55 protein-coding genes (1 of these 55 only partly in view) are annotated in these 56,775 nt (G+C 59.0%); 29 read left to right on the forward strand and 26 right to left on the reverse strand.

Annotation, left to right across the window (positions count from 1 at the left end; translation table 11 throughout):
- Window positions 1-3: 3 nt before the first annotated feature.
- The gene (locus tag J7416_RS09765) at window positions 4-651 is read right to left on the reverse strand and encodes a hypothetical protein (protein WP_247744231.1); all 648 of its coding nucleotides are present in this window, start codon (window positions 649-651) and stop codon (window positions 4-6) included.
- An 83-nt stretch (window positions 652-734) separates the two neighbouring features.
- Window positions 735-1,163 (reverse strand): Lrp/AsnC family transcriptional regulator, encoded by a 429-nt coding sequence (locus J7416_RS09770; RefSeq protein WP_209225067.1) that lies wholly within the window; start codon window positions 1,161-1,163, stop codon window positions 735-737.
- Between the two features lie 86 nt (window positions 1,164-1,249).
- Between J7416_RS09770 and rocF the strand changes: the two genes are divergently transcribed.
- Window positions 1,250-2,170 carry an arginase gene (gene rocF / locus J7416_RS09775; protein WP_209224539.1) on the forward strand — a complete coding sequence of 307 codons (921 nt, stop codon included), beginning with the start codon at window positions 1,250-1,252 and terminating at the stop codon, window positions 2,168-2,170.
- Window positions 2,170-3,213, forward strand: a complete 1,044-nt coding sequence (locus J7416_RS09780) for an ornithine cyclodeaminase (protein WP_209224540.1) — start codon at window positions 2,170-2,172, stop codon at window positions 3,211-3,213. Before rocF ends, J7416_RS09780 begins: the two co-directional genes overlap by 1 nt.
- 135 nt (window positions 3,214-3,348) lie before the next feature.
- On the opposite strand, the gene J7416_RS09785 is transcribed toward J7416_RS09780, so the two are convergent.
- The 3 genes from J7416_RS09785 to J7416_RS09795 all read right to left on the reverse strand — a co-directional run bounded on the left by J7416_RS09785 (window position 3,349) and on the right by J7416_RS09795 (window position 6,463).
- A complete protein-coding gene (locus J7416_RS09785; protein ID WP_209224541.1) occupies window positions 3,349-4,752 on the reverse strand; it encodes a TRAP transporter large permease in 1,404 nt (467 codons plus the stop codon).
- A gap of 3 nt (window positions 4,753-4,755) precedes the next feature.
- The gene (locus J7416_RS09790) at window positions 4,756-5,385 is read right to left on the reverse strand and encodes a TRAP transporter small permease (protein WP_209224542.1); all 630 of its coding nucleotides are present in this window, start codon (window positions 5,383-5,385) and stop codon (window positions 4,756-4,758) included.
- Between the two features lie 61 nt (window positions 5,386-5,446).
- Window positions 5,447-6,463, reverse strand: coding sequence for a C4-dicarboxylate TRAP transporter substrate-binding protein (locus J7416_RS09795; protein ID WP_209224543.1), 1,017 nt, complete (start codon window positions 6,461-6,463; stop codon window positions 5,447-5,449).
- 428 nt (window positions 6,464-6,891) lie between these two features.
- On the opposite strand from J7416_RS09795, the gene acs reads away from it, so the two are divergent.
- From acs to J7416_RS09835, 8 genes are all read left to right on the forward strand, one after another.
- Window positions 6,892-8,856, forward strand: coding sequence for an acetate--CoA ligase (gene acs, locus J7416_RS09800; protein WP_209224544.1), 1,965 nt, complete (start codon window positions 6,892-6,894; stop codon window positions 8,854-8,856).
- Between the two features lie 7 nt (window positions 8,857-8,863).
- Window positions 8,864-9,547: an adenylate kinase gene (locus J7416_RS09805; RefSeq protein ID WP_209224545.1), complete on the forward strand. Its 684-nt coding sequence runs from the start codon at window positions 8,864-8,866 to the stop codon at window positions 9,545-9,547.
- Between the two features lie 179 nt (window positions 9,548-9,726).
- Window positions 9,727-10,011 carry a DUF4212 domain-containing protein gene (locus J7416_RS09810; RefSeq protein WP_209225068.1) on the forward strand — a complete coding sequence of 95 codons (285 nt, stop codon included), beginning with the start codon at window positions 9,727-9,729 and terminating at the stop codon, window positions 10,009-10,011.
- Between the two features lie 5 nt (window positions 10,012-10,016).
- Entirely contained in the window at window positions 10,017-11,801 is a 1,785-nt protein-coding gene (locus tag J7416_RS09815; protein WP_209224546.1) for a sodium:solute symporter family protein, read from the forward strand.
- 109 nt (window positions 11,802-11,910) lie between these two features.
- On the forward strand, window positions 11,911-13,734 hold the full coding sequence (locus tag J7416_RS09820) for a DUF294 nucleotidyltransferase-like domain-containing protein (protein ID WP_209224547.1): 1,824 nt from the start codon (window positions 11,911-11,913) through the stop codon (window positions 13,732-13,734).
- 48 nt (window positions 13,735-13,782) lie between these two features.
- Window positions 13,783-14,301, forward strand: a complete 519-nt coding sequence (locus J7416_RS09825; protein ID WP_209224548.1) for a hypothetical protein — start codon at window positions 13,783-13,785, stop codon at window positions 14,299-14,301.
- A gap of 1 nt (window position 14,302) precedes the next feature.
- Window positions 14,303-15,715 carry an exonuclease domain-containing protein gene (locus tag J7416_RS09830; RefSeq protein ID WP_209224549.1) on the forward strand — a complete coding sequence of 471 codons (1,413 nt, stop codon included), beginning with the start codon at window positions 14,303-14,305 and terminating at the stop codon, window positions 15,713-15,715.
- Between the two features lie 89 nt (window positions 15,716-15,804).
- Window positions 15,805-16,305, forward strand: a complete 501-nt coding sequence (locus J7416_RS09835) for a flavin reductase family protein (RefSeq protein ID WP_209224550.1) — start codon at window positions 15,805-15,807, stop codon at window positions 16,303-16,305.
- A 3-nt stretch (window positions 16,306-16,308) separates the two neighbouring features.
- Here the strand turns inward: J7416_RS09835 and J7416_RS09840 are convergent, their stop codons facing one another.
- From J7416_RS09840 to J7416_RS09850, 3 genes are read right to left on the reverse strand one after another with little or no spacing between them, the layout of a single operon-like run.
- Complete coding sequence (locus tag J7416_RS09840) at window positions 16,309-16,788, reverse strand: DUF6505 family protein (protein ID WP_209224551.1); 480 nt, start codon at window positions 16,786-16,788, stop codon at window positions 16,309-16,311.
- Window positions 16,785-17,483, reverse strand: coding sequence for a biotin/lipoate--protein ligase family protein (locus J7416_RS09845; protein ID WP_209224552.1), 699 nt, complete (start codon window positions 17,481-17,483; stop codon window positions 16,785-16,787). Before J7416_RS09845 ends, J7416_RS09840 begins: the two co-directional genes overlap by 4 nt.
- The gene (locus tag J7416_RS09850) at window positions 17,480-18,541 is read right to left on the reverse strand and encodes an Mrp/NBP35 family ATP-binding protein (protein WP_170421576.1); all 1,062 of its coding nucleotides are present in this window, start codon (window positions 18,539-18,541) and stop codon (window positions 17,480-17,482) included. The genes J7416_RS09845 and J7416_RS09850 overlap by 4 nt, the downstream gene beginning before the upstream one ends.
- Before the next feature lie 132 nt (window positions 18,542-18,673).
- Here J7416_RS09850 and J7416_RS09855 point away from each other — a divergent pair, with 132 nt between their 5' ends.
- Window positions 18,674-19,402, forward strand: a complete 729-nt coding sequence (locus tag J7416_RS09855; RefSeq protein ID WP_209224553.1) for a hypothetical protein — start codon at window positions 18,674-18,676, stop codon at window positions 19,400-19,402.
- Here J7416_RS09855 and J7416_RS09860 read toward each other — a convergent pair.
- Window positions 19,396-21,348, reverse strand: coding sequence for a 4Fe-4S binding protein (locus tag J7416_RS09860; RefSeq protein WP_209224554.1), 1,953 nt, complete (start codon window positions 21,346-21,348; stop codon window positions 19,396-19,398). The two genes, J7416_RS09855 and J7416_RS09860, sit on opposite strands and share 7 nt — an antisense overlap.
- A 252-nt stretch (window positions 21,349-21,600) precedes the next feature.
- On the opposite strand from J7416_RS09860, the gene J7416_RS09865 reads away from it, so the two are divergent.
- The 10 genes from J7416_RS09865 to J7416_RS09905 all read left to right on the forward strand — a co-directional run bounded on the left by J7416_RS09865 (window position 21,601) and on the right by J7416_RS09905 (window position 30,780).
- Complete coding sequence (locus J7416_RS09865) at window positions 21,601-22,155, forward strand: DUF3305 domain-containing protein (protein ID WP_209224555.1); 555 nt, start codon at window positions 21,601-21,603, stop codon at window positions 22,153-22,155.
- A complete protein-coding gene (locus tag J7416_RS09870; protein ID WP_209224556.1) occupies window positions 22,152-22,748 on the forward strand; it encodes a DUF3306 domain-containing protein in 597 nt (198 codons plus the stop codon). Before J7416_RS09865 ends, J7416_RS09870 begins: the two co-directional genes overlap by 4 nt.
- 4 nt (window positions 22,749-22,752) lie before the next feature.
- Complete coding sequence (locus tag J7416_RS09875) at window positions 22,753-23,364, forward strand: molecular chaperone TorD family protein (protein WP_209224558.1); 612 nt, start codon at window positions 22,753-22,755, stop codon at window positions 23,362-23,364.
- A 61-nt stretch (window positions 23,365-23,425) separates the two neighbouring features.
- Window positions 23,426-23,614, forward strand: a complete 189-nt coding sequence (locus J7416_RS09880; protein WP_068334771.1) for a ubiquinol-cytochrome c reductase iron-sulfur subunit N-terminal domain-containing protein — start codon at window positions 23,426-23,428, stop codon at window positions 23,612-23,614.
- A gap of 104 nt (window positions 23,615-23,718) precedes the next feature.
- Window positions 23,719-26,613 (forward strand): formate dehydrogenase subunit alpha, encoded by a 2,895-nt coding sequence (locus tag J7416_RS09885; RefSeq protein WP_209224560.1) that lies wholly within the window; start codon window positions 23,719-23,721, stop codon window positions 26,611-26,613.
- A gap of 15 nt (window positions 26,614-26,628) precedes the next feature.
- The gene (fdh3B, locus tag J7416_RS09890; protein ID WP_170421597.1) at window positions 26,629-27,225 is read left to right on the forward strand and encodes a formate dehydrogenase FDH3 subunit beta; all 597 of its coding nucleotides are present in this window, start codon (window positions 26,629-26,631) and stop codon (window positions 27,223-27,225) included.
- Between the two features lie 74 nt (window positions 27,226-27,299).
- Window positions 27,300-28,505, forward strand: coding sequence for a formate dehydrogenase subunit gamma (locus tag J7416_RS09895; RefSeq protein ID WP_209225069.1), 1,206 nt, complete (start codon window positions 27,300-27,302; stop codon window positions 28,503-28,505).
- Window positions 28,506-29,768 carry a c-type cytochrome gene (locus J7416_RS09900; protein ID WP_209224561.1) on the forward strand — a complete coding sequence of 421 codons (1,263 nt, stop codon included), beginning with the start codon at window positions 28,506-28,508 and terminating at the stop codon, window positions 29,766-29,768.
- Window positions 29,769-29,781: 13 nt separating this feature from the next.
- Window positions 29,782-29,907, forward strand: coding sequence for a hypothetical protein (locus tag J7416_RS22785; RefSeq protein ID WP_280636837.1), 126 nt, complete (start codon window positions 29,782-29,784; stop codon window positions 29,905-29,907).
- Window positions 29,908-30,780, forward strand: a complete 873-nt coding sequence (locus tag J7416_RS09905) for a helix-turn-helix transcriptional regulator (protein WP_209224563.1) — start codon at window positions 29,908-29,910, stop codon at window positions 30,778-30,780.
- Window positions 30,781-30,784: 4 nt separating this feature from the next.
- On the opposite strand, the gene J7416_RS09910 is transcribed toward J7416_RS09905, so the two are convergent.
- From J7416_RS09910 to J7416_RS09950, 9 genes are all read right to left on the reverse strand, one after another.
- A complete protein-coding gene (locus J7416_RS09910; RefSeq protein WP_209224564.1) occupies window positions 30,785-31,600 on the reverse strand; it encodes a substrate-binding domain-containing protein in 816 nt (271 codons plus the stop codon).
- Window positions 31,601-31,619: 19 nt separating this feature from the next.
- The gene (locus tag J7416_RS09915) at window positions 31,620-32,354 is read right to left on the reverse strand and encodes an ATP-binding cassette domain-containing protein (RefSeq protein ID WP_209224566.1); all 735 of its coding nucleotides are present in this window, start codon (window positions 32,352-32,354) and stop codon (window positions 31,620-31,622) included.
- Window positions 32,347-33,060 (reverse strand): ABC transporter permease, encoded by a 714-nt coding sequence (locus J7416_RS09920; RefSeq protein WP_209224568.1) that lies wholly within the window; start codon window positions 33,058-33,060, stop codon window positions 32,347-32,349. The genes J7416_RS09915 and J7416_RS09920 overlap by 8 nt, the downstream gene beginning before the upstream one ends.
- Window positions 33,061-33,214: 154 nt before the next feature.
- The gene (locus tag J7416_RS09925) at window positions 33,215-34,204 is read right to left on the reverse strand and encodes an ABC transporter substrate-binding protein (RefSeq protein ID WP_170421617.1); all 990 of its coding nucleotides are present in this window, start codon (window positions 34,202-34,204) and stop codon (window positions 33,215-33,217) included.
- 58 nt (window positions 34,205-34,262) lie between these two features.
- Window positions 34,263-35,108, reverse strand: a complete 846-nt coding sequence (locus J7416_RS09930; RefSeq protein ID WP_209224569.1) for an ABC transporter permease — start codon at window positions 35,106-35,108, stop codon at window positions 34,263-34,265.
- Window positions 35,105-36,037, reverse strand: coding sequence for an ABC transporter permease subunit (locus J7416_RS09935; RefSeq protein ID WP_209224571.1), 933 nt, complete (start codon window positions 36,035-36,037; stop codon window positions 35,105-35,107). The genes J7416_RS09930 and J7416_RS09935 overlap by 4 nt, the downstream gene beginning before the upstream one ends.
- A 141-nt stretch (window positions 36,038-36,178) precedes the next feature.
- The gene (locus J7416_RS09940; protein WP_209224573.1) at window positions 36,179-36,976 is read right to left on the reverse strand and encodes an ABC transporter ATP-binding protein; all 798 of its coding nucleotides are present in this window, start codon (window positions 36,974-36,976) and stop codon (window positions 36,179-36,181) included.
- 55 nt (window positions 36,977-37,031) lie between these two features.
- Window positions 37,032-38,486 carry a dihydropyrimidinase gene (gene hydA / locus J7416_RS09945; RefSeq protein WP_209224575.1) on the reverse strand — a complete coding sequence of 485 codons (1,455 nt, stop codon included), beginning with the start codon at window positions 38,484-38,486 and terminating at the stop codon, window positions 37,032-37,034.
- Between the two features lie 92 nt (window positions 38,487-38,578).
- Window positions 38,579-39,829, reverse strand: coding sequence for a Zn-dependent hydrolase (locus J7416_RS09950; protein WP_209224577.1), 1,251 nt, complete (start codon window positions 39,827-39,829; stop codon window positions 38,579-38,581).
- Between the two features lie 171 nt (window positions 39,830-40,000).
- Here J7416_RS09950 and J7416_RS09955 point away from each other — a divergent pair, with 171 nt between their 5' ends.
- Entirely contained in the window at window positions 40,001-40,609 is a 609-nt protein-coding gene (locus J7416_RS09955) for a TetR family transcriptional regulator C-terminal domain-containing protein (RefSeq protein ID WP_209224579.1), read from the forward strand.
- Between the two features lie 45 nt (window positions 40,610-40,654).
- Here the strand turns inward: J7416_RS09955 and preA are convergent, their stop codons facing one another.
- From preA to J7416_RS09975, 4 genes are all read right to left on the reverse strand, one after another.
- Window positions 40,655-41,959 (reverse strand): NAD-dependent dihydropyrimidine dehydrogenase subunit PreA, encoded by a 1,305-nt coding sequence (gene preA / locus J7416_RS09960; protein WP_209224581.1) that lies wholly within the window; start codon window positions 41,957-41,959, stop codon window positions 40,655-40,657.
- An 18-nt stretch (window positions 41,960-41,977) separates the two neighbouring features.
- A complete protein-coding gene (locus tag J7416_RS09965) occupies window positions 41,978-42,814 on the reverse strand; it encodes a methyltransferase domain-containing protein (RefSeq protein WP_209224583.1) in 837 nt (278 codons plus the stop codon).
- A 46-nt stretch (window positions 42,815-42,860) separates the two neighbouring features.
- On the reverse strand, window positions 42,861-44,195 hold the full coding sequence (locus J7416_RS09970) for an NAD(P)-dependent oxidoreductase (RefSeq protein WP_209224584.1): 1,335 nt from the start codon (window positions 44,193-44,195) through the stop codon (window positions 42,861-42,863).
- Between the two features lie 159 nt (window positions 44,196-44,354).
- A complete protein-coding gene (locus J7416_RS09975; RefSeq protein WP_209224586.1) occupies window positions 44,355-44,987 on the reverse strand; it encodes a cupin domain-containing protein in 633 nt (210 codons plus the stop codon).
- A gap of 166 nt (window positions 44,988-45,153) precedes the next feature.
- Here J7416_RS09975 and J7416_RS09980 point away from each other — a divergent pair, with 166 nt between their 5' ends.
- The 3 genes from J7416_RS09980 (at window position 45,154) to J7416_RS09990 (ending at window position 48,228) form a co-directional block, all read left to right on the forward strand.
- Window positions 45,154-46,149 (forward strand): hypothetical protein, encoded by a 996-nt coding sequence (locus tag J7416_RS09980; RefSeq protein ID WP_209224588.1) that lies wholly within the window; start codon window positions 45,154-45,156, stop codon window positions 46,147-46,149.
- Window positions 46,150-46,221: 72 nt separating this feature from the next.
- On the forward strand, window positions 46,222-47,514 hold the full coding sequence (locus J7416_RS09985; protein WP_209224589.1) for an O-acetylhomoserine aminocarboxypropyltransferase/cysteine synthase family protein: 1,293 nt from the start codon (window positions 46,222-46,224) through the stop codon (window positions 47,512-47,514).
- Between the two features lie 3 nt (window positions 47,515-47,517).
- Complete coding sequence (locus J7416_RS09990; protein ID WP_209224591.1) at window positions 47,518-48,228, forward strand: GNAT family protein; 711 nt, start codon at window positions 47,518-47,520, stop codon at window positions 48,226-48,228.
- A gap of 2 nt (window positions 48,229-48,230) precedes the next feature.
- Here the strand turns inward: J7416_RS09990 and J7416_RS09995 are convergent, their stop codons facing one another.
- Window positions 48,231-48,926, reverse strand: coding sequence for an SIMPL domain-containing protein (locus tag J7416_RS09995; protein ID WP_209224593.1), 696 nt, complete (start codon window positions 48,924-48,926; stop codon window positions 48,231-48,233).
- A 164-nt stretch (window positions 48,927-49,090) separates the two neighbouring features.
- Here J7416_RS09995 and J7416_RS10000 point away from each other — a divergent pair, with 164 nt between their 5' ends.
- Window positions 49,091-51,046 (forward strand): hypothetical protein, encoded by a 1,956-nt coding sequence (locus tag J7416_RS10000; protein ID WP_209224594.1) that lies wholly within the window; start codon window positions 49,091-49,093, stop codon window positions 51,044-51,046.
- Window positions 51,047-51,100: 54 nt separating this feature from the next.
- Here J7416_RS10000 and hppD read toward each other — a convergent pair whose 3' ends face one another.
- Complete coding sequence (gene hppD, locus J7416_RS10005; protein ID WP_209224596.1) at window positions 51,101-52,198, reverse strand: 4-hydroxyphenylpyruvate dioxygenase; 1,098 nt, start codon at window positions 52,196-52,198, stop codon at window positions 51,101-51,103.
- Between the two features lie 146 nt (window positions 52,199-52,344).
- On the opposite strand from hppD, the gene J7416_RS10010 reads away from it, so the two are divergent.
- The gene (locus tag J7416_RS10010; RefSeq protein WP_170421670.1) at window positions 52,345-52,800 is read left to right on the forward strand and encodes an Lrp/AsnC family transcriptional regulator; all 456 of its coding nucleotides are present in this window, start codon (window positions 52,345-52,347) and stop codon (window positions 52,798-52,800) included.
- A gap of 19 nt (window positions 52,801-52,819) precedes the next feature.
- Window positions 52,820-54,703: a monovalent cation:proton antiporter-2 (CPA2) family protein gene (locus J7416_RS10015; RefSeq protein WP_209224598.1), complete on the forward strand. Its 1,884-nt coding sequence runs from the start codon at window positions 52,820-52,822 to the stop codon at window positions 54,701-54,703.
- Window positions 54,704-54,728: 25 nt separating this feature from the next.
- On the opposite strand, the gene cobT is transcribed toward J7416_RS10015, so the two are convergent.
- Window positions 54,729-55,742, reverse strand: a complete 1,014-nt coding sequence (gene cobT / locus J7416_RS10020) for a nicotinate-nucleotide--dimethylbenzimidazole phosphoribosyltransferase (RefSeq protein WP_209224600.1) — start codon at window positions 55,740-55,742, stop codon at window positions 54,729-54,731.
- A gap of 79 nt (window positions 55,743-55,821) precedes the next feature.
- Between cobT and cobS the strand changes: the two genes are divergently transcribed.
- The gene (gene cobS / locus J7416_RS10025) at window positions 55,822-56,586 is read left to right on the forward strand and encodes an adenosylcobinamide-GDP ribazoletransferase (protein ID WP_209224601.1); all 765 of its coding nucleotides are present in this window, start codon (window positions 55,822-55,824) and stop codon (window positions 56,584-56,586) included.
- Here cobS and J7416_RS10030 read toward each other — a convergent pair.
- Window positions 56,583-56,775, reverse strand: the 3' end of a protein-coding gene (locus tag J7416_RS10030) for a potassium channel family protein (RefSeq protein WP_209224603.1). It continues 578 nt past the right edge of the window; only the last 193 of its 771 coding nucleotides appear in the window; its start codon lies off the right edge, out of view — the gene reads right to left on this strand; its stop codon occupies window positions 56,583-56,585. The genes cobS and J7416_RS10030 overlap by 4 nt on opposite strands.

Here is a 56,775-nt window from a genome sequence, read left to right on the forward strand (position 1 = left end):
GCGCTATTCATCTGGCTGTCCCGCGGCCAATCTGCGCCCGCCGCGGGACAGCCAGATGAATAGCGCCACCAGCGCCGCCAACAGGCACAAGCCGATTACGGTTTCGGTGGTATCACTGATCGGCAGAACCTTGGACACACCGTCGGGGTGCAACGTCAGCAAGCCCCCCAGCAGCAACACAAAACCTGACCAGAACGCAATCCATGAGGTCGCGATCACCCCCGCCACACGGCCCAGGTCCAGCCCCAACGATGCATAGATCCTGTATCGGATTGCCGTGCCGGTTATATAAGAAAAGCCCAGGCAATTGGACACCGCATACCCGCATGCCCCGGCCATGCCCGCCACTGGCAAAGGAACCTCTCCTTTTGCCACGCTTTGAACGGCGAACACGTCATAGAGCGACAAAGAAAGGAAGCTGAAGGCCGTAAAGCACAGCGCAACAAACATCAGCTTCCAGGACGTTCCCGCGACGTCCGCTTTTACGTCGGCCCATTTCACATGGGCCGACAATTCGCGCAGCACGATCAGCGCGATCAGTGTGACCAGGATCGGGATCGCAATCCTGATCGCGGGTTTTTCCAGAAACCCCGAGACCCGTTCCGCCAGTCGAACAGCCCAGAGGTCTTCCACATTCTCGCCAGATGCCATGCTGTGTCCCTGCCTATCAGGCGCGGTTGGAATACGCACAGCGACTGTGACACAATTTCGTTCAAGCTCAAAGCACTACGGGGTCAGAGCCGCCCCTTGCGAGTCGAGAGCAGCAGGTTGGTTTCGGATCGGGTAATCCCCTCCATCCGACGGATTTGAAACAGAACCTCGTCCAACTCGGCCAGAGTCTCGGTCCAGATTTCCGCGATCAGATCCCAACCGCCGTTTGTGGAGTGGACAGCACGCACCTGCCGCATAGCTGCGATGCGGGCCATCGTACGCTCCGTCCCGCGGCCCTCAATCTCCAACATCATCAACCCGCGCACAGGGCTCTGCGCCACGTCCTGGCGGGTGAGGATGGTAAAGCCTACGATCTCACCCGATTGCTTGAGGCGCTGCAGGCGGCTGCGCACAGTGGTGCGGGTGACGCCTAGCGTTTCAGCCAGTTCAGACAATGACGCCCTGGCGTCCCGATGTAATGCGCTTAGCAGCCTACTATCCAAATCGTCCATCATTGCTTCTCATTTCGTCCAGCTGACTGACAATTTGAACATTTTGATGTCTTTTCGCAAGCCACCCCGCGTGACTAGATAATCATATGGATAAAAAAGACATCATATTGGTCGGCGCTCCGATGGACGCTGGCAAACGGCGTCAGGGCTGTCGCATGGGCCCCGATGCCTACAGGGTGGCAGGCCTGCAAGAGGCCCTGGCTGATCTGGGTCACCACGTGGTGGATATTGGCAATGTCAGTGCCGACCCATCGGATGTCCCCGAACACTCCCATCTTGTTACTCTGCCCGAGTGTGTCGGTTGGACCAGCGCACTTGCCCGCGCCGCACAGGACACCGCGCCCAGGGGCCTGCCGATCTTTATGGGAGGCGACCACGCCCTTTCGATGGGAACCGTTACGGGCATGGCCGCGCACGCCGACCAGATTGGGCGACCGCTGTTTGTTCTGTGGTTGGACGCCCACAGTGATTTCCACACGCCCGACAGCACTGGCAGCGGCAACCTGCACGGCACCCCGGTCGCGTATTTCACCGGACAACCGGGTTTCGACGCGTTTCCCACTTTGCCTGTTCGTGTACCCACAGACCGCGTTGGCATGATCGGCTTGCGCTCTGTCGACCCGGCGGAACGCGCCCGGCTGGAACAGGATCAGGCCATGTTGGCCGACATGCGCAGCATTGACGAACACGGCATAAAGGCCCCCCTGATCGCGTTTCTTGACCGTGTGCGCGCAGCCAATGGTATTCTGCACGTCTCGCTGGATGTCGATTTCCTTGACCCCTCCATCGCCCCGGCTGTTGGCACGACTGTACCCGGCGGCGCCACTGAGCGTGAAGCGCATCTAGTGATGGAGCTGCTGCACGAAAGCGGTCTGGTCTGTTCACTGGATCTGGTCGAACTGAACCCGTTCCTCGATGAACGTGGACGCACTGCAAAACTGATGGTCGATCTGGCCGCGTCCCTGATGGGCCGCCGCATCTTTGACCGCCCGACCCGGAGTTTCTGATGACCCAACCTTCTGAAAAAGCGCTTGTACCCTTTGTGTCCGTCGACAACATGATGCGACTGGTGCATCACATCGGGGTCGAGCGAATGATCACCCAGATCGCCGCCCAGATTGAAGCGGATTTCAAACGCTGGGAAAGCTTCGACAAAACGCCTCGCATCCCGGCCCACTCGCCCCACGGTGTGATCGAACTGATGCCCACGTCAGATGGTGAGGCCTATGGGTTCAAATACGTCAATGGTCACCCCAAGAACACGTCGGAAGGCCTGCAAACCGTGACCGCGTTTGGTCTTTTGGCCGATGTTTACACTGGCTATCCGACACTTCTGACCGAAATGACCATGTTGACCGCCCTGCGGACAGCAGCGACATCAGCTCTGGTTGGAAGCTATCTGGCACCCAAATCTTCACGCGTGATGGCCATGATCGGCAACGGTGCACAGTCAGAGTTTCAGTGCCTCGCGTTCAAGGCGATGTGCGGGATCGATACTGTCCGCTTGTACGACACAGACCCAGCCGCGACTGAAAAATGTGCAGGCAACCTGAAAAATTCGGGCCTGACCGTGGTAACTTGTAAAACGCCGGAAGACGCCATCGAGGGCGCGCAAATCATCACCACCTGCACTGCGGACAAAAAGTATGCCACGATCCTGACTGACAACATGGTCGGTCCGGGTGTACACATCAACGCGATCGGCGGCGACTGCCCCGGTAAGACCGAATTGCATCGCGATATTTTGCTGCGCTCGGACATCTTCGTCGAATACCCCGAACAAACCCGTATTGAAGGTGAGATTCAGGCCTTGGTCGACGACCATCCAGTAACTGAGATGTGGCAGGTCATGACCGGCCAGGCCGAAGGTCGCCGCGACGACCGCCAGATAACTCTGTTCGACAGCGTCGGATTCGCGATCGAGGATTTCTCGGCCCTGCGCTACATCCAGTCCGCCATCGAAGGCACTGGCTTCTTTGAACCTCTGGACATGCTGGCCGACCCGGATAACCCACGGGATTTGTTTGGCATGTTAATGCGTGCTGGCTAAATCGGGGGCCCTGCCCCCGCCGCCCTTTGGGCGACTCCCCCGGGATATTTTAGGCCAGATGAAGTTCCGGATCCCCTGCTTCATCTGGCTATAAATATCCCGGAGCGCGAGGCAGAGCCTCGCAAAGTGTTTGGTCTACCCCGCGAGCGACGGCAGGAAGAGAACAATGCCGGGAAAAGCGACCAGTAACGCGATGGTTACACCATCGGCAATAAAGAACGGCGTCACACCTTTGAACACGTCCTGAACACTCAGATCCGGACGCACACCGGCGACCACGAAACAGTTCAGGCCAATAGGTGGAGTGATCAGACAGAACTCGGCCATTTTCACCACCAAAATCCCGAACCAAATGGCACACATTGGGCCAGACATGCCAAAGGCGCTTTCTGCGGCACTGACTGTTTCGCCTCCGTTTAACGCCATGACCGCCGGGTAGACGACCGGCAAGGTCAGCAGCAACATCCCAATTGCATCCATGAACATGCCCAGTACAGCGTAGGCCAGCAAGATGCAGATCAGGATCAGCATTGGGGACATCTCCAATGAGGTGATCCAGTCGGAAAACGCTCCCGGCAAGTCGGCAAATCCGAGGAAACGTACGTAAATCAGGACACCCCAGATGATTGAGAAAATCATCGCTGTCAGTTTGGCAGTTTCCAGCAACGCCGATTTGAACTCGGGCCAGCGCATGCCGTGAAACAAAGCGAAACAGAAGACGATGAACGCCCCGATGGCCCCGCCTTCGGTCGGAGTGCCCCAAGCTTTGTCACCAAATGGGTTGTAGACAAAGCAGATGATAATCAGGATCACCGCCACAATCGGGATCGCGCCCGGCAACGCTGAGAACCGTTCTTTCCAAGTGAAGCCGGTCACCGGCGGGCCAACGGTCTTGAAGATCACAGCGATGCCGACGATCAAAAGACCGTAGACAACAGCGGAAAACGCACCGGGGATAAAGCCAGCGAGCAAGAGCTTGCCGACATCCTGTTCAACGATGATGGCATAGATCACAAGGATGGCCGAGGGTGGGATCAGCGAAGCCAACGTGCCTCCAGCGGCTACCACTCCGGCGGCGAATTGCTTGTTGTATCCGACCTTTAGCATCTCGGGGATCGCGATCCGGGCGAATACGGCCGAAGTTGCGACCGATGCGCCGGACACGGCGGCGAACCCTGCTGTGGCAAAGACGGTTGAAACCGCCAGTCCGCCAGGCACCCAGGCGACCCAGCGCTTTGCAGCCTCGAACAGAGCGCGGGTGAGGCCCGCGTAATAGGCCAGATACCCGATCAGGATAAAGGTGGGAATCAAGCTGAGCGTATGGGCCGCCACCTTGGAATGGGGCACTTGCCCTGCGGTTTTGACCGCAACCGTCAACGCTTTGCCAAAGCGATCGGGGTCATACCCGAACTTTGCCCAGAAAATCCAGACCAGCCCGACCAGCCCTGCAAGGCCAGCCGCAAAGGCCACGCGCATTCCAGTTACGACCAGAACCAGCAGGCCACCTGTGACCCACAGGCCAATGTCAATCGTGTCCATGCGCTAGTCCTGCCCTTCGAATTGCTCGGCCTCGGCGGCTGCCTGTGCGGCTGCGTCCTGAATCAGCGGCACGGCCACCGGATGTTCCGCGCCCACAATCAAGGCGCGGCCGTATCCCCAAACCTGCAAAACCAGTCGCAGACACAGCACCGAAAAGGCGACCGGTGCCAACAGCTTGGCAGGCCAAAGGGGAATGCCGATATCGATTGAACTGTCACGGCTCCACAGAGGCGCGCCGAAGTCGAAGGACCGGTCAAAGTGGGACCAGCTGCCCCAGACCAATGCCAACATGAGGACAAGGATCAAAATGACCGAGATCAACTCGAACAGCCACAGCGCCCGACCGTGCAGGCGCGAGATGACGATGTCCATTCGGATATGCCCGCCATCGCGCTGCACGTAAGAAATGCCCAGAAAGGCGATCAGCGGCATCGCCTGTTCGATCCAGTCCACATATCCCGGCAAAGGCGCGTTAATCGCGTTGCGTCCGCTTACCGAGACCACCGCCAAAACCATAAGGCCAAACACCGCAATACCGCTGATCAGAGCCAAAAATCGCTCTAACCTCAGCAACTTACGATCTAATGAACTTAGAAGGCTGTCGTCCTCAAGCACCGTGGCCTGTCCTGCCATTGCGGTGTTCCCCTGTTTTTATAAGTGTCCGGGCGCCCGGTTGGGCACCCGGATTTTGCTATCAGTTACCGCTTCGCTTCTGTTCCAGCGTGGACTGAACCAGATCATACAGGTCCTGTGCCGGAAGACCCTGAGCCGACATATCTGCGATCCACTGCTCGCGGATCGGATCAGCAGCCTTCGTGCGGAATTCGGCAATCACCGCGTCGTCGATCTCGACCTTCTGGACGCCTTTTTCTTCCAGCACGCTGTCCCACTGCTCCAGCAGCGCACCGTAATTGGCAAGATAGTGATCAATCGCCTCGTCGATTGAACTGTCCAGCGCCTCGCGATGTTCGGCTGGAAGCGCGTCGTAGGCGTCGATATTCACAACGACCGGGCAGTTCACAGTGCCGGGGTTCAGGTTCGCTGTCCACCAGTCGGCTTCGTTGATGGTGCCGAATGACAGATGCGCGTGCTGAGCAAACGCGACCGTGTCAACAACACCGGATTCCATTGCATTGAACGCTTCGGTTGCAGGGACCGAGGTTGGCACACCGCCAACAGCTTCGAACGCCTGACCCAAACCGCCTGTGGCGCGCACGCGCATCCCTTCGAACTCTGCCAGTTCGTCGCGCGGATCACCTGTACCAACCAGATTGTACTGTGGCATGGGCGAGGTCATAAGCAGGCGCGCGTTCCACTGCGCCATCTCTTCCTGAACCGCGGGGTGGTCGTAAACAGCGTGGCTGATCGCCACTTCTTCGTCCAGATTGTTCACACCCAGGAACGGCAGCTCAAGCACCGTAATCGCGCGGTTCTTGTCGCGGTGATACCCGGCGCAGAACTGCGCCATTTCGAAAGCACCGATCTCGATCCCGTCCAGGTTTTCGCGGGGTTTGGACAGGCCGCCATAGCTGACGTTGATGGTAAAGTCGCCGTTGGTCTTTTCGCTGACCAGTTCTGCCAGTTTTTCGACATGCTCAGTGAACGCGCGGCGCTTGCCCCACACCGAGGCATTCCATTCCGTCGCGGCAGCCTCAGACACGAATGCAACGCACAAAGCGGCAACGGCAGAGCCGCCCAACATCTTTTTCATAATGATCTCTCCCTTTTCCGCACCGCCTTGTCGGGGTGCTTGGCGTAAAAGCTAGCGCCAACATCGACACGTGCCAACCCCTGGCCCGTCCGCGCGCCTGTCGGAAAATCCGACCGTCATACGCTAACAACCAAAAGGTGAATCGAAGATGCGCAATAATTAATTGCGCAGGACTGAAGAGCGCCAAAAATCTTGTTACAATCATACCATTGTTTTTTCTTATTTTTTAAATCTATTACCCCAAGTTATTTACAAGATTGAGCAGTGCTGAATAAAGAATTTACAAACTAATCGTGAGAAATCGGTAATTTATTTCATTGTTTTCAGCCCTCCGTATTATTGCGTACAGGGAGGAAACGGATCGACATCGCCCGTTCAGCAGGCAAAATCGGTCCGATTCAATATGGTCCAGAGGGAGGAGCCTCAGAATGACAACCGCTGCCCAGGCAGAAGCCAATACCTTTCCGCCGTCCGCCGAAACCGTTGCCCGCGCGCATGTGAATGCTGAAAAATACGGTCAGATGTACGCAGACTCGATCAACGATCCCGAAGCGTTCTGGGATGAGCAAGGCAAGCGGGTCGACTGGATCAAGCCCTACACGCAGGTCAAAGACGTCAACTACGATTTTGGTTCGGTTGGAATCAACTGGTACGCGGACGGCACGCTGAACGTTTCGGCCAACTGCCTAGACCGTCACCTGAAGACCCGCGGTGACCAAACCGCAATTATCTGGGAGCCGGATGATCCAAGCGACCCGGCCCAGCACATCACATATACCGAACTGCACCGCCGCACCTGCCGGATGGCGAACATTCTGGAATCCATGGGTGTCCGCAAAGGCGACCGGGTTGTGATCTATCTTCCGATGATCCCCGAAGCCGCCTATGCCATGCTGGCCTGCGCGCGGATCGGAGCGATCCACTCGATCGTTTTCGCGGGCTTTTCGCCAGACGCCTTGGCCGCACGGGTCAATGGCTGCGACGCCAAGGTCATCATCACTGCCGACGAAGCGCCCCGTGGCGGTCGTAAAACGCCGTTGAAGTCGAACGCAGACGCGGCTCTGCTGCACTGCAAGGACACGGTCAAATGTCTGGTGGTCAAGCGCACCGGCGGACAGACCACCTGGATCGACGGTCGCGATTATGACTATAACGAAATGGCGCTTGAGGCGGATGACTACAGCGCACCGGCAGAGATGAACGCCGAAGACCCGCTGTTCATCCTTTATACCTCCGGTTCAACCGGGCAGCCCAAGGGCGTGGTTCACACCACCGGCGGCTATCTGGTCTATGCCGCGATGACCCACGAAATCACCTTCGACTACCATGACGGAGACATCTACTGGTGCACCGCCGACGTGGGCTGGGTCACCGGCCACAGCTACATCGTCTATGGCCCGCTGGCCAATGGCGCAACCACGGTAATGTTCGAAGGCGTCCCCACCTATCCCGACGCTGGTCGTTTCTGGGAGGTCTGCGCCAAACACAAGGTCAACCAGTTCTACACCGCCCCGACCGCGATCCGCGCTTTGATGGGGCAAGGCAATGAGTGGGTGGAAAAGCACGACCTGAGTGATCTGAGAACTCTGGGCACCGTGGGTGAACCGATCAACCCCGAAGCCTGGAACTGGTACAATGAGGTCATCGGCAAAGGAAACTGCCCAATCGTTGACACCTGGTGGCAGACCGAAACCGGCGGTCACCTGATGACACCCCTGCCCGGCGCACATGCCATGAAGCCCGGTGCCGCGATGAAGCCGTTCTTTGGCATCCAGCCTGTTGTTCTTGACCCGCAATCCGGCGTTGAAATCAATGGCAATGGCGTCGAGGGCGTTCTGTGTATCAAGGACAGCTGGCCCGGCCAGATGCGCACTGTTTGGGGCGATCATGAGCGGTTCGAGAAGACCTATTTCTCGGACTACAAAGGCTACTATTTCACCGGCGACGGCTGCCGTCGCGACGAAGATGGCGATTACTGGATCACCGGTCGCGTAGATGACGTGATCAACGTCTCGGGCCACCGCATGGGTACGGCCGAAGTCGAAAGTGCTCTGGTCGCTCATGCGGCTGTGGCTGAGGCCGCCGTGGTTGGCTATCCCCATGAAATCAAGGGGCAAGGCATCTATTGCTATGTCACTCTGATGAATGATCGTGAGCCATCGGATGAGTTGCTGAAAGAGCTGCGCACCTGGGTCCGAACCGAGATTGGCCCGATTGCCAGCCCGGATGTGATCCAATGGGCCCCCGGCCTGCCCAAGACCCGTTCAGGCAAGATCATGCGCCGCATCCTGCGTAAGATTGCCGAGAATGACTTTGGCAGCCTGGGTGACACGTCGACGCTGGCCGATCCGTCGGTCGTCGAAGACCTGATCGAAAACCGCGCAAACAAGTGAGGATGTGATGGACGCTGCCACGATCACCACGCCCACAGTTCTGATCCTTCTCGGCCCTCCGGGCGCCGGGAAGGGTACACAGGCGCGGATGCTTGAAGAAAAGTTCGAGCTGGTTCAACTCAGCACCGGTGATTTGCTGCGCGCTGCAGTCGCCGCCGGGACCGAGGCCGGCAAAGCCGCGCAAGCGGTGATGGAGGCCGGCGATCTGGTCAGCGATGACATCGTCATTGCAATCCTGCGCGACCGCATGGCTGAACCGGACTGTGCCAAAGGCGTTATTCTGGACGGTTTCCCGCGCACGACTATTCAAGCCGAGGCTTTGGATGAGCTGCTGGCGGAGAACAACCAAAAGATCAGCGCTGCGATCAGCCTCGAGGTTGAAGATGCGGAAATGGTTATCCGTATATCGGGCCGATACACCTGCGCGATGTGCGGCGAAGGCTATCACGACCGTTTCAAAACGCCCGCGGTAGAGGGCAAATGCGACAATTGCGGCAGCACTGAGTTCAAGCGCCGCGCAGACGATAATGCGGAAACAGTGGCCTCGCGCCTGTCCGCATATCACGCGCAGACGGCACCGCTAATTGCCTATTACGACAGCCAAGGCGTGCTGAAACGCACAAATGCCATGGGCAAGATCGAAGACATCGCCCGCGATCTGGAAGCAATCGCAGGCGACGCGATGAGTTAAGGGGAGGAGATAAGCCGCAAGGCTTTGATCCCACAACAGAATACTTCAATGAACCGCCTTGGCGGAACAGAGAAGTTATGCCGAGCGTCACGGGGCGTTTGGTACAACCAAGAAGCGGCCGAGGCACTGGAGGAGTTGGGCACGAGCCGCCAATGGAGGAAGCGAAGGAGGAAACCGCAATGGCGGATCAATCAACAGACTCCGCGCAGACTGCCGAAGCCGATAAGGGCTATTGGCAGGCCAACCTGCGCCTCATCTACATCAGCCTCGCAATCTGGGCGCTGGTGTCTTTTGGATTCGGCATCCTGCTGCGTCCGCTGCTGTCAGGCATTGCCGTTGGCGGCACCGATCTGGGCTTTTGGTTTGCTCAGCAGGGCTCGATCCTTGTCTTTCTGGTGCTGATCTTCAACTACGCCTGGCGCATGAACAAGCTGGACGCCGAATACGGCGTGGATGAGGAGTAAGCGGAATGGACCAGTTTACCATCAACCTGCTGTTTGTTGGCGCGTCCTTTGCGCTATACATCGGCATCGCGATCTGGGCCCGCGCGGGGTCCACATCCGAGTTCTACGCCGCCGGTCGCGGCGTTCACCCGGTCACCAACGGTATGGCGACAGCGGCGGACTGGATGTCTGCGGCCTCGTTCATCTCGATGGCGGGCCTCATCGCCTTTACCGGCTATGACAACTCGACCTTCCTGATGGGTTGGACCGGTGGCTACGTGCTGCTGGCTCTGCTGCTTGCGCCTTACCTGCGTAAGTTCGGCAAATATACCGTCTCGGAATTCATCGGCGACCGTTTCTACAGCCAGACCGCACGCGTCGTTGCGGTGATCTGTCTGATCGTCGCGTCGGTGACCTACGTTATCGGTCAGATGACCGGCGTGGGCGTGGCCTTTGGTCGTTTCCTTGAGGTTTCGAACACATCCGGTCTGCTGATCGGTGCCTGTGTGGTGTTTGCCTACGCGGTGTTCGGTGGGATGAAAGGCGTGACCTACACTCAGGTCGCTCAGTACTGCGTGCTGATCACCGCCTATACCATCCCGGCGATCTTCATCTCGCTGCAGCTGACCGGTACGCCGGTTCCAGCGCTGGGTCTATTCAGCGACACTGCAAGCGGTGAGCCTCTGCTGACCAAGCTGGACGCGATCGTGACCGAGCTGGGCTTTGCCGAGTATACGGCGCACCACTCGAACACGCTGAACATGGTGCTGTTCACACTGTCGCTGATGATCGGTACCGCCGGTCTGCCGCACGTGATCATGCGCTTCTTCACCGTGCCGAAAGTGTCCGACGCCCGCTGGTCCGCTGGCTGGACGCTGGTCTTCATCGCTCTGCTGTATCTGACCGCCCCTGCGGTTGGCGCAATGGCGCGTTTGAACATCACCGATATGATGTGGCCCAATGGTGGCATCGATGGTGGCGCTGTTTCGGTTGAAGCGATCGACACTGATCCGCGTTACGACTGGATGAAAACCTGGCAGAAGACCGGTCTTCTGGATTGGGAAGACAAGAACGGCGACGGCAAGATCCAGTACTACAACGACGCAAATGCCGACATGCAGGCGATTGCGGAAGAAAAAGGCTGGGTCGGTAACGAGCTGACCAAGTTCAACCGCGACATCCTGGTTCTGGCCAACCCCGAGATCGCCAACCTGCCGGGTTGGGTGATCGGTCTGGTCGCTGCCGGTGGTCTAGCGGCTGCTCTATCAACCGCTGCGGGTCTGTTGCTGGCGATCTCGTCGGCGGTGTCCCACGACCTTGTCAAAGGCGCAATCAATCCGCAAATCTCTGAAAAGGGAGAGCTTCTGGCGGCGCGGATCGCGATGGCCGTGGCCATTCTGGTTGCAACCTATCTGGGTCTGAACCCGCCGGGCTTTGCGGCGCAAACCGTGGCCTTGGCCTTCGGCCTGGCGGCTGCCTCGATCTTCCCGGCGCTGATGATGGGGATCTTCTCGACCCGCATCAACAACACCGGCGCGGTCGCGGGTATGCTGGCTGGTCTGGTCGTAACCCTGGTCTATATCTTCCTGCATAAAGGCTGGCTGTTCATTCCGGGCACCAACTCATTCACCGATGCTGACCCGCTTCTGGGTCCGATCAAGTCGACCTCGTTCGGCGCCATCGGTGCGATGATCAACTTTGCAGTCGCATATGTTGTCGCCGGTATGACCAAAGAGACTCCGCAGGAGATCAAAGATCTGGTCGAAAGCGTTCGTATTCCCCGTGGCGCGGGCGCAGCTCAGAATAAATGAGCATGATGCGGCATATGGTTGGTTTCCATGTGTCGCGTTTTTCGATCTACTACTCCCGCCCGGCACACCACCGGGCGGGATTTTTCAACCGGAAGCCCAGGATGATATGATGCCTCTGTCCCATGACGAAATCACCCGGTTTCTAAAATCCGTACACCCTTATGACGCCCTGCCCCCCGAGGCGTTGGAGCAGGTGGCAAACCAGATCGAAGTCTGGGAGGTCGAAGAGGACGGCTCGGTGTACGAGCTTGGGCACACCCTGCCCGGCGTTTTTGTAATCTATGAGGGGCAAGTTGAGATCACTGATGAGAACGACGCCGTCGTATCTCATCTGGGTCTGCGCAACTCCTTTGGCGAACGGGGGCTGCTGAAAGACGGCAAAGCCGCCACCAAAGCGCGGGCGCATACGCCATCGGTGCTGCTGGTCCTGCCGCCTGATTTGGTGCGGCAACTGATTGACGGGCACGATGTGGTGTCCAAATTCTTCAACCGAACGCGATCTACCCGGTCTGGCCCCCAAAGCCTGGCGACAAGTGCAATCGACGTTCTGATGGCGCGGGACCCCGCGACCTGCCCGCCAGAAACACCGGTCCAGGACGCGGCCCGAATGATGCGCGACAAGCGCATCTCATCCCTGTGTGTCACAAACGCAGATGACCTGCTTGGCATCGCCACATTGCGGGATATCTCGGGCAAATTCGTAGCGGACGGAATGCCAGCGGATACTCCTGTTTCTGCGATCATGACGACGAACCCAGTGACTTTGTCGCCATCCGACATAGGATCGGACGTTTTGCATGTGATGATGGAGCGCGGGATCGGCCACATCCCGATCTGTCAGGGTGGGCACCTGGTCGGGATCGTGACCCAGACGGATCTGACGCATTATCAGGCCGTGAACTCGGCCGAACTTGTCCGCCGGATCGCGCAGGCAGACTCGGCGGATCAAATGGCGGCAGTAACCGCGGAAATCCCTCAGCTGTTGGTGCAACTGGTGGCATCGGGAAACCGGCATGAGATTGTCACGCGCCTGATCACCGATATCGCGGACACGGCGACCCGAAGGTTGCTGGCCTTGGCAGAGGATAAGCTGGGTCCGCCGCCAGTTCCCTATTTATGGCTGGCCTGCGGCTCGCAGGGGCGGCAGGAACAGACTGGTGTCTCCGATCAGGACAACTGCCTGATGCTGGATGACAGCGTGACCGACGCGGACATGAAGTACTTTGCTGACCTTGCAAAATTTGTCTCGGACGGGCTGGATGTCTGTGGCTATTTCTACTGCCCCGGCGACATGATGGCGACCAATCCGCGATGGTGTCAGCCGGTTCGCGTGTGGCGCGAGTACTTCAAAGGATGGATCGCAAAACCCAACCCCGAGGCGCAGATGCTGGCCTCGGTCATGTTCGACCTGCGTCCGATTGGAGGGGCCTTTCACCTGTTTGACGATCTGCAGGCCGAAACGCTGGCCGCCGCCAACGCAAACTCGATCTTTGTGGCGCATATGATCTCGAACTCGTTGAAACATACGCCGCCGCTGGGTTTGTTCCGAGGCTTTGCGACCATCCGGTCAGGAGAGCACCGCAACACCTTGGATCTTAAGCATAATGGCGTGGTGCCCGTTGTCGATCTGGCCCGAATTTACAGCCTTCAGGGCCAACTGACCGAGGCCAACACCCGTGCGCGCCTGAAAGCCGCGGCATCCGAAGGTATCCTCAGCCCATCGGGCGCGCAGGACCTGTTGGATGCTTATGACCTGATCGCGGAAACACGGCTGGAGCATCAGGTCCGCCTTGTGAAAGATGACCAAAAGCCGGACAATTTCCTTCCACCATCGGCTCTGTCCGACTTTGAGCGAAGTCATCTTCGGGATGCCTTTGTTGTGGTAAAAACGATGCAATCGGCTGTGGGCCAGGGCAAGGGCATGCTGGGCTAAAGCCGCAAGACCAATACAGGCGACCACGTCTGAACTACGGAGAGATAGATGTTTCTGGAACTGATCGGCACAATTTTTGCAGGCTTCGCCTTTGCCGGTATCGTGATGGTGCTGAACAAGCTGACCGGTGGCCGCCTGCCGCGCTGGATGACCCCGGTTGCTGCCGGTCTGGGTATGATTGGTGTGACGATTGCCAGCGAGTATTCGTGGTACGACCGCACCCGGGACGCTCTGCCCGAGGGGATGGCTGTGATCCAAGAGGTCGAAAGTCGCGCATTCTACCGCCCGTGGACCTATGCCCTGCCCTTCGTCGACCGCTTTGCCGCTATTGACGCCAGCTCGGTGCGCAAGAACGATCAGGTCCCGGAACAAAGGCTGGTGGACCTGTACCTTTTTGGCCGCTGGGCCCCAGTTTCGAAACTGCCGGTTGCGGTCAACTGCGAAAGCTTCAGCCGCGCCAACCTTATAGACGGGGCCGAGTTTGCCGATAACGGTCGCCTGTTGAACGCCGATTGGATCGATGTGGCCGCCAACGACCCCATCGTCGAGGCAACCTGCGGAGTGTAACATGCTGACCCGGTTAAGCCTGCGCCTTCGGATTTTCCTGTTCTTTTGCCTGTTGGCTGTGGGCGCACTGGCCGTCAGCTCGCTGGCGCTGTGGATCAGTTATCGCCGGGTTGCAGACCCTGACCTTGTCGATGCGTTTATTTTTGCGGAAATCGTCATGGCCTTCGGCTTTTTGGCTTTGATCGCAGCTGTTTGGCTGTTGTTCGATGACAACGTCGCCAAGCCGATCGAACGGATTTCGGCCCAGTTACGCGCGCGTGCGCATGCAGGGGTCAACACCGAGGTCGATACCCAGGCCGCACGCTATCTGGGCGATCTGGCACCTGCTGCGGCCGGGTTGGCGGATCAGTTGTCGGACAAAACGATGGATGTCGCGCAGGCCGTGGCCGAAGAAACGGCAAATCTGGCGGCGGAAAAACAGCGGCTGACCGCACTGCTGACCGACATCCCGGTCGCCATGCTGCTGGCCAGCCCGACGCACAAGATCGTTTTATATGATGGTCAGGCCGCCGAGGTTCTGGCCCAGATCGCGCATCCCCGGCTGAACGCGTCTTTGTTCGAATACCTGGCCCCCGAAATGCTGGAACAGGCCCACGCCAAACTGATCAAAACCGGGCTCGAGGTCGCCTGCACACTGTCCAGCATCGATGGCGCGCAGAGCTATCGCGCACGTATGAAGCCATTGGGCAGCGCGCCGGGTTACATGCTGATCTTCGACGAAAGCGCCGCAAACATCGCACCTGATGCCGCGCGCCCACTGGTCTATGATTTCAACCTGCTGAATGCGCGCACGGATGATGCATTCGAAAACCTGGCCCTTCAGGATCTGTGTTTTGTCGTCTTCGACACCGAGACAACCGGACTGCTGCCGCACAAGGACGAGATCGTTCAGATCGGCGCCGTAAGGGTCGTCAACGGTCGGATCGTGGATGGAGAGCGACTGGATATGCTGGTTGATCCCGGCATCCCGATCCCTCCGGCCTCGACCAAGGTGCACAAGATCAGCGACCGCATGGTTCAGGGGGCCCCGGATATTGCTAAGGCCGGGCTTGTGCTGCACCAGTTTGCGCGCAACGCTGTCATTGTGGCCCACAATGCGCCTTTCGACATGGCGTTCTTACGGCGACACGCCAAACGAATGGGTGTCGAGTGGGACCACCCCATTTTGGATACGGTACTGTTGTCCGCGGTGCTATTCGGAGCCAGCGACAAACATACGCTGGACGCGCTGTGCGACCGGCTGGAAATCACCATCCCGCCCGAGCTGCGCCACACCGCCCTGGGCGACGCTGTTGCCACGGCCGAGGCGTTGGTGCGCATGCTGCCGATGTTGCAGGCACGCGGCATGACAACCTTTGGACTGGTGATTGAGGCGACGCGCCAACATGGTCGCCTTCTGGAAGACCTGAACTAGTCCGGAAAACACACAAGCTAAACGCAGCTTTTCATGGACAAACCCGGCGCGCCGTGGCACCTGAGGCGCGGCCACGGGATGAACGCGACATGACGGAAAAACACTTTACCCCTACCCCCGATCAAAGCACCTCGTTCCGCGAGGCGTTGGGGTGTTTCGGAACCGGCGTGACGGTGATCACCACTGATTCCGCAAAAGGGCCACGGGCGATCACGGTCAACTCGTTTACATCCGTCTCTTTGGACCCGCCACTTGTCCTGTGGTGCTTGGCCAAGGACTCGAACCGGTTCGACGATTTCAACGCCAGCCAGCATTATTCGATCCATGTCATGGCCGAAGATCAACAGGATCAGGCCCTACGCTTTGCCCGCGATGGCAAGGATTTTTCCCATGCTGAGTGGTCACGGGATGTTACCGGAAGACCACAGCTATCCGGGTGTCTGGCCCGGTTTGACTGCCAATTACACGCGCGTCACGACGCGGGCGATCACCTGATCCTTGTGGGCCAGGTTCAGCACGCGATGTACCGCACCGGCAAGGGCCTGATCTTCAAGCGCGGCCAGTTCGGCGGTTTTGCAGATCTGATCTGACGGTTACTCGTCCAGCGACCCGTGAACGGCCAGAGCCTCTAGCTGAGTTTCCTGCGGAGTGATCACGCGGAACGCCTCTCGCACACCGGCGTCGGAAAGCTCACGCGAGACTGTCAGCAAGGTGTTCGGGCTATGCTCGTCACACAGTTCGGACATATGCGCGATTTCGGCCCGCGCCACTTCCATGGCCGCATCGACCGACGGGGCACCGTAGAGCTGAACGAAGTGTTTGGCCAAGTTCTGTGCGATCTGATCCACCTCGGCCGGTTCAACCTGCGTGACCGCGACAAAGGTGACGCGGCCAAAGGTCTCGACCCCAAGCCAACCGTTGGCAAAGGCCTGTCGCGCTTTGCCCTCCAGGTCGCCTTCGCCCCAGTTCGAAAACTCGAAGCCCCCGGAAATACACCACTCTCCGGTCCGGGCCGGTGAGTGGAAAACGTTCATGTCGCTTTCATCGAAATGGATTGCCCGGGCCAGTTTCATTTTCCGTTCTCCAACAATTCCGTCAGCGGGCGAAGCTGTGTGTCCGACCCCTCTCGGATCAGCATTCCGAACCGTTCATCCGTGCCCAGAAACACTCCCGTTTCGCCATAAGGTTCTCCGACTCCGCGCAGAAGACCCATCCATTCGCCATGCACCGGGGCGTTGCCCTCTTCCTGCCAGCGATTGAGCCATGTCAGCATATGCCGCGACCAGCTTTCCACAAGCTGGGTCGCCGAGACATCGGCGCACCCCTCATCATACAGCGCGGTGACGTCCGGGTTTTCACCCGGCGCGTCGCTGGTCTGCAACAGCGCCAGTTCCCACCCGACAATCAGCCAGTCCGGCTCTGCCTGTGGGTCGGTACCCGAAGCAACAACGCGGAAAACCCCACATTTCGCGCCGTTCACGCAGATCAACCCGTCCCACCCTAGATGAACCGCGACCTCGGGCGGAGCCAGCGCGCCCAGTGCATTCTGAAACCCAACCGCGCATAGCGGCAGCATGGCCATCGCATCCTGCAACGCAACTTCCGGAGCAAAGACAATCGCCGCGCGCACGCGGTCAGCCTGAATGTTGTAGACCACAGTGCCCGCATCGCAGCCCAGCGCGGCCATGGCCTGAGCGCGATCGAACGGGTCTTCCCCGCCCTGCACCGGATGGCCCGTCAGCAAAGGGGGAAAGACTGGCTCGCTCATGCGTTGCCCTGTGCGATCAGGTCGCGCGCAATCTTGCGGAACGACTCGGCCTGCGCACTGTCGGGTTTGCTGACCACGATCGGCGCACCACCATCCGCGGCGACACGGATATCCAGGTGCAGCGGGATTTCGCCCAACAGCGGAACGCCCAGCGCCTGCGCCTCAGACGCAACGCCACCATGGCCGAACACATGCTCTTCGTGGCCGCAGTTCGAACAGATATGCGTCGACATGTTTTCAATCATCCCAAGAATTGGCGTCTTGAGCTGGTTGAACATGTCGATCCCCTTGCGGGCGTCGATCAGGGCCACGTCCTGCGGCGTGGAGACGACAATTGCGCCATCCACCTGGAACTTCTGGCTCAGCGTCAGCTGTACGTCCCCGGTGCCGGGCGGAAGGTCAACGATCAGGACATCCAGTGCGCCCCATTGGACCTGCCCCATCATCTGTTGCAGAGCGCCCATCAGCATTGGACCCCGCCAGACAACGGCCTGCCCTTCATTGGTCATCAGCCCCATCGACATCATGGTCACGCCGTGGTTCCGCAGCGGCAGAATGGTCTTTCCATCAGGGCTGGCAGGACGGCCCGAAACGCCCAGCATTCGGGGCTGTGAGGGGCCGTAAACGTCTGCATCCAGCAGACCAACCCGGCGGCCTTCTGCGGCCAGTGCGCAGGCAAGGTTCGCGGATACGGTGGACTTACCGACACCACCCTTGCCCGAGGCAACGGCGATAATCCGATCCACACCGGGCACCGCCTGCGGGCCGGTTTGCGAGGGCTTGGGCTTGGGCTTAAGATCCGGTGGAGCCTTGTCGGAATGCGCCGTCAGCATGGCCGACACGTTCGATACACCATCCACCAGTTGCGCCGCCTTCTCGGCAGCGGCGCGGACGGGCTCCATCCGTTCGGCTTGCTTCGGGTCAATCTCCAGCACAAAGCGCACGGTGTCGCCTTCGACATTCAGCGCGCGCACGACACCGGCGCTGACAATATCCTGCCCGGATACCGGGTCGGTGATCTTTCTCAGGTTCGCAAGAACCGCGTCACGAACACTCATGCCTCATTCTCCTCTTGGAACCCGTCTGTCAGGGTTCTGCGTATCGACAAACTGTGGTTGCCGTTCATTGCATGTGTCTCCGTCTCTTTCAGTTCATTTGACGCATTTGGTGCCGTGCCGTTAGGTTGGCCTATGCGCTTTGTCCTTTTGTGCCTGAGCCTGACGCTCACTGCCACCCCCTCTTGGTCGCAAGAGGCAATTGGTCTGGCCGCGCCTGAGGAAGTTACCGACTCTGGTCTGTTGCAACATATTCTTCCACGCTTTTCTCTCAAGACCGGGATACGCGTTATTGCAAATGATACCGGCGTTTTGGTGCTGGAAACTGCGCCGCCAGGTGATCCCGTCTTTGCGCGGGACGGTGTGATCTATCACCTGCGGATCGGCGAGGACGCCAAACATGAACGGTTCCGCGACTGGATGCTGTCCGATATCGGCAAACGGACAATCGAGAGCTTTGCGCCAGACCAGGGCGCGCCATTCTCGGCCAGTTTCGAAGTCGCTGCTGTGGAAACCGAAACGGTGATCGACGGCGATGCCAAACGCGGCGAAGAGCTGTCGATGACCCATTGCGGTCGCTGCCATGTGATCGGCCCCAAGAACCGATTGAATGGTCTGGGCTCCACCCCGTCTTTCGCAGTCCTGCGCGCGATGCCTGACTGGTCGGAACGGTTCCAGGCTTTCTTTGCCCTCAACCCCCACCCTGCCTTTACGCAGATTGACGGGCTGACCCCGCCGTTCGATCCTCAGCGCCCGTCGCCCATTGTGCCGGTCGAGATGACGTTGGACGACCTCGAAGCTATTCTGGCCTTCGTCTCGGTCATCAGCGCCGCGGATCTCGGGGACCCGCTGCAGCTTCAGTGATCCTTTCGTTTTGAGAAATAGTCGTCGGTAGTCACGACGCGTGGTTTCGGGTTGGACTGGAACGGGTTGTCCTGTTGCTGGAACTGCGCGTTCACACGGCAATTGTCACACATCTGGATCATCCGCGCCTTGTCCGAGGTTGCAAACATCGGATGCGTACCCGCAAGTTTCTCCATGATCCGTTCCACGGTGGATTTCACACCGAACAGAGCGCCGCATTCGATGCAGGCAAAGGGCTCCTCCTCGTTCAGCACCTGTTGCGACAGGGCCGCATCGCTCAGGTCAAGCTGCGGCACCAATGTGATCGCATCTTCGGGACAGATTCCCTTACACAAACCGCATTGCAGGCAGGCATCCTGCTGGAAGTTCAATTGCGGTTTGTCCGGGTTATCGATCAACGCGCCCGAAGGACACAACGACACGCAGCTGAGGCACAAGGTGCAGGCATCCGTATCCACGGCGACCGCTCCGTAGGGTGCGTTCTCTGGCAGAGGCAGAGGCGTGTCGGCCTGTGGGTTCAACGCTTGCGCAGCCAGACGCGCGATCTGGCGGCGGTTGCCCAAGGGCAGAACGGGATCGGTCAAAGGCTGCGGAACCTGTTGGTCGTAAAGGATGTCGGACAGCGCATCAGGGTCTACTTCATCCAAGGCACCCAAGGCATTCTCGCCTGCAATTGCTTGCGCCAATTCCAACTCGCGATCCAGCGCGTCCCTTTCGGTGGTCGGGGCCAACAGGACATCCACCCGCGCAAAACCATGCGCCAAACCAGCCAACATCTCGGCATGGCCAAAACCGGAAATCACGCTCAGCTCCAGCGGAATCACGTCCGCAGGCAAGCCACGACCAAACCGAGCAGCCAGTCGGATCATTTCGGCCCCGTGTGCGTCATGGACCAACAATCGCGGCGCAGCACCACCGGCCCGCCGATAGGTACGCGCCAAGATATGCATGCGTGACAACAAGGCGGAAACGGGCGGGTCTTCATAGGTAATTGCGGTCGACGGACACACGGCAGCGCATGCCCCACACCCGGCACAAATCATCGGATCAATCTCAACGTGTTCGCCAGCCGAAGTGATCGCACCCGTGGGGCAAATATCCAGACAATTCGTACAGGCGATCTGTTCGGCCCGTGAATGGGCACACAACGTTTCCTCCATCCGGACGTAAAGCGGTTTTTCGAAGGTGCCAACCAACTGGGCCGCTTCAAAGGCCAGCCGTTCGACCGATACCGTGTCCTTTGGATCGGCGCGCAGATAGCCTTCGCGCTTGGCCGGGGCCTGTACCAAGGGCGTATCGCCTGTCAGGTCCAAAACGATATCGCAAGCCGATTGCGCCTTGTCCCGCGCCTCGGTCCATGTGAACGCTCCGCGCCCCCCGGGCTGTAATTGCCGAAATGCATCCAGCCGCAAGGTGAATCCCCCCAACGCACCCTTCAGCGAGGCGACGCGCCCGCGCACCACGTCATAAGCGCGCGACATCGGCTCTGCCTGATCGGTAACCAGAACCGTAACTGCAAGCATATCTGACAAACGATCCGCCAGAGGATACGAGACCTCACCGGGGCCGATGATAAGGCAAGTGCCTTCGCTAAAGACATCCAGGCTTGGCGTCACCGGTTGTGGCAGCAGGGCTTCGGCGGCCAGCGCGGCCATCTTTGCGCCGGCATCCGCGCCTTGGTCCGACCATCCGGCACGGTCACGCAAGTCAACAAAGCCGGGCGCGTCTGCGTTCACCTCTTCCGCAAGAGCTTGGAACACCTCATGCTCTTGCCCGCAGGCGATGAGGGTGTCCCCTTCCCGCAAGGCAACCGCAGCAGCTTCAAGCTCGCGCGTGCAAAGGGCGGTGTGAACCTTTGAACACGCCACATCGCAGGCCGTTGCGATCGTGTCAGCGTCGATCTCCTGAGACCCTGCGCAGTCGCATAGCAGTAGTTTTGTGCTCATGATTTCCCTCCGCCTCTTCGCGAAATAGGCTGTATCCCCTCTCCCGCAATGTAAAGGGTTTGACCAAGCCCGGCGCTAAACCGGAAAAAACACCCCTCCGACCAGTAAAAAAAGGCATGCGCACGGGCGTATCACCGTTTTGCTATCGCCCCTTACGACTAAGGTCGTAGCATGTAGGCTTGGCACTTAAGCGCTTTGTGTACCATAGTGGACGCAAGGGAAGGCAGGGGAGCGCTTTCCGGGGAGGAGCCCGTGGCCAAGGCCGCAAGCCAAGTTGAAATGCCAATCGGCGTCGTCGTGCGCAAAACACCCGGTGTAACCCGCTGGGCGAAATGGAATTGGCGCGCCGTTGCCGTGTTGCCCGGCGCTGGTCCTGCGGACTGGCTTGAGATGCGACGCGAAGGCGAAGCGGTTGAGTATCACGCGGCCACCCTGCCCCTGACCCTATGGGCGGATGAGACCGAGGCATACCTGGTGAACCTCTCGGACGGTCAGCCCTCAATCTATCTGGTTCTTCGTGACGCGCTCGACGGTCAGCGGCCGATGGAAGCGGTGCTGGTAACAGCGTCCCCGTTCGAAGGTCAGGATTACGCCGATACCGGAGAAGAGATCGTCGAGAAAATCCCGATGACAGAAGGGTTGATCGCCTGGGTCCGGGATTTTGCCTTGGAACACCATCGCGACGAAGTATTCGTAAAACGGCGCCGCGACAAGAAACGAACTGATCTGGTTGAGGACGGCAAAGGCGATGCACGCATCCGGCAAGAGTCGGACGTATACCGCGCTCCGCGGAGGATCGTGCAATGACCGAAGCCCGCGATTTCTGGTCCCGCCGCAAAGCCGCCGTTCAGGCGGAAGCCGACGCCGAAGTTGTCGCGGTTGAACAACAGACCATTGCTGCGCGTCAGACCGAACTGGAAGAAAAAACTGACGCCGAGATACTGGAAGAACTGAACCTTCCCGATCCCGACCAGTTGCAAGCGGGTGATGACGTCTCGGGCTTTATGGCCAAGGCTGTCCCAGACCGGTTGCGCCGCCGCGCCTTGCGTCGGCTCTGGCGGTTGAACCCAGTGTTGGCCAACGTTGATGGGCTGGTGGACTATGGCGAAGACTATACCGATGCCGCCTGCGTGATCGAAAACCTGCAAACCGCGTATCAGGTTGGCAAGGGCATGCTGGCCCATGTCGAAGCGTTGACTGCCGACGCCGAAGACACCGCTGACGAAACACCTGAAGCGGACGCGCCTTCGGAAGAGCCAATCGTAGCCGAAACAGAAACACCAGAGCCCGAGATTGCTTTGGCGGCTGCCGCCGAAGAGCCCGAGACCACGACCGAAGCGCTGGCAGAGGTCGATGCCGCCCCTGCCCCGCGCCGCATGAAATTTGAATTCGAAGGATAACCCTATGACCGCAAGCGAAGCGCAACAGATCGAAGTCTCGGCCGAGGATCGCCTGCGCGCGGATTTCTACAATTTCCTCGGGCTGCTGCTGTCTGCCCCGCCAGATCAGTTGCTGTTGGATCAGGTGTCCGGTCTGACCGGCGATGACACCGATCTGGGACAAGCCATTCAGGCCATGGCGCGCGTTGCAAATGTGACGAAACCCGCAGCTGCGGAGCGCGAATTCAATGCTTTGTTCATTGGTCTGGGCCGGGGTGAGTTGCTGCCTTATGCCAGTTTCTACCTCACCGGGTTCCTGAACGAGAAACCTCTGGCCCAGTTGCGCAATGACATGACCGCACGCGGGATCACTCGTGCCCAGAACGTATTCGAGCCCGAAGACAACATCGCCTCATTGATGGAGATGATGGCCGGGATGATTGTCGGGCGTTTCGGTCGGCCTGCGTCTCTGGAAGACCAGAAGGCGTTCTGGAGCAAGCATATCGGCCCCTGGGCCACACATTTCTTTTCGGATTTGGAAGGCGCTGAGAACTCGGTTCTATACGCCTCGATCGGTACCGCCGGTCGGGTGTTCATGGAGATCGAGCGCGAAGCGTTCCGAATGACGACAGCGTGACCCGCTGTCATTCGCCGATGCCCGCAAGGGTGTCATACTGCAAATGGGAAAGGAGAAACCCATGAGCAAGACCAAGGAAGAAGGCGCAACCCGCCGCGACTTCCTCAAACTGGCCGGAACCGCAGCACCCGCTGCCGTCGCCGCCGCCAGCCTGACCGGACAGGCCGAAGCAGCCGAGCTGCCAACGGACGAAACCCGGATGCAGGACACCGCGCACACGCGCGCCTACCTCGACAGCGCCCGGTTCTAACCCGGACGAGGTCACACCCGACTGACGGTTGCGATTGGCCCTGACGTCGGCATCAGCAGTACCAAGCCAGCCATGGCGAACATGGCCAGCAAGGGAGGAAAGAAATGCTTAGGAAAAAGACCAACGGGGTTGCGAGACGCCCCCAGCGGACAAGTATCCTGTCCCAGGTCGGCGAGAAAACCGTCGATCGCCGCGCGTTCCTGCGTGGCTCGGGCCTGACGATCGGCGGCCTTGCCGCGATCAGCGCCACGGGTGGAACCGTGACGCCAGCCAGTGCCCAGACAGCGGCCAATGCCGCCGTCGAAAACATCAAATCCGTATGCACCCACTGCTCGGTCGGCTGTACAGTCGTTGCCGAAGTGCAGAACGGCGTCTGGATCGGGCAGGAACCCGGTTGGGACAGCCCGTTCAACCTGGGTGCGCACTGCGCCAAAGGTGCTGCGGTTCGCGAGCACGCCCATGGCGAGCGCCGCCTCAAGTATCCGATGAAAAAGGAAGGCGGCGAGTGGAAGCGCATCAGCTGGGAAGAGGCGATCAACGAGATCGGCGACGGCATGATGAGCATCCGCGAGGAATCAGGGCCGGACAGCGTGTACTGGCTGGGCTCGGCCAAGCACAATAACGAACAGGCCTATCTGTTCCGCAAGTTCGCCGCCTACTGGGGCACAAACAACGTGGACCATCAGGCCCGTATCTGCCACTCAACCACGGTTGCCGGCGTTGCGAATACATGGGGCTACGGCGCCATGACCAATTCGTACAATGACATGCACAACAGCCGGGCCATCTTTATCATCGGTGGCAACCCGGCCGAGGCGCACCCCGTCTCGCTGCTGCATATCCTGCGTGCGAAAGAGCAAAACAACGCCCCTCTGATCGTCTGCGACCCGCGCTTTACGCGCACCGCGGCCCATGCGGATGAATATGTCCGTTTCCGCCCCGGCACCGACGTCGCTCTGGTCTGGGGGATCCTCTGGCACATCTTCGACAACGGCTGGGAGGACAAAGAGTTCATCCGCACCCGTGTCTGGGGTATGGACCAGATCCGCGAAGAGGTTGCCAAGTGGAACCCGGACGAGGTTGAGCGCGTTACCGGCACGCCCGGCTCGCAGCTGCGCCGCGTCGCCCGGACCATGGTGAACAACCGTCCTGGCACCGTCGTATGGTGCATGGGTGGTACGCAGCACACCAATGGTAACAACAACACCCGCGCCTACTGCGTGCTCCAGCTTGCTCTTGGCAACATGGGTACATCGGGAGGTGGCACCAACATCTTCCGCGGCCATGACAACGTGCAGGGCGCAACAGACCTTGGCGTTCTGTCCCACACCCTGCCCGGCTACTATGGCCTGTCGAAGGGTGCATGGGGTCACTGGGCCCGTGTCTGGGGTGAAGATCCCGAATGGCTGGCGGGTCAGTTCGCCACGATCAAGGACAAGGAAGGCAAGGACAAACCGCTGCAGAATGAGCGCGGCATCCCGGTCTCCCGCTGGATCGACGGTGTGCTGGAAGATCCGGCCAACATGGATCAGGACAACAACGTCCGCGCCATGGTTCTGTGGGGCCACGCGCCCAACTCGCAGACCCGGATGACGGAAATGAAAACGGCGATGGAGAAGCTGGACATGCTGGTCGTGATCGACCCGTATCCCACCGTCTCGGCCGTTCTGCAGGACCGTACCGATGGCGTATACCTGTTGCCTGCCTGTACGCAGTTCGAAACCCGTGGCTCGGTCACGGCCTCGAACCGCTCGCTACAGTGGCGTGACAAGGTAGTGGATCCGCTGTTCGAAAGCCTGCCGGACGAGGTCATCATGGCCAAGTTCGCCAACAAGTTTGGCTGGGCGGACCGTCTGTTCCGCAACATCGAGATGGACGACCCGGAAACCCCGAATGTTGAAAGCATCACGCGTGAGTTCAACTCGGGCCTCTGGACCATCGGCTATACCGGACAGTCACCGGAACGTCTGAAAAGCCATATGGCCAACCAGCACACGTTCGACAGAACCACGCTGCAAGCCATTGGTGGACCAAACGACGGCGAGTATTACGGCCTGCCCTGGCCCTGCTGGGGAACACCGGAAATGGGTCATACGGGGACACCGAACCTCTATGACATGTCCAAACCGGTGGCCGAAGGCGGCCTGACCTTCCGCGCGCGCTTTGGCGTGGAACGCGATGGCGACAACCTGCTGGCTGAAGGGGTCTATAGCGTTGGGTCGGAAATTCAGGATGGATACCCTGAATTCACGATGCAGATGCTCATGGACCTTGGTTGGGACGGTGATCTGACGGCTGAGGAACGCGCGGCTATCGACGCCGTTGCGGGACCAGAGACCAACTGGAAGACCGACCTTTCGGGCGGTATCCAGAGGGTCGCGATCGCCCATGGCTGTGCGCCCTTCGGGAACGCCAAAGCCCGTGCGGTCGTCTGGACCTTCCCGGATCCGATCCCACTGCATCGCGAGCCGCTTTACACGAACCGGCGCGATCTGGTGGAGGACTATCCGACCTACGAAGACCGTCAGGCCTATCGCCTGCCGACCCTTTACGCTTCGATCCAAAAGAACGACTTTTCAAAGGATTACCCGATAATCCTGACGTCTGGTCGTCTGGTCGAGTATGAAGGCGGCGGTGATGAAACACGGTCGAACCCGTGGCTGGCCGAGCTTCAGCAGGACATGTTCGTCGAGATCAATCCGCGCGATGCCAACAACCTTGGTATTCGTGACGGATCACAGGTCTGGGTCGAAGGTCCTGAAGGCGGCAAGGTCAAGGTGATGGCGATGCTGACCAACAGGGTCGGTGCCGGCGTGGCCTTCATGCCATTCCACTTCGGTGGCCATTTCCAGGGCGAGGACCTACGGGCGAAATACCCCGCAGGAGCTGACCCCTATGTGCTGGGTGAAAGTACCAACACCGCCCAGACCTATGGCTATGATTCAGTGACCCAGATGCAAGAGACCAAAGCGACTCTTTGCAAGATCTGGTCAGCGTAAGGAGGAGAAGAGAAAATGGCAGCAAGAGCAAAGTTTCTCTGCGACGCCGAACGCTGCATCGAGTGCAACGCCTGCGTGACCGCGTGTAAGAACGAACACGAGGTGCCGTGGGGCATCAACCGCCGCAGGGTGGTGACGATTAATGACGGCAACCCGGGCGAACGCTCGATTTCGGTGGCCTGTATGCATTGTTCGGATGCGCCTTGCATGGCGGTGTGCCCGGTCGACTGCTTCTATCAGAACGAAGAAGGGGTCGTCCTGCACTCCAAAGACCTGTGCATTGGCTGTGGCTATTGCTTCTACGCGTGCCCCTTCGGCGCGCCGCAATATCCGCAGGCGGGCAACTTCGGTTCACGCGGCAAGATGGACAAATGTACCTTCTGCGCCGGTGGCCCCGAAGAAAACAACTCGACCGCAGAGTTCGCAAAGTATGGTCGCAACCGGATCGCCGAGGGCAAACTGCCCATCTGCGCCGAGATGTGCTCCACCAAGGCCCTGCTCGCCGGTGACGGCGACGTCGTTTCAGCCATCTACCGTGAACGCGTCGTGGCGCGCGGGTTTGGCTCGGGCGCGTGGGGTTGGGGCACAGCCTACGACCAGAAAGACGGCTGACACCAAGTCAGTGAGAAAAACGGATGACCCGCACCGCGCGGGTCATCTCTTTAGGAATTTTGACCGAGGTTCAGATGTTCCGTCTACTCATCGCATTACTGTTGACCGTTACATTGGCCCAAACCGCCATTGCCCAATCTGGCGAGGCCGAGGCCCCACCCGCTGCTGACAGGGCGTCGACCGGCGGTGCAACCACGCTGGAAGACATCATGGCACGTCAGCGCGGCGAAAAGGTGGACAACACCTATCGGTCTGAAAACACGGGGCAAGGCAATGTCGAAGGCCTGCTGGGTCAATTCGGCCCAAGCGGAGTGGCCTCGGACAGCGATGTTTACCGCGCTTTGCGGTTCGGCTCTGCCGACGTGACAGTCTCGTCGCGTGGGCCAGCCGACAGCGTTCTGATCCAGGACGGCGGCATGTGGTGGTGGTCGTTCCGCACCGGTCCGCTGCGCGAATACGGCACCTATATCGTGGGCGGTATGGTGGCAATCATCGTGCTGTTCTTCCTGATCCGCGGAAAAATACGGATCGATGGCGAGAAAACTGGCCGCACCGTCACCCGCTTTAACGGTTTCGAACGGTTCGGACACTGGCTGTTCGCCGGGTCCTTCCTGATCCTCGGGATAACCGGTCTGCTGACCCTCTATGGTCGCGACTTCCTGATCCCAATCTTCGGGCGTGAAGGCTTTGCCGTTATCGCACAAGGCTGCAAATGGCTGCACAACAATTTGGCCTGGGCCTTTATGCTGGGGCTGATCATCGTCACCGTGAACTGGATTGCGCACAACATCCCCAACCGGGTTGACCTGAAATGGCTGGCGGCTGGCGGTGGGTTGTTCACCAAAGGCAGCCATCCCCCCGCCAAGAAATTCAACGCGGGCCAAAAGATAATCTTCTGGGCCTGCATCTTGTTGGGCGTCTCGATCAGCCTGTCGGGCCTGTCCCTGTTGTTCCCGTTCGAGCTGCCGATGTTCGCCAAAACCTTCTCGGTCGCCAATTCCACTGGTATCCCGCAAATGCTGGGCCTGAACCTGCCCGTGCAGATGTCACCGCAGGAAGAGATGCAGTACGCGCAGGTCTGGCACGTCATGGTCGCTTATGTGTTCATCGCCATCATCATCGCCCATATCTATCTGGGCTCGGTCGGCATGGAAGGCGCGTTTGACGCCATGGGGACCGGCGAAGTCGAAGAGCAATGGGCGCGCGAGCATCACTCGCTGTGGCTGGAAGAAGTACAGGAAAAAGAGGCCGGTAAAGCAGCCGCCTCACCCGCCGAATAAATGCGCGGGCTGGTTCTGGCGCTGGCCCTTGTGCCCCTGCCCGCCTGGTCTGAGTTCTTTACGCTCAAAGGCCATGGCGGGCCGATTATGGGCATCGCCACCGCCCCCGATGGCAGGATTGCGACCGCCAGTTTCGACAACTCGGTCGGCCTGTGGACCGGTCAATCCCCGGAATGGTTGGAAGGGCATGAGGCCGCGGTCAATTCCGTGGTGTTCAACGGAACTGCGATCTATTCGGCTGGGGATGATTTCACACTGCGCCAGTGGCCCGGTGGGCAGGTCGTCGGTCAGCACCAAGGAAAGATCGTTGCCGTTGCAGCTTCAAAAACGCATGTGGCGACGGCCAGCTGGGACGGCACCATCGGCCTTTGGCCCGTGGATGGATCACCCCCCGCGATGCTGGGGCCAATCGGCAGCGGTGTGAACGACGTGGCTTTCACTGCAGACGGTTCCCGGCTTTACTCCGCCGGCGTCGACGGGGCCTTGCGCGTTTGGGATCTCGCCAGCGGTCAAGAAACGGACCGGCTGGTAGAGCATGGATTTGGCATTAACGAACTGGTCCTGAACCAACAGGATGGCTGGATCGCCTATGGCGCAGTCGATGGTGTGACACGGATCCTTGATCTGGAAACCAGAGAAGAACGCGATTTCACGCTGGAACGCCGACCAATTCTGGCCCTGGCCCTCAGCCCTGATCGCAGGTTGCTGGCGGTCGGTGATGGCGAGGGCTACATCATGGTGATCGATACCGTCGACTGGCGGATCGCGCAGGATTTCCGGGCCACGCTGCGCGGGCCGGTGTGGGCACTCGCGTTTTCCCCGGATGGTCTGAACTTGCACGCAGGTGGTATTGACGAGGCGATGTACAGCTGGCCGGTTGAAACGCTTGGCGACCAACAGCAAATGGCAGCCGCCGAGCCCAGCTTTCTCAAGAACCCCGAGGAAATGGAAAACGGCGAGCGGCAGTTCGCGCGCAAATGTTCGATCTGCCACAGCCTGACGCCCGACGGGCAACGACGCGCGGGTCCGACCTTGTACGGTGTTTTCGGCCGCACGGCAGGCACGCTGCCGGAATATTTTTACTCGGACACGCTGCAAGACTCTGATATCATTTGGAATGAAGAAACGATAAACGCTCTGTTTGATGAAGGGCCGGACCATTACATCCCGGGATCGAAGATGCCGATGCAGCGGATCACCGAACCCAAGGATCGGGACGACCTGATCGCCTTTTTGCGCCGGGCAACGGCACCGGAAAACTGAGCCGGAGGAGACTATGAAAGCCTTTCTTGCTGCTGTCGCCGCCATGGTGGTTATTACCGTCGCCGCGCCATTTGCGCTGCAACAGATCGGGTTCAGCGCCGCGGATGCCGGGTCGGGATCGGCCGTGCGTCTCGACTGAATGTCCGAATACCTAACCACCAAGGAACTGGCCGATCTGCTGCGCATTGGCGAGCGGAAAGCCTATGACCTCGCCTCGTCGGGCGAGGTTCCATGTGTGCGCGCCATGGGAAAGCTGTTGTTTCCAAGGGCCGAGGTGATTGCATGGCTGAACGCCTCTCGGTCCGGTCCACAAGTGGCCGAACCGCCCCTGCCCCCGATTGTCGCCGGCAGCCACGATCCATTGCTGGACTGGGCGCTGCGCGAAAGCGGCTCGGGATTGGCCACCTACTATGATGGCTCTTTCGACGGGCTGACGCGGCTGAAAGACCGAAGCGCTCAGGCCGCCGCACTGCATATTCATGAGGATGGCGGGTTCAACACCCGGGCCTTGCGCGACGCGTTGGGCGAGGCCCCAGTGGTTCTGTTCGAAGTCGCCCAACGCCAGCGCGGATTGCTGCTGGCTCCGGGCGCGACCGATATCGAGGGTTTTGCACAGTTGAAAGGTCGTCGTGTCATCCTCCGACAAGACAGCGCCGCCAGCCAACGTTTGTTCGATGCGCAACTGGACGCCCACGGCATGACGCGCGACGATCTGGACACTCTGCCCACCTGCGCCCGCACCGAGGAAGAGTTGGCCATCGCGATCCACGACAGCAAGGCCGAGGCCGGGTTTGGCCTGGGCGCATTGGCGGGGCTGTATGATCTGAGTTTTGTGCCCACGCACTCGGAACGTCTGGACCTGGCAATCTGGCGACGGGCCTATTTTGATGACCCGATGCTCAAACTTCTGAGTTTCCTGCAATCCGAGCGGTTCGCGATACGGGCCGCTGAGTTTGGCAGCTATGATCTGTCTGGTCTGGGTACGATCCACCATAACGGCGCCAGCGGGTAATCCCTCACTTGGCGTTTGGAAAGAACAACTGCTGACCGTTTGGTTTGAAGGCCTCGATGGCCGCCTGACCATCCGGGCCAATCAGCCAATCAACAAAGCGCTGACCTGCCGACGCACGCACGCGCGGGTGCTTGTCGGGGTTCACCAGAATGACGCCGTATTGATTGAACAAGCGCGGATCGCCTTCGACCAGCACCTCAAGGTTTCCGCGATTGCCGAATGATTCCCACGTGGCACGATCCGTCAGCGCGTAAGCGTCCATGCCACTTGCTACGTTCAACGTCGCTCCCATGCCCGATCCTGTTTCCCGGTACCACGTGCCCGATGCATCGGCAGGATCAACACCGGCAGCTTCCCAGTGGCGCAGCTCAGCCTTATGAGTGCCGCTGTCGTCCCCGCGCGAGGCAAAGGGCGCTTTGGCCTGAGAGACTGCGGTCAAAGCCGCCACGATATCAGAACCGCCTTCGACCCCGGCCGGGTCCGACTTTGGCCCGACCAGAACAAAGTCGTTATACATCACGTCAAAACGTTCAACGCCCCAGCCATCTGCGACGAACTGTTCCTCATCTGCCCTGGAATGGACCAGCAGAACATCTCCGTCGCCATTGATGGCATTGCGGATTGCCTGACCGGTGCCAACGGCGACCACGCGCACGTCGATCCCCGTTTCGGCCTCGAACCAGGGAAGGATGTTATCCAGCAAGCCCGAATTCTGGGTCGAGGTTGTGGATTGAACCACGATAAACGGCTCTTCTGCCGTCGTGGGGCCTGCAATAAGGCCAAGGGAAAGCACTACTGCCCGAAAGACATTTCGGATCATTCCGAACTCCAACTTGTTTTTATGTAACCAGCCCGCCTGCCAAATACCTGCGCGAAGCTTCGCTTTTTGGGGCATCCAATACCTGACGGGCGTCGCCGTGTTCAACCACATGACCCCCATGCATCATGACGATATCCGCAGCCAGTCGCCGCGCCTGCCCGATGTCATGGGTGACCATAACAATCCGCACACCCCGGCCCGAGGCGCGCAGGACCATTCCTTCGATCATCTGCGTTGCGCTGGGGTCCAGCGCGCTGGTTGGCTCATCCAGAAACAGGGTGTCTGGATCCAGCGCCAGCGCACGCAAGATCGCCAATCGTTGCGCCTCACCCCCTGACAATGACCGCGCGGATTGTCGTGCCTTGCCCTCTAGCCCGCCTTCGGCCAACAGCTCGGCGATGCGCACTTTGCGGGCAGAGCGATGCAGACCCCGGCGTTTCAGAACAAAGTCCAGATTGGCCGACACCGACCGGCGCAGAAGAACCGGCTGCTGAAACACCATCGCTTGCCGCGCCGTTTGGTCGGTGTTCAGAGGCACCCCGTCCTGTTTGACAAATCCTTTGTCCGGCACGATCAAACCGTGCAGACACCGCAGCAACAGGCTTTTACCCGCACCGTTCGGCCCAAGGATCAGCGTCGGCCCGGGTCCATTCAATGCCAGATGCGGGACATCCAACAAGGCCGCGCCGTTGCGTGCGATCTTTACGCCGTTCACGACGATATGGCCCGCCATTTCCGAGATCAGATCACGCATGACGCAGCCCTTCCCGCTCGGCCTGAAGGGTGAGCGCACTGACCATCGCGTTCACTGCTATGGCAATACCGATCAGGATCGCGCCAAGTGCAAGGGCCAACGCCAGATTGCCCTTGGATGTCTCAAGCGCGATGGTGGTCGTCATGACCCGCGTCACGTGGTTGATGTTGCCACCCACGATGATCACAGCCCCCACCTCGGCGATCGCGCGGCCAAACCCGGCCAGCAGAGCCGTAACCAACGCCAACCGCGCGTCCCATAGCAGCACCGGTACCGAGGCCAGCCGGGACACGCCCAGCGACCGGAGCTGTTCCGAATACTCTTCGGCCAGAATCTCGACCACTTGTCGCGTCAACGCGGCCACAATCGGCGTCACCAACACCACCTGTGCAATGATCATCGCGGTCGGAGTATACAGCAGCTCCAACACTCCCAACGGCCCAGAGCGCGACAGCATCAGATAAACAAGCAGGCCAACGACAACCGGTGGAAAACCCATCAACGCATTCATCAGGATGATCAGAACCCGCCGTCCCGGAAAGCGTGCAACGGCTAGCGCCGCACCGACGGGCATACCTATCAGGGCGGAAATCAGCACGGCAAAGACAGAAACTTTGAGGGACAGCAGCACAATCGCCCAAAGCTCTGCATCCCCGTTGAGGATCAGGCCAATGGCTGTATTGAATTCTGATGCAAATCCCTGCATTTTATCCCGTATCTTCGGATTTTCGTACGAAATGCGCCGTTATTCCCAAGAATTCTAAGGGTTTTTGATCTCAAGTACAGACACATTTCCGACAAAAGAAACAGGAAACGCGGCCCCGATTGGGACCGCGCTGTTTTGGTCAAGTTGCAGGCAATCAGTTCAGCGCTGCATCCGTGATCTGGTGGGTCCAAGCCCCATCAGGCTGCTTGGTGATCACAGGATCGGATCCGCCCGCCAACAGTGTCGCCACGGTGCGTTCGAAATCGGCGGGGTCCAGCGCGCCGTTCGAACCAGCGGTCAGCTTTGCAATCTCGCCCATCATGCGCTTTTGATGCTCTTCGGTCTGGGCACCGGTCGCGTCATTCTCAAGCACGATCTCTGCTGCTTCGTCGGGATTCTCCTCGGCGTATTTCCACCCTTTCATCGAAGCACGGACAAAGCGTTCCATCTTGTCGGTGAAGGCCGCATCGCTCAGGTTCTCTTCCAGAACATACAGACCGTCTTCCAGCGTTGCGACGCCTTGGTCCTCGTATTTGAAAGTCACCAGCTCATCCGGGTTAACGCCCGCGTCGATAACCTGCCAGTACTCGTTGTAGGTCATCGTGCTGATGCAATCCGCCTGACGCTGCAGCAACGGATCGACGTTGAAGCCCTGTTTCAGCACCTCAACACCGCTTTCGCCTTTGCCGCCCGTATCGATGCCAAGCTGGCTCATCCAGCTCATGAACGGGAATTCATTGCCAAAGAACCAGACACCCAGTGTGCGGTTCTTAAGGTCCTCGGGCGAGGATATCCCGGCATCCTTCCAGCAGGTCAGCATCATGCCCGAGCTTTTGAACGGCTGCGCGATGTTCACCAGCGGCAGCCCCTTTTCGCGCGCGGCCAATGCGGCTGGCATCCATTCGACCGTCACATCGGCACCGCCCCCGGCGATCACCTGTGTCGGCGCAATATCGGGACCACCCGGAAGGATCGTGACGTCCAGCCCCTCTTCTTCGTAGAACCCCTTGTCCTTGGCGACATAGTAGCCCGCGAATTGTGCCTGCGTGACCCACTTGAGTTGCAATGTCACCTCATCCGCCGCCAAGGCCGAACTGGCGGCCAGACTAAAGGCGGCTATCGCCCCGCTGAGTAGCTTATTCATCTTCATATCTCCTAGTTGCTGTTGTTGCCCCTTTTCGGGGTCTGTTGAATTCTTTTTGTTATCCGCGTTGTGACGGGTGCCAGAACGTTACCGCTTTTTCGAGCATAGCTACCAAAGCATAGAACAACGTACCCGCCATGGCAGCCACCGCGATTTCGGCCCAGACCAGATCGATGGACAGGCTGCCGACCCCGGTCGAAATGCGAAAGCCCATGCCGCGTGTAGGTGAGCCAAAATACTCGGCAACAATTGCACCAATCAGAGCCAGAGTTGTTGCAATCTTCAAACCATTGAAAATGAACGGCATCGCCGCAGGCAAGCGCAGCTTGATAAGTGTCTGCATATAACTGGCCGCATAGGTCCGCATCAGGTCGCGCTGCATTGCATCCGCTTCGCGCAACCCTTGCACAGTGTTCACCAGGATCGGAAAGAACACCATCACAACGACCACGGCAGCTTTGGATTGCCAGTCAAACCCGAACCAGCTGACCAAGATGGGCGCGATCCCAACGATCGGCAGAGCCGCCACAAAGTTACCGATAGGCAGCAAGCCACGGGTCAGGAACAGCGACCGATCGATCAGGATGGCCGTCAGAAAAGCCGCCGAACTGCCAATGGCAAACCCCGTCAGGGCCCCTTTGAAAACAGTTTGCTTAAAGTCCTGCCACAGAATGTCCGTCGAATTCGCAAAGGTCTGCGCAACCATGGATGGGGGCGGCAGGATGACGGGCGATACATTGAACCCTCGCACCAACCCTTCCCACAGGATCAGGAGTGTGACGCCGAACAGGACCGGGACAAAGACGCGTATACCTCTCGAGTCATGGTAGATCGATCTGGCAAGCCAGACGTTCAGTGCCCAGGCTCCAGCCCAAAAGATGAGTGCAAAGATCAGCCAGCTCATGTGCCCATCCCCATTCTTTTAAGGGTTAGGCGTTGGACGATATCCAGCAGCGTCACCAGAACGCCCGCAAGGATGGCCGCGGCAAACAGGGCCGCCCAGATTGCCAAAGGTGTTCCGAACTGATCCCCGATCAGAATTCGCGCACCCAGACCCGAGATTGCGCCCGTTGGAAGCTCACCTACAATGGTCCCGACCAAGGCCGCCGCGATGCCCACCTTCAACGACGTAAACAGATACGGCACCGAAGACGGCAGGCGGAGTTTCAGAAACGCTTGCAGCCCGGTCGCGTTGTAAGTCTTGAGCAGATCCAGCTGCGAAACCGCAGGTGATCGCAGGCCTTTGACCATTCCGACCAGAACCGGGAAGTAACACAGATAGGCCGAGATGATCGCCTTGGGCACCCCGCGCCCCTCGATCCCCAATTGCGAACTCAGCACGATGATCATGGGCGCAAGCGCAACAATCGGCACCGTCTGGCTGATGATCGCCCATGGCATCAGGCTCATATCGACAACGCGGGAATAGACGATCGCCACCGCCCCCAGAATGCCGACCGCGGTCCCGAGGACAAATCCCCACAGAGTGGATTGCAGCGTGATCCACCCGTGATAAATCAACGACCGCTTTGACATCGGACGGCCTTTTATCACCATTTCCCCGGTGGTTTTCCAAAGCTCCTCACCTACTTGGACAGGCGTCGGCAAGCGTGGGCGGTCCAGATCATAGCCCCGGATGATATGTCCCGAGTTCTGCGCCATCAGTATCCAAACTGAAACCTGCTGGCGATCACGCGACGCCTCGGGGGTAACGGCCTCTCCGGCTCGTTCGGCCTGATCCAGAGACGTACGGATATTCATCGGACCAACCGCCACATACCACAGCACAACGATGGCCAGCAGCACGGTCAGAACGGCAAAGAACTGTTTCATGCCGGCCGCTCCGCCCGATAGCCACAGGCCGAAACCTCGACTAGATTCTGCCGACCAAAGAGGTTGCCTTTGCGCTGGTTCACCTTGATGCAGGCTTCAGACGCATTGAGTGCTGTGCGGCAGAATCGGTTCCTTGACACCTCAATCATCATAAGAGTGCCCTGCCCGCAGTCCGTCACGCACGCGATGCGCGACCTCAATGAATTCCGGGGTATCGCGTATGTCCAATGGCCTCTCTTTCGGCAGTGGACTGTCGATCACATCCGTGATCCGACCCGGTCGCGGGCTCATCACCACGATCTTGGTGCTCAGATATACCGCCTCGGGAATCGAGTGCGTCACGAAACCAATGGTCTTTTCCGTCCGGGCCCAGAGCGCCAGAAGCTGTTCATTCAGGTGGTCGCGAACGATCTCATCCAAAGCACCAAACGGTTCGTCCATCAGCAGAATATCGGCGTCAAAGGCCAGCGCTCGCGCAATGCTGGCCCGTTGCTGCATGCCACCGGACAGTTGCCAGGGGTATTTTCCACCAAACCCATCAAGATCAACAAGTTCCAGGACCTTGTTCACCCGCTCGTCCTGTTCGGCAGCAGAATATCCCATGATTTCAAGTGGCAGTTTTATGTTCTTTGAAATAGTCCGCCACGGATACAACCCCGCCGCCTGAAAAACATATCCATACGCCCGTTTGCGCCGCGCCTCATCCGGGGTCATGCCATTGACGGTTAATGTCCCACCAGTCGGCGTTTCCAACGCTGCTATGCACCGCAAAAAGGTGGTCTTGCCGCAACCCGAGGGCCCGATAAAGCTGACAAAATCACCCTTGTTGATGGTCAGACTTACGTCCTTCAATGCGTGGATCGGGCCGTCATTGGTTTGGAAGGTCAGATCCAGCTGCCTTGCCTCGATGACGGGCTGGGTAGTGCTTTCAGTATTCATTCCATAGCCTTGAAAAGATTTGGCTTTGGGCCGCAGCGTATGCGGCCCGCATTCTTCATACGCCCGTCGCCGGAATACCCGACCGCTCAATTGGCCGCGGTGCAGTCAGCTCTTTCCAAGTGCTCAGCGCCTTGTTCACGTGACCATTGGGCTCACGCGCAACAAAGTCACCATGGCCCTCTTGCGTACGAATCTCGCCATCATGAACCGCCACCTGGCCACGGGTCAGAGTAAACCGCGGCAGACCCTTGACCTCTTTGCCTTCGAATACGTTGTAATCGATCGAGGATTGTTGGGTGTCGGCACTGATAGTCTTGGTCTTTTCCGGGTCCCAAACCACAATATCCGCATCTGCGCCCACAAGGATTGCGCCCTTTTTCGGATAGCAATTCATGATCTTAGCGATATTTGTTGAAGTCACCGCAACGAATTCATTCATCGTCAAACGCCCGGTGTTCACCCCATAAGTCCACAGCATCGGCATCCGGTCTTCAAGCCCGCCGGTGCCGTTCGGAATCTTGGTGAAATCACCGACGCCATAGCGCTTCTGTTCTGTTGTAAACGCACAATGGTCCGTCGCAACAACGCTCAGCGTGCCCGAGTGCAACCCATTCCACAGGCTATCCTGATGCTGCTTATTCCGGAACGGGGGACTCATAACCCGCCGCGCGGCGTGGTCCCAGTCCTGATGGAAATACTCGCTTTCATCCAGTGTCAGGTGCTGGATCAAAGGCTCGCCCCAGACGCGCTTGCCCTGCATCTTGGCCCGGCGGATCGCTTCATGCGCATCCTCGCAGGACGTATGGACCACATACAACGGAACCCCTGCCATATCTGCGATCATAATGGCCCGGTTGGTCGCCTCGCCCTCAACCTGCGGCGGGCGGGAATAGGCGTGTGCTTCGGGTCCGGTATTGCCTTCGGCCAACAGTTTGGCGCTCAGTTCGGCCACCACATCACCATTCTCAGCGTGCACCATGGCAATCCCGCCCAGTTCAGCGAGGCGCTTGAACGAGGCAAACAATTCGTCATCGTTCACCATCAACGCGCCCTTATAGGCCATGAAGTGCTTAAATGTATTGATTCCGCGTGTTTCGATAACGGTCTTGATGTCATCGAACACCTGCTCGCCCCACCAGGTCACCGCCATATGGAAAGAATAGTCGCAGTTCGCACGGGTCGACTTGTTGTCCCACCGCTTCAGCGCGTCCAGCAAGCTTTCACCTGGGTTGGGTAATGCAAAGTCGACCACCATCGTGGTGCCACCGGCAAGTGCCGCCCGCGTCCCACTTTCGAAATCATCGCTGGAATACGTCCCCATAAAGGGCATTTCGAGATGGGTATGCGGATCAATCCCACCCGGCATGACATAGCAGCCGGTCGCGTCCAGCTCTTTGTCCCCCTTCAGGTCCAGGCCGATCTCGGTGATCACACCGTCCTCGACCATGACGTCCGCCTTATAGGAAAGATCCGCAGTTACAACGGTCCCATTCTTGATAACAGTGCTCATTTTAATCTCCCTGACGCGGTCTGCGCCGCTTGCTTCATCTGGCTAAAAACATCCCGGGGGAGCCGCCCGTAGGGCGGCGGGGGCAGAGCCCCCTATTCTACGATTTCCGCTGTCTCAACGACCGCGTGAAACAGAACATCAGCACCCGCCGCAGCCCATTCCTTGCTGATCTCTTCAGCCTCATTATGGCTCAGACCATCTACACAGGGACACATCACCATCGCCGTCGGTGCGACGCGGTTGATCCAGCAGGCATCATGCCCTGCGCCCGAGATGATGTCGGTATGCGAATACCCCATTCGTTCAGCCGCATCGCGAACCGCGGCGACGCAACCTTCGTCGAATTTCACAGGATCAAATCCACCGACTTTCTCAAATTCGATCTGCAGGCCCATATTATCAACGATGTCTTCAGCCGCGACACGCAGACGGTTCTCCATGTCCTTGATAACCTGCAACTCGGGCGAGCGGAAATCGACCGTGAACACGGCCTTTCCGGGGATCACATTTCGGGAATTCGGGAACACTTCGATATGCCCGGCAGCCCCCACAGCATGGGGCGCGTGAGACCACGCAATCTCATCCACTTTTTCCAATATCCGCGCCATGGCCAGACCGGCATTCTTGCGCATCGGCATCGGGGTGGATCCGGTATGGGCATCCTTGCCAGTCACGGTGATTTGCGTCCAGCTCAGACCCTGCCCATGGGTCACGACACCGATATCTTTTCCTTCGGCCTCCAAAATCGGGCCCTGTTCGATATGCAGTTCAAAGAAAGCACGCATCTTTCGGGCGCCAACCTCTTCTTCACCGCGCCAACCTATGCGCTTCAACTCATCGCCGAACTTCTTGCCTTCGGCGTCTTCGCGATCATAAGCCCAGTCCTGCGTGTGCATCCCCGCAAAAACGCCCGAAGATAGCATCGCAGGCGCATAGCGCGTGCCCTCTTCGTTGGTCCAGTTGGTCGCCACAATCGGATGCTTGGTCTTAATCCCCAGATCATTGAGCGTTCGGATGATTTCCAATCCACCAAGCACGCCGAGAACACCATCGTATTTACCGCCTGTCGGCTGCGTATCCAGATGAGAACCGACATAGACCGGCAACGCGTCGGGGTCCGTTCCCTCACGACGGGCAAACATATTGCCCATCTGGTCCAACCCCATGCTGCACCCGGCATCCTCGCACCATTTCTGAAACAGGGCACGTCCTTCGGCGTCTTCATCCGTCAGCGTCTGGCGGTTGTTGCCCCCCGCAACGCCCGGGCCGATCTTGGCCATCTCCATCAGGCTGTCCCAAAGTCTGTCGCCATTAATCCTGAGGTTTTGCGCCGGAGCTGCCATCTTGTTTTCCCTGTTGCTTGCGATTTGGCTCGCTTTTTGATGTCTTGATTTGACCATCTGGTCAAACTCACGCTATCACGGGTTCGACATCAGTCAAGAAATTGCATGGTGCCGCTGCAAAATTCGGCATAGTTGGCACTCGCTTGGCCGAAAAAGAGACAACCGGAAAACATGCCCAAAGACCGCGCACCGACCCGAATTCAGAAAAAGAACCGCGCCGCGATTCTCGAGGCCGCGTTAAACGTATTTTCCGCGCATGGTTTCCGTGGGGCGACGGTCGATCAAATCGCGACTGAAGCCGGTCTGAGCAAACCGAACCTTCTGTACTACTTCCCTTCGAAAGAGGCGATCCACACCGCACTGTTGTCAGGCCTGTTGGAAACATGGCTGGCGCCGCTGCACGATCTGGATGCAGACGGCGATCCGATGGAGGAAATCCTGTCATACATCCGGCGCAAACTGCAGATGAGCCGGGATTTACCGCGCGAAAGCCGTCTGTTTGCGAACGAATTGGTTCAGGGCGCTCCGCGCATTCACCAGTCATTGTCGGACGACCTCAAAACACTTGTGGATGAGAAAACGGCCATTCTGACCGCATGGATGGATCAGGGCAAAATCGCGCGCCTGCATCCGCACCACCTGATCTTTTCAATCTGGGCACTGACCCAGCATTACGCGGATTTTGACGTTCAGGTCCGTGCGATTCTGGGCGATGAAGACCCGTTCGAAGGGGCCGAGCCGTTTATCGACACGCTCTATCGAAAGCTACTCGCACCATAGAGAAAGGGGCCGTGTTGCGGCCCCTTTTCTTTTTGCTTCGCAGTGTTACTCGGCGGCTTTCGCCATCGGATTGTTCGGGTGCGTTGTCCAGTTCGCGTACTCTGGCTGAACCTCTCGTCCAGTACGCGGATCGACCTCGCCCGCCTCCATTGGCACCATCGAGATACAGCCATCTACCGGGCACACATCCACGCACAGATTACAAGCGACGCATTCGTCATCCATCACCTCAAACACCCGATCATCGGACATCGAGATTGCCTGGTGGCTTGTATCCTCACACGCGGCATAGCAGCGGCCACATTTGATGCACTGGTCTTGGTCGATCTTTGCCTTGGCCACGTAGTTCAGGTTCAGGTACTGCCAGTCGGTGACGTTCGGAACGGCGAGACCAACGATTTCCGAGACGTTTTTGTAGCCCTTTTCATCCATCCACTTGGACAGACCCGCGGTCAGTTCGTCGATGATCTTGAACCCATATGTCATCGCAGCGGTACAGACCTGAACGTTTCCACATCCCAGCGCCATGAACTCTGCTGCGTCGCGCCACGTGGTTACGCCGCCGATGCCGGAAATCGGCAGGCCATGCGTGGCCTGCGCGCGGGAGATTTCGGAGACCATCGACAAGGCAATCGGCTTCACCGCTGGACCGCAATAGCCGCCGTGGCTGCCCTTGCCGTCAATCGACGGTTCGGGGCTGAAAGTGTCCAGATTGACGCTGGTGATCGAGTTGATCGTGTTGATCAGCGACACCGCATCCGCACCGCCGTTTTTGGCAGCCTCAGCGGGCTTACGGATATCGGTGATGTTTGGCGTCAGCTTCACGATGACCGGGCGGTCATAGTACTGCTTGCACCAGCGGGTGACCATCTCGATATATTCCGGCACCTGCCCCACGGCCGAACCCATGCCGCGTTCGCTCATCCCGTGCGGGCAGCCAAAGTTCAGCTCGATGCCATCCGCACCGGTTTCCGCCACGCGCGGCAGAATGGCCTTCCACGCCGCCTCTTCACACGGGACCATGATCGACGCGATCAGAGCGCGATCCGGGTAGTCGGCCTTAACCCGCGCCATCTCCTCCAGGTTCACTTCAAGTGGCCGGTCGGTGATCAGCTCGATGTTGTTCAGACCCAACAGCCGACGATCTGCGCCGTAAATCGCACCATAGCGCGGGCCGTTCACGTTCACGACCGGTGGCCCCTCGGACCCCAGCGTTTTCCAGACCACGCCACCCCATCCGGCCTCGAACGCGCGACGGACGTTGTATTCCTTGTCCGTCGGCGGAGCAGATGCCAGCCAGTACGGGTTGGGGCTTTCGATGCCCAAAAAGTTCGTCTTCAGATCGGCCATGGCTTCTCCCTTCCCGGCTCAGCCGGTTTTCTTGAATATCATTTCGGTCGGGCGAATGCGCCCGGCCTTCAGGTTTTTGACGTAGTTCTGGAATTTCTCGGGTGCGGTCTCACCCATCATCAGGTGGATACCCAAGGCGGGCGGACCGCTTTCAGCAATGCGCGCGAAGACCTCTTCGAAAAACTCCAACGCGAATTGCGTACGGTCGGTCTCGGCGACCAATTCCAGACCGGCGGCACCCGCAGCGTCTTTGTAAACTTGCGGCGCATGAACAAACGAGGTCTCAGATACGGTTGACCACGGCAGCGGGAAGGACAGTGGTTCGTCCACGTCCCCGCCCATCACATCGAACAGGGCAAATGTTCCGTCTGTGGCCAACGCGCGCGAGACTTCGGCGAACAGACCGGCCTTGTCTTCGATGTTCATGCCCACATGCAACATGACGGCAAGGTCAAACCCCGCATCTGGCACCGGCATATCCAAGGCACTTCCGACGTGAAAGCTGGCTTTCTCGGAATGCCCGACCAGATCGCTTAGGGCTGTGGCAGTTTCGACGAATTCCGGCGTCAGATCGACCCCGGTGACCGTCGAGTCATAGCGATCCACAATATACCGAGACGTACCGCCTATGCCGCATCCCACGTCCAGAACGCGTGTTGCATGGGTCGGCGACAGCTGCGCGAACAGGTTGTCGGTCGCCAGAACACCCCCGGTGTGGAACTCATCCCCCGCTTTCAGATCGGCCACAGTGGCCGCGTCCGGGTCAATCCCACTGGCCTCAAGCGCCGCGCGCACGCGGTCGGTTAGGGCTCCGGTGGTATAGTGTTGGGCAACGGCTTGTTCGATCTGGGACATGGGAATACCTCAGCAGCGAAAGGAATGGGGTGAGTACCCCACCCTATCACGAAACCAGCGTTGCGTGGATGTCCATCGCGGCATCGCGGCCCTCGGCCACTGCGGTCACGGTCAGGTCTTCGCCCCCCGCCGCGCAGTCACCACCAGCCCAAACACCCGCCATGGAGGTCCGTCCAGCCCCGGTTACAGCGATCTTGTTGCCGTCCAGTTCCAGACCCTCCGGCGCGCCGTCCAGATTTTGACCAATGGCCTTGAGCACCTGATCTGCAGGCAGGCGGATCATTTCTCCGGTGCCGGTCAGCTGCCCGTTCTGACTGGTAGTATACTCCAACTCGATCTCGACCGCGGCCCCGTTTCCATGGATGGCCACAGGTTGCACATTGGTCATGATCTTGACGCCGTGCGACGATGCGAGGTCCTGTTCGTACCGGCTGGCCCCCATCGCGTCGCGTCCTCGGCGATAGGCAATAGTGACATGTTCGGCACCCAGTAGTTTCGACTTCACCGCAGCATCTACTGCAGTCATGCCGCCGCCGATGACAACCACGTTGCGACCTACGGGCAGATCGACCAGATCAGAGGCCTGACGCACGTCCGATATGAAATCCACAGCAAAGCGAACGCCATCTTTTTCCGCCCCGTCGGCGCGCAGGGCGTTCACCCCGGCAAGACCAATGGACAGAAACACCGCGTCATAGCTTTCGACCAGCCCCTCCAGCGAGATACCTTCACCCAGAACCGAACCCGTCTCGATCGAGATCCCGCCGATTTCCAGCAGCCAATCCACCTCGGCCTGAGCGAAGTTGTTGGTGGATTTATAAGCGGCGATCCCATATTCGTTCAGACCGCCAGGCTTGGGCTTGCTCTCGTGGATCACGACGTCATGACCAAACATGGCCAGCCGGTGCGCACAGGCCAGACCAGCAGGCCCTGCCCCGATCACGGCGACCGTTTTGCCCGTGGGCGCGGCGCGCTGGAACGGGTGGGTCCCTGTGGCCATCACGCTGTCGGTTGCGTAACGCTGCAGGCGCCCGATCTCGACCGGCGCGCCCTCGGCGGTTTCGCGGACGCAAACTTCTTCGCACAGTGTCTCGGTGGGACAAACACGGGCGCACATACCGCCCAGAATGTTCTGTGCCAGAATGGTTTCGCCCGCGGCCTCTGGCTGGCCGGCCTGAATCTGCCGCATGAACAGCGGGATATCGATGTCCGTGGGACAGGCCGTCACGCATGGCGCGTCATAGCAAAAATAGCACCGATCCGCTGCCACGGCGGCCTCGTGCGGGGCCAGTGGCGGATGTAGATCCGTGAAATTCGAGGTCAGCTCATCGCTGGACAGCCGCCCGGAAACAATGCCGGAGGCAATCTGGCCCTGTGCCATCACTCTACTCCCTGTAGATATGTTTGTTGTAGCCTCAGCTTGCCACAAACAAATTTTTTATCAAATGGTAAAATTTGCCAAATGGTCAAAAAATGAAAAAACCGGACCATTCGATCCGGTTTTCTCAAGCGATTGCCTGTTTTTGATGCAGCCGGTGGATCAGACCATCTTTGCAAGATGCCCGGTTTTCGTCCAAACCCGCGCGCCGGATGCCCCTGCGGTAGCCGAAGACCGCGTGCCGGGCGGCAATCTGAGCCAATCCCAGTTGGTGAATTCTTCGCCGGATTCTTGCAGCGATCCTTCGATCACAAACAGCTCCAGCCCTTCTGATGCGTCCAGTTCCAACGTCTCGCCCGCTGTGAGGTTGAACACCCTGACCTCTTCGTGCGCGTCCTTGAACAGCTGTGTATTTCCCTTGCCATTAATCGACCGGCGCAGCTCGGTCCGGTCGGCGGGGTCGAATTGATGCAGCTTCACCAAGATCGTCGCGCCCTCTTTTGCCGAAGGCGTATGCGACGAGGTCGGCGGGTTACGCACGTAGCTGCCAACGGGAAAATCACCGGTTTCGTCCTGAAACACACCGTCCAGAACCAGGTACTCTTCGCCCCCGTCGTGCGTATGCGGCGCAAAAGCACTGCCCGGAGCAAAACGGACGATCGTCGTCGCGCGCGCGACCTCATCTCCGATGCGGTCCAGCATCTTGCGCTCGACGCCAGCAGCGGGCGACGCAATCCAGTCGTTCTGGTCGAAATGAACCGCGACGCGTTTGGTGAAATCTGCGTTGATCCTCATAAGCTCACTCCTGATCGGGGTCGTCTGCCTAAGATGGGATTGTGCGGGCACATTTCAAATATGCCTCTTATTTCTGGTTTTGACGGGCGGGCTTGCGTGCTGTACGTCAAGCACATCACCCGAGCAGCGCCGGACGACGGCATTCACAATAACCGAAAGTCACCGGATGCAGGCCAGCGCCCCGAAATTCAATATTGTCATCATCGGGCAAAACAACCGACTGCAATACGAGGCCTTGCTGTTCGCGGCATCCCTGCACCACAGCAGCCCGGATTTCGACGGTCGCTTGTTCGTGGCGGTCCCCCAAGCCGGACCGCGTTGGCCGCGGGACCCAAGCCTTCACGATGAGGATCTGCTAAAGGCCTTGCGCCAATTGGATGCAGAAATCCTGCCCTTCGAGAACAGAGTGTTCGGCGCAAGCTACCCCTATGGCAACAAGATCGAAGCGCTTATGGCCCTGCCCGAGGGTGAGCCGTTCGTTTTCTTCGACAGTGACACTCTGATCACCGGGGATTTGAATAGCGTGCCCTTCGACTTCGACCGACCCAGCGCGTCCCTGCGAGTCGAAGGCACTTGGCCTAAGCCGACCCTGTATGGCCCCGGACTGCACGGAATCTGGGAGGCGCTGTATCACAAGTTCGGGCTGGATTTCGACAGCTCACAGGACACCACCCAGCCCGTGGATTACTGGCGACGCTATCTGTATTTCAACGCCGGATTTTTCTTTTACTCGTGCCCGCGCAAGTTCGGGGAACGCTTCTTGGATTTCGCGCGCGCCATTCGCGACGACGAAATTCCCGAGCTTGCGGGCCAAAACCTAAACCCCTGGCTGGATCAGGCCGCCCTGCCGCTGGTGATTCATTCATTCGGCGGCGGACGGGACGCCCTGCCCTGTGGTCTTTTGGATGGGACCGTCAGCTGTCACTACCGCCTGTTCCCGCTGCTCTATGCCCGCGAAAGCGACCATGTGGTCGAGGTGCTGGAAACCGTGGCTGCGCCGAACAGGGTCAAGAAAGTGCTCAAGGCGTATGACCCGATCAAAAAGCTGGTGTTGCAGCGCAAGGGGCACAAAATCCGCGATATGTTCGATCGCGACAACCTGCCAAAACGCGAGCAGGCCATTCGCAACCAGATCCGCAACAAGGGCCTGTGGATGCGCTGACAGGATTGTTGTGCACGCGTCCTCAATCGCCTAGAGATTCTGCAACACACATTCCAACAGGAGTTTTCCACGATGTCTGACGGCCCCACCTACGGTTTTGATACGCTTCAAATTCACGCGGGCGCGCGACCCGATCCCGCAACTGGCGCACGTCAGACGCCGATCTACCAGACCACGGCCTATGTGTTCCGCGATGCCGACCACGCGGCGGCCTTGTTCAACCTGCAAGAGGTCGGGTTTATCTATTCTCGCCTGACCAACCCAACGGTGGCTGTTCTGCAGGAACGCGTTGCCACGCTAGAAGGCGGCGTCGGCGCGGTGTGCTGTTCGTCCGGGCACGCCGCTCAGATCATGGCGCTGTTCCCGCTGATGGGACCGGGGTGCAACGTGGTCGCATCGACCCGCCTTTACGGTGGTACGGTCACGCAGTTCAGCCAGACCATCAAACGGTTCGGTTGGTCGGCCAAGTTCGTCGACACCGACGATCTGGACGCTGTGAAAGACGCCATCGACGAAAACACCCGTGCCGTGTTCTGCGAATCCATAGCCAACCCGGGTGGCTATGTCACCGATATCCGGGCGCTGGCAGATGTGGCCGACGCCGCAGGCATCCCCCTGATCGTCGACAACACCTCGGCCACGCCCTACCTGTGCCGCCCCATTGAACACGGCGCGACTCTGGTTGTGCATTCAACCACAAAGTACCTGACCGGCAATGGCACCGTCACTGGCGGCTGCATCGTGGATTCGGGCAAGTTCGACTGGTCGGCGAATGACAAGTTCCCCTCGCTCAGCGAACCGGAACAAGCCTATCACGGTCTGAAGTTTCATGAGACGTTCGGCCCGCTGGCCTTCACCTTCCACGGCATCGCCATCGGCCTGCGCGATCTGGGTATGACGATGAACCCGCAAGCGGCGCATTACACGCTGATGGGAATCGAAACGCTGTCGTTGCGGATGGAGCGCCACGTGGAAAACGCCCAAAAGATCGCGGCGTGGCTCGAAGCTGATGATCGTGTGGAGTACGTCACCTATGCGGGCCTGCCTTCGTCGCCCTATCACGACCGGGTCAAGGCGCATTACAAGAAAGGTGCCGGGGCCTTGTTCACCTTTGCGGTCAAAGGCGGCTATGACGCCTGCGTTAAGCTGGTGAATGCGCTAGAGATTTTCAGCCATGTCGCCAACCTGGGCGATGCCCGGTCGCTGATCATCCACTCGGCCTCGACCACGCACCGCCAACTGACGCCGGAACAGCAAGAAGCTGCGGGTGCCGGTCCGGGTGTGGTGCGGGTTTCGATCGGAATCGAAGATGCCGATGACCTGATCGCCGATCTGGATCAGGCTCTGGCAAAAGCCACTGCCTAAGCCATGAGCGGCCACGACACCAACCACCTTGGTCAACCCATCGGATTGCCGGTCACGGGCGACTTTCCTCGCCCTACACCGCCTTACACGCCGATGGAAGGCCGGTTTTGCTCTGTCGTGCCGCTGGACGTCAATCGGCATGCGCCCGGATTATACCGGGCGTTCGCCAAAGACACGGATGGCCGCAACTGGACCTACCTGCCCTACGGACCCTTCGAAAACGAGCAGGGGTTCGAGGATTGGGCCCGCGCGTCCTGCATGGATGCGGACCCGATGTTCCACACGGTTCTGGACAGCGCAGGCACACCTGTCGGCATGGCCTCGTATCTGCGGATCGAACCTGCGGCAGGCACGATCGAAGTTGGACACATCCATTTCTCGCCTTTGTTGCAGCGTAAGCCGCAATCGACCGAAACGATGTACCTGATGATGCGGCGCGTTTTCGATGAACTGGGTTATCGCCGTTACGAATGGAAGTGCGACGCGCTGAACGGACCGTCGCGTCAAGCGGCCGAGCGGCTTGGCTTTACCTTTGAAGGCGTGTTCAGGCAGGCCACCCACTACAAAAGTAGAAACCGCGATACGGCCTGGTACGCGATCCTCGACAGTGAATGGCCGCGTATTCGCAGCGCGTTTGAAACCTGGCTCGCGCCTGAGAACTTTGATGACTCGGGCCAGCAGAAAAATCCTCTGATGGCCCGCGCTGACGCCTGAAATCACTCAGAGATTTCGAACTCCATTGTCACAGTGACCGAGACTGAAACCTCACCCCCTGCAACCGGCACACTACCCGCATCGGCCATATTGTATTCGCGCATCGCCGCGACAGGACGCACGCCGCCGACCTGTTCACTGATCTCCTGCACCGGGCCCAGCGTCACATTTGCAGCCTGCGCAAGCTGTTCAGCCTTGGCAGTCGCTTCGGCCACAGCATTTGCGCGCGCTTGTGCTTCAAGAGGTTTGGGATCCTGAACTCCAAAGCTGAGACCGCCGAAGTCGTTGGCTCCGTCCTGAATGACCGCGTCCATTATGGAGCCCAACTGCGACAGGTCACGAACGCGCACAAACACCCGGTTCGATGCGACAAAGCCTGAGATTTCGGGCCGCTCACCACTGTTGTTGTTGCGGTTGTTCCAGACCGGCGACAAAGACACATCGCGGGTCTGAACATCGCGCGCATCAATACCAAGCTCTTGCAGCCGGCTGAGCACCTGCGCAACCGCATCCGATGTGGCCTGCATTGCGTTCGACGCCTGCGCGTCCTCATTGGTGACGCCCAGCGTGATGGTCGCCATGTCGGGTACAGATTGCACGGTTCCCGCAGCGTCAACAGTGATGCGACGTTCTTCCGCATGGGCCAGACCTGCCGCTGAAATCGACAGAGCCGCGGCCAGAAAAGCGATTTTATTCAAAGTCTTCCCTCCGATTTGCTTTCCCACAACATGGGGTGGCAAGGGTCTGCCGAACAAGGGGAAAGCCCGGCTTTTTCTTTCCCTCGGCGGGATCCTGCTTTAATGTCACTCTGCGGACGATCCGTCGTTTGCGCCGATGATGATAACTATGGTTCTTCCGGATTATGAAACCCGCCTTTGCGCTGTCTTTTTCTTCGACCGGAATATCCCTGCACCACTTCGCGGATGGCGACTGGTTCTGTGTTGGCGAGGTCGCGCTGGATGCGCCTGACCTGAACGCACAGATTATTGCCCTGCGTGAAAAGGGCTTTGCGCTGGAAAACGACCTGAATTGCAAGCTGGTGATCCCGGCCGATCAGGTGCGGTTCCTGTCCGTTCCCACCGAAGGACTAAACGCTGCAGATAGCGCGGAACAAGCGCGGACCGAATTGGCAGACGCAACGCCCTACGACCTGGAAGAGCTGGCTTTTGTTACCGAAACGGATGGCACGACGACCTACGTCGCCGCTGTTGCCCGTCAGACTCTTGAAGAAGCGCGCGTCTTTGCGGCCGAGCATGGGTTTGTTCCTGTCCAATACACTACAACGCCCGAGGATCAGGCTTACCCTTCCGAACCTGTTTTCTTGCTGGACACTCCGTCCGAACCGCCAGCAAAAGAAAACACCGCGGAACAGGATACCGGCCCTGCCGTTCATGCAATCGCGGATACGGAGTCTCCGACAGAATTCCGATCAGCCCCGACAAGCGATAAGGCTGGTGCAGCGACCGGTGCCACGGCCCTGAAGCGCTATGCAATTCCAGCGGCAGCGGCCGCCGCCCTTGCCTGCGTGGGCATGCTCACGTGGTCGATGTCAGGATCGGACACGCCCATCGCACCAGAGACAGCGGTCCTTGCGGAACCTGAGCCAGAAGTCGCGCCCGATACTCAGGTCGCTTCTACGCCTGCGATTGAGGACGTCGGGGACGCCGAGGTCGCCGCAGCACCTGAGCCCGAAGAGCCCATGGAAACCTTGGCAGTCGAAGCGCCAGAGACTGAAGAGGCCCCTGAGATCGCCGCGCTCGCCCCCGCCGAGACCGAGCAGCCCCAACCAGAGGAAAGCCCGGACATCAGCGCCACCGATGCCGCGATCCTTGAGGCTTTGAATATTGCGCCCACGAGTGTTGAACCGATCGAGCGCGCGCCCGAGGTTGCGGATGTTCCCACGCAAGCTGGCATAGAAATCACTGTTCCCGGCCCTCTGCCCTATCCCATCTTACCGCAAACGGACGACTTGTACCTCGCCTCGCTGGATCGAACAGACTTGTCGCAGGATGCTGTCGCACTGCCTCCGGTCACCAGCTTTGAAACGGACCTTCCCTTCGAACAGATCGCGCAGCCCGCAGAGGCCGGAGTTCAGTTCGAACTGGACGAACGAGGACTGGTCACGCCTACGGCCGAGGGGACATTGAACCCGGAAGGTGTGGTTGTGTATCTGGGCCGCCCGTCCAAGGTTCCCCCGGCGGTTCCGGTTCGGTTCGAACAGGAACCGATCGAAGAGGACCCGGCGGACCGTTTGGCGCAATACCGACCTAAACCTCGGCCTGCGAATTTGTTGGAAAGCTTCGAACGCAGCCAACTTGGCGGACGAACACGTGCCGAACTGGCTGTTGTCCGGCCCAAACTGCGACCCGAGTCGTTGCAAAGCAGTCCCGAGGTGGATGAAACACCGACGGCTTTGGCCGTTGTCCGTGTTCCGCGCCCGAAACCCCGGCCTGCGGGGTTAAAACGACCCACGCCGACCAATACCGCCAATCTGGGGTCGACTGCGGCCGTGAACCAAAGCTCGGACGAAGCCGGCTCATTCCAGGCCAGATCGGTTGCGCCCAAGATCCCTTCGACCGCGTCGGTGGCTCGACAGGCAACCATCGACCGGGCGCTTAACCTGCGTAAGCTGAACCTGATCGGGGTCTATGGCACCCCTGCCAACCGGCGGGCCTTGGTCCGGTTGCCCAGCGGTCGGTACAAAAAGCTGAAAGTGGGCGACAGGCTGGACGGCGGCAGTGTAATCGCCATTGGCGACAGCGAGTTGCGGTACCAAAAGCGCGGCAAGAACGTGATCTTGAAGATGCCCAGAGGTTAAGAAAAAGGCGGCCACGGGGATGCCCGCGACCGCCTTTAGGTTTAAAGTACAAACTTAAGCAGCTGAAATTTCACCGCTTTCGATCTGCTCGCGCTCGATGGATTCGAACAAGGCCTGAAAGTTCCCTTCGCCGAAACCGTCATCGCCCTTGCGTTGGATGAACTCGAAGAAGATCGGGCCGATCACGGTTTTCGAGAATATCTGCAACAGGATCCGGGTCTCGCCGCCGTCCAGAACACCTTCTCCGTCGATCAGGATGCCGTGTTTCATCATCCGGTCCAGAGGTTCTTCGTGGTCCGCGACGCGATCTCGGGACATTTCATAATAGGACTGGTTCGGACCCGGCATGAACTTGAGGCCCTTTTCGGCAATCGCGTCAGTCGAGGCATAGATGTCTTCGCTGCCCACCGCGATGTGCTGGATGCCTTCGCCCTTGTATTTCTTGAGGTACGAGACGATCTGCCCGGTCTCACCGCGATCTTCGTTGATCGGAATGCGGATACGGCCGCAAGGCGAGGTCAGCGCGCGGCTATAAAGACCGGTGAACTTACCCTGGATGTCAAAGAAGCGGATTTCGCGGAAGTTGAACAGGTCGCCATAGAACTTGAACCACTTGTCCATATTGCCCTTGTAGACATTGTGGGTCAGGTGATCGAGGTAATAGAACCCGTCACCCCGCGGTTTGGACTGTTCGGTCCAGTTGAACTCGTGGTTGTAAGGCGATGTATCGTAATACTGATCTATGAAATAGATCAGCGATCCGCCGATACCCTTGATTGCCGGGACATCCATTGTCTTGTCCGCCGCATCATAGGGCTCTGCCCCTTTGGACACCGCATGCTCATAAGCTTTCTGAGCGTCTACAACACGCCACCCCATAGCGGGCGCACAGGGACCATGCTCGGCCACGAACTTGGCGGCATAGCTTTCGGAATCCGCGTTCAGGATATAGGTGACGTCACCCTGCTGCCACAACTCGACCAAGGGTTTGTCCTTGTGATGGCCTACCAGTTCAAACCCCATTTTGGCGAACAGATCGCGCAGCTCCTGGGGTTCCGGGTGGGCGAACTCGACAAATTCGAACCCATCCGTTCCGGCTGGATTTTCGGGGCTGATGACAGATTTCGGGGCGTTGTGCGGGAATGGACCCATGGCGCGTCTCCGTAAAAACAGGAATTTCTTTGCTGATTCCAAAATACGCCTTAACCAGTGCTGTTTCTGCGCATTGTTTTCGTGTAAACTGTGCTCACACGCGCAAACCACGCATGTTTTAAGGATTTTTTAAGGAAACTCCGCATATGCTGGATTCCACTGACACGCGGCTGTTGTCAGCCTTGCAAAAAGACGCACACCTGACCGCGCATCAATTGGGCGAGATGCTGAACCTGTCTCCCAGTCAGGCCGGGCGGCGACGTCAGCGGCTTGAGGCCGAAGGGTTCATAACTGGGTATGCCGCGCGACTGGATCCGCTAAAGCTGGGCCTGCAAGTGCAGGGCTTTATCCAGGTGCATCTGGGCACGCACGGGCCCGAACAGTCCGAAAGCTTTGCGCGCATGGTCGACACCCGCCCCGAGATTACCAGCGCCTGGACGATGACCGGAGAGGCAGATTACCTGCTGCATGTCTATTGCGACGATCTTTCCGCCCTCAATCGCTTGCTTCACCAGGTGATACTGCCGCATCCTGCAGTTGCCCGGGTCCAAAGCCAGATTGTGATGGACCAACTCAAACGCGACGCGCCCCTCCCCACCTGAGCGCACCGAAAGGACAAACATGGACGATTTCCTCTACCAGGCTTCGATCTATCTGGCTGCCGCCGTGATCGCTGTGCCGTTATCGGCGCGTCTGGGGTTGGGATCGGTACTGGGCTATCTGGCTGCCGGTATCATCATTGGCCCTGTTTTTGGTCTGGTCGGCGCTGAAACCGAAAGCCTGCAGCACGTGGCCGAATTTGGCGTGGTCATGATGCTGTTCCTGATCGGGCTTGAGCTTGAGCCGCGCGCCCTTTGGGATATGCGGGACCGACTCTTGGGACTAGGTGGCTTGCAGGTGCTTTTATCCACTGCGGTCATCGCCGCGGTCGCCATATACGCAAATCACCCTTGGTCGGTCGCTCTGGCTGTCGGGCTGACCTTGTCGCTGTCTTCGACCGCGATTGTGTTGCAGACCCTGTCAGAAAAAGGGCTGATGCAGACAAATGGCGGCAGGGCGACGTTCTCGGTTCTGTTAACGCAAGATATTGCAGTCATTCCCATTCTGGCGCTGCTGCCGCTGCTGGCGCTGCCTGCCATCCCTCATATCGAAAGTGATGGGTCTATCGACCGTGGCAGCGACGCTGCCCATCACGACGCCGCGCATCACAGCCTGTCTCTGGTCGAGGGTTTACCCGGCTGGGCCGTAACGCTGGTCACCATCGGCGCGATCGCTTTTGTCATTCTGGCTGGCATCTACCTGACGCGCCCGCTGTTCCGTTTTATCCACGCCACGCGTCTGCGTGAGATGTATACGGCTCTGGCGCTGATGATCGTTGTCGGGATTTCATTCTTGATGACCCTTGTGGGCCTGTCCCCGGCCTTGGGTGCCTTTTTGGCGGGCGTTGTACTGGCAAGCTCGGAATTCCGGCACGAGATGGAAAGCGACCTTGAGCCATTCAAGGGCTTATTCTTGGGTCTGTTTTTCATCACGGTCGGCGCCGGGATAGATGTTGGATACTTCTTCAACGACCCGCTTGATCTGATTGGCCTGGCGCTTTTGGTGATCCTGGCCAAAGGGATCATCCTGTTTCTGGTCGGTCGCGCCTTTAAGCTACGTGGGCGTGACCACTGGCTGTTCACGTTGGGGCTGGCACAGGCCGGTGAGTTTGGTTTTGTTCTGCTCGCGTTCTCCACCCAGCAGAATGTCATCCCACCCGATCTGTCGCAAAAGCTGTTGATGATCATCGCGCTGACAATGCTGATCACGCCGCTTTTGTTCATCATCTACGATCTGCTTTCGCGTCGCATGGGCGATGGCGCCCCGCAGGCAGAACCCGATGAGATCGACGAAAAAGGTCCCGTTATCATTGCTGGAATTGGGCGCTTTGGTCAGATCGTGAACCGGCTGGTGCGCGCCAGCGGGTTCAAAACCGTGGTTCTGGATCACGATATCGACACGATCCAACTGATGCGCCGCTTCGGGGTCAAAGGCTTTTTGGGGGATCCCACGCGTCCGGAACTGCTGCGCGCTGCCGGAATCGAAAAAGCGTCTGTCCTGGTCGCTGCAATGGACGACCCCAAACAGGTTACGCGACTGGTCGGCTATGCACGCCGCCAACGCCCGGATCTGCATATCGTGGCGCGCGCACGCGACCGGACCCATGTGTACGAACTCTACCAGGCCGGGGCTGATGATATTGTCCGCGAGATGTTCGACGGTTCACTGCGCGCGGGTCGGTATGTGCTGGAGAACATTGGCCTCAGCGAATACGAAGCCGCGCAGGCCGAGCAGACCTTCTACCACCACGACCGGACAGCTGTCCGCGATCTGGCAGAACTGTGGATTCCCGGAATGCCGACCGCGGAAAACAAGAAATACATCGAGCGGGCGCAGGCACTGGAAAAAGACCTCGAGACCGAGCTGTTGGAACTGGCCGAGAAGCACGCCAAGAAATCGGCCTGACCTTAAACGGTCAGGCCTTGACCGTTTAGCCGTCAGACACGCCTGCTTCGGCAAAAGTGGCCATGCCCGAATGACAGGCCACGGCGCTTTTCACGATATTGATCGCCAGAGCTCCGCCCGAACCTTCGCCCAAACGCAACCCAAGGCTCAGTAGTGGCTCTTTGCCAAGCTTGGCCAACACTGCGCCATGAGCGCCTTCGGCGCTTTGGTGACCAGATACGGCGTGGTCCAAGGCACCTGCGGACACATCCGTCAAACAGGCCGCAGCGGCGGAACAGATAAAGCCGTCCAAAATGACCGGAATGCGCAGGGCACGCGCTGCGGCGATGGCCCCGGCCATGGCTGCGATCTCGCGCCCGCCCAGACGGCGCAAAATCTCCAACCCGTCGCCTGATCCGGCATGCAGGGCTACCCCTTCGGCCACGACGCGGGTCTTGTTTGCCAACCCGGCATCGTCGACACCCGTGCCCCGCCCTGTCCAATCGGCCGCCTCGCCGCCGAACAAGGCACAGGCAATGGCCGCTGCAGGGGTTGTGTTTCCAATCCCCATCTCACCAACGACCAGAAGATCAGCATTGGGATCAACAGCGTTCCAGCCAACGCGCAGCGCCGCAAGCAGCTCATCCTCGGTCATGGCGGGACCCGCAGTGAAATCCGCCGTTGGCCGGTCCAGTTCCAGCGCATGCACATCCATGGTCGCACCCGCAGCCTTGGCCAATTGATTGATCGCCGCGCCGCCATGTTCAAAGTTCATGACCATCTGAACGGTCACTTCCGGTGGAAAGGCCGAAACACCCTGCGCCGTGACGCCATGATTCCCGGCAAACACGATGACCTGAGGGGCTGCGATCTGTGGCCGTGCGTCCCCACGCCAACCGGCATACCAAATCGCCAGATCCTCAAGCCGACCCAAAGCACCGGGCGGTTTCGTCAGTTGGCCGTTGCGATCGGCGGCACCCTGCAGTGCGTCACCATCCGGACCCGGAGCATTCCTCAGGGCCTCGCGAAGGGTTTTCAGGTCATTTAGTTCTGGCAGCATCCAAAGCCTCGTTGCATCAGAGTGGTCCTGTGTGTTTAACCGAAGCGTCCGATCCAACAAGACCCGGAAAGGCGCGGGAGTGAACAAAAACGACAACAAACCCTTTTCCAGGTGGGATTTTCCGCTGTCGCTAGTGCTGTTGACGCGATTGCCGATACCGCGCCTGCCCGATGAGGTCTTTTCAAGACAGGCAAACGCGGCCTGGGCCTTCCCTCTGGTCGGGCTGACCGTTGGTCTGATGGCCTGTGGGTTTGGCTGGGTCGCCACCGCTTCTGCCTTGCCATCGCTGGCCAGTGCGGTGATCGTGGTTGCGGTCCTGATCATGACCACGGGGGCGATGCACGAAGACGGGCTGGCGGATACGGTCGATGGGTTTTGGGGCGGCTTTACCCGGGAACGACGGCTGGAAATCATGAAGGACAGCCATATCGGCGCTTATGGCGTTCTGACGCTGATCCTGACCCAGTTGCTGCGCGTCGCATTGATCGCCGCCCTTTTGTCAGCAAACCAATTCGCGGGTATTATAGCTGCCTGCATCGTATCACGCGCATTTATGCCCGTTCTCATGAGCGCTTTGCCCAATGCCAGAAAAAGCGGGCTGAGCCATTCTGTTGGCGACCCAAAAACAGCCACCGCAGCAATGGGCCTGGGCCTTGCGGTCGCTTTGTCCTTGTTTTTGATCGGATCCGCCGCGCTGACCCCAACTGTGGTCGCCGCGCTGAGTATCACTGGGCTGGCCCTGATCGCCAAAGCCAAGATCAATGGTCAAACGGGCGACGTACTGGGGGCATCACAGCAAGTGGCAGAACTGGCGTTTCTGATGACCCTGGCGGCGGCGGTTTAACTCGTTCCGCCGGTTTCGATCCTCAGGGTTTCTCCACAATGCTTGCAGTGCACCGCGTCCGGGTCGTGCCGATACAGCCCGCAATTCGAGCATTTGTGGCGTACTTTCTGCGGCATAAAGATCGCCTGTGCCAGTCGTACGAACAGCGCGACCCCGACGATCATGATGAAGACCGAGAACAACTTGCCG

This window comes from Ruegeria sp. R14_0 (assembly GCF_017743975.1).
GTDB lineage: Bacteria > Pseudomonadota > Alphaproteobacteria > Rhodobacterales > Rhodobacteraceae > Ruegeria.

Excerpts from the sequence above, each read along its gene's own strand:
- J7416_RS09965 (WP_209224583.1), bottom strand. The coding sequence starts at position 42,814 with ATGTCCCAGATCGAACAAGCCGTTGCCCAACACTATACCACCGGAGCC.
- J7416_RS09930 (WP_209224569.1), bottom strand. The coding sequence starts at position 35,108 with ATGAGCTGGCTGATCTTTGCACTCATCTTTTGGGCTGGAGCCTGGGCA.
- J7416_RS09895 (WP_209225069.1), top strand. The coding sequence starts at position 27,300 with ATGTTCCGTCTACTCATCGCATTACTGTTGACCGTTACATTGGCCCAA.
- J7416_RS10010 (WP_170421670.1), top strand. The coding sequence starts at position 52,345 with ATGCTGGATTCCACTGACACGCGGCTGTTGTCAGCCTTGCAAAAAGAC.
- J7416_RS09950 (WP_209224577.1), bottom strand. The coding sequence starts at position 39,829 with ATGGCAGCTCCGGCGCAAAACCTCAGGATTAATGGCGACAGACTTTGG.
- hppD (WP_209224596.1), bottom strand. The coding sequence starts at position 52,198 with ATGGGTCCATTCCCGCACAACGCCCCGAAATCTGTCATCAGCCCCGAA.
- J7416_RS09940 (WP_209224573.1), bottom strand. The coding sequence starts at position 36,976 with ATGAATACTGAAAGCACTACCCAGCCCGTCATCGAGGCAAGGCAGCTG.
- J7416_RS09980 (WP_209224588.1), top strand. The coding sequence starts at position 45,154 with ATGCAGGCCAGCGCCCCGAAATTCAATATTGTCATCATCGGGCAAAAC.
- J7416_RS09810 (WP_209225068.1), top strand. The coding sequence starts at position 9,727 with ATGGCGGATCAATCAACAGACTCCGCGCAGACTGCCGAAGCCGATAAG.
- J7416_RS22785 (WP_280636837.1), top strand. The coding sequence starts at position 29,782 with ATGAAAGCCTTTCTTGCTGCTGTCGCCGCCATGGTGGTTATTACCGTC.
- J7416_RS09990 (WP_209224591.1), top strand. The coding sequence starts at position 47,518 with ATGAGCGGCCACGACACCAACCACCTTGGTCAACCCATCGGATTGCCG.
- J7416_RS09805 (WP_209224545.1), top strand. The coding sequence starts at position 8,864 with ATGGACGCTGCCACGATCACCACGCCCACAGTTCTGATCCTTCTCGGC.
- hydA (WP_209224575.1), bottom strand. The coding sequence starts at position 38,486 with ATGAGCACTGTTATCAAGAATGGGACCGTTGTAACTGCGGATCTTTCC.
- J7416_RS09875 (WP_209224558.1), top strand. The coding sequence starts at position 22,753 with ATGACCGCAAGCGAAGCGCAACAGATCGAAGTCTCGGCCGAGGATCGC.
- J7416_RS09860 (WP_209224554.1), bottom strand. The coding sequence starts at position 21,348 with ATGAGCACAAAACTACTGCTATGCGACTGCGCAGGGTCTCAGGAGATC.
- J7416_RS09840 (WP_209224551.1), bottom strand. The coding sequence starts at position 16,788 with ATGAAACTGGCCCGGGCAATCCATTTCGATGAAAGCGACATGAACGTT.
- J7416_RS09925 (WP_170421617.1), bottom strand. The coding sequence starts at position 34,204 with ATGAATAAGCTACTCAGCGGGGCGATAGCCGCCTTTAGTCTGGCCGCC.
- J7416_RS09845 (WP_209224552.1), bottom strand. The coding sequence starts at position 17,483 with ATGAGCGAGCCAGTCTTTCCCCCTTTGCTGACGGGCCATCCGGTGCAG.
- J7416_RS09985 (WP_209224589.1), top strand. The coding sequence starts at position 46,222 with ATGTCTGACGGCCCCACCTACGGTTTTGATACGCTTCAAATTCACGCG.
- J7416_RS09975 (WP_209224586.1), bottom strand. The coding sequence starts at position 44,987 with ATGAGGATCAACGCAGATTTCACCAAACGCGTCGCGGTTCATTTCGAC.
- J7416_RS09765 (WP_247744231.1), bottom strand. The coding sequence starts at position 651 with ATGGCATCTGGCGAGAATGTGGAAGACCTCTGGGCTGTTCGACTGGCG.
- J7416_RS09870 (WP_209224556.1), top strand. The coding sequence starts at position 22,152 with ATGACCGAAGCCCGCGATTTCTGGTCCCGCCGCAAAGCCGCCGTTCAG.
- J7416_RS09770 (WP_209225067.1), bottom strand. The coding sequence starts at position 1,163 with ATGGACGATTTGGATAGTAGGCTGCTAAGCGCATTACATCGGGACGCC.
- preA (WP_209224581.1), bottom strand. The coding sequence starts at position 41,959 with ATGGCCGATCTGAAGACGAACTTTTTGGGCATCGAAAGCCCCAACCCG.
- J7416_RS09920 (WP_209224568.1), bottom strand. The coding sequence starts at position 33,060 with ATGCAGGGATTTGCATCAGAATTCAATACAGCCATTGGCCTGATCCTC.
- J7416_RS09835 (WP_209224550.1), top strand. The coding sequence starts at position 15,805 with ATGACGGAAAAACACTTTACCCCTACCCCCGATCAAAGCACCTCGTTC.
- J7416_RS09855 (WP_209224553.1), top strand. The coding sequence starts at position 18,674 with ATGCGCTTTGTCCTTTTGTGCCTGAGCCTGACGCTCACTGCCACCCCC.
- J7416_RS09880 (WP_068334771.1), top strand. The coding sequence starts at position 23,426 with ATGAGCAAGACCAAGGAAGAAGGCGCAACCCGCCGCGACTTCCTCAAA.
- fdh3B (WP_170421597.1), top strand. The coding sequence starts at position 26,629 with ATGGCAGCAAGAGCAAAGTTTCTCTGCGACGCCGAACGCTGCATCGAG.
- J7416_RS09780 (WP_209224540.1), top strand. The coding sequence starts at position 2,170 with ATGACCCAACCTTCTGAAAAAGCGCTTGTACCCTTTGTGTCCGTCGAC.
- J7416_RS09900 (WP_209224561.1), top strand. The coding sequence starts at position 28,506 with ATGCGCGGGCTGGTTCTGGCGCTGGCCCTTGTGCCCCTGCCCGCCTGG.
- cobT (WP_209224600.1), bottom strand. The coding sequence starts at position 55,742 with ATGCTGCCAGAACTAAATGACCTGAAAACCCTTCGCGAGGCCCTGAGG.
- J7416_RS09830 (WP_209224549.1), top strand. The coding sequence starts at position 14,303 with ATGCTGACCCGGTTAAGCCTGCGCCTTCGGATTTTCCTGTTCTTTTGC.
- J7416_RS09820 (WP_209224547.1), top strand. The coding sequence starts at position 11,911 with ATGCCTCTGTCCCATGACGAAATCACCCGGTTTCTAAAATCCGTACAC.
- J7416_RS10015 (WP_209224598.1), top strand. The coding sequence starts at position 52,820 with ATGGACGATTTCCTCTACCAGGCTTCGATCTATCTGGCTGCCGCCGTG.
- J7416_RS09905 (WP_209224563.1), top strand. The coding sequence starts at position 29,908 with ATGTCCGAATACCTAACCACCAAGGAACTGGCCGATCTGCTGCGCATT.
- J7416_RS09795 (WP_209224543.1), bottom strand. The coding sequence starts at position 6,463 with ATGAAAAAGATGTTGGGCGGCTCTGCCGTTGCCGCTTTGTGCGTTGCA.
- J7416_RS09915 (WP_209224566.1), bottom strand. The coding sequence starts at position 32,354 with ATGCGTGATCTGATCTCGGAAATGGCGGGCCATATCGTCGTGAACGGC.
- J7416_RS09815 (WP_209224546.1), top strand. The coding sequence starts at position 10,017 with ATGGACCAGTTTACCATCAACCTGCTGTTTGTTGGCGCGTCCTTTGCG.
- rocF (WP_209224539.1), top strand. The coding sequence starts at position 1,250 with ATGGATAAAAAAGACATCATATTGGTCGGCGCTCCGATGGACGCTGGC.
- J7416_RS09790 (WP_209224542.1), bottom strand. The coding sequence starts at position 5,385 with ATGGCAGGACAGGCCACGGTGCTTGAGGACGACAGCCTTCTAAGTTCA.
- J7416_RS09850 (WP_170421576.1), bottom strand. The coding sequence starts at position 18,541 with ATGAGTGTTCGTGACGCGGTTCTTGCGAACCTGAGAAAGATCACCGAC.
- J7416_RS09910 (WP_209224564.1), bottom strand. The coding sequence starts at position 31,600 with ATGATCCGAAATGTCTTTCGGGCAGTAGTGCTTTCCCTTGGCCTTATT.
- J7416_RS09785 (WP_209224541.1), bottom strand. The coding sequence starts at position 4,752 with ATGGACACGATTGACATTGGCCTGTGGGTCACAGGTGGCCTGCTGGTT.
- J7416_RS09955 (WP_209224579.1), top strand. The coding sequence starts at position 40,001 with ATGCCCAAAGACCGCGCACCGACCCGAATTCAGAAAAAGAACCGCGCC.
- J7416_RS10000 (WP_209224594.1), top strand. The coding sequence starts at position 49,091 with ATGAAACCCGCCTTTGCGCTGTCTTTTTCTTCGACCGGAATATCCCTG.
- J7416_RS09825 (WP_209224548.1), top strand. The coding sequence starts at position 13,783 with ATGTTTCTGGAACTGATCGGCACAATTTTTGCAGGCTTCGCCTTTGCC.
- J7416_RS09885 (WP_209224560.1), top strand. The coding sequence starts at position 23,719 with ATGCTTAGGAAAAAGACCAACGGGGTTGCGAGACGCCCCCAGCGGACA.
- J7416_RS09970 (WP_209224584.1), bottom strand. The coding sequence starts at position 44,195 with ATGGCACAGGGCCAGATTGCCTCCGGCATTGTTTCCGGGCGGCTGTCC.
- J7416_RS09935 (WP_209224571.1), bottom strand. The coding sequence starts at position 36,037 with ATGAAACAGTTCTTTGCCGTTCTGACCGTGCTGCTGGCCATCGTTGTG.
- acs (WP_209224544.1), top strand. The coding sequence starts at position 6,892 with ATGACAACCGCTGCCCAGGCAGAAGCCAATACCTTTCCGCCGTCCGCC.